Here is a 56,560-nt window from a genome sequence, read left to right on the forward strand (position 1 = left end):
GTGCATGACATCACAGACGAATCAGCGATTGTTTACACAGTCGAAGAAGTCGCAGTCGAAGGCTTCGATAGTGAAATCACCGGGAATGCGAAAGACGGTTATACAGTCACGAACACTGAGCAAATCACACCAACACCTCTAGAACCGGCAACGACATCAGTACCTGTAGAAAAAGTTTGGGAGCTTCAAGATAAAGAAGCCGAAACAGTCACGATTCATTTATTAGCAGATGGGGAGAGAGTGGATACAGTAGATCTGTCAGCTGAAAATGACTGGAAACATACATTCACGGACTTACCGACGGTGCATGACATCACAGACGAATCAGCGATTGTTTACACAGTCGAAGAAGTCGCAGTCGAAGGCTTCGATAGTGAAATCACCGGGAATGCGAAAGATGGTTATACAGTCACGAACACTGAGCAAATTGATTTGAATGGCTCAGGTAAAGGAACGCCGAGCAAAGAAAAAGATAAGCCTAGCACAGGTCAGCCAGGAGAAGTAATACCAAGTAAAGGAAATAATGAGCCGAGTAAGGGATATTCCGAAGATGAAGCATCTAGTGAAAATGACCATAAAGATTCTCTGCCGGATACAGGAATAGCTAATAATACTCCTGTTTATCTCATAATAACTTTAATGGCGATAGGTATGATTTTCCTATTGATCTCTTATATCACTAGAAGGAATTCATCTAAGTAATTCATCTAGTATATTACAATATTAAAAAAACTGATTAGTCACGACTAGATATGAACCCCATTCAAACTTGAGTGGGGTTCATTACTTTAAGGATTAAATAAAGAGGTTTAATCAGTTTTTATAGAATTTTTCTTTATACTCCTTTGGCATGAGATAATCCAATGCACCATGGGGTCTAATATTCTGTTGACACACTATTTTTACTTATTTAAAAAACGACCATTAATTGGACTATTTTGTGAAAGAATAAATGGTCTTTTAAACCTATGATTAAAGACCAAAAACCCATATAGTAATCAACGTATAAATAATATAAAAGTACATGAGTTTTTGAACTCAAGCATTAGCTGTGGGCTTTGATTTGTGAATATTGATAGGGTAAGTGTTTGTTTAATACAATGAAAGCGACTAAAAAAGAGTGAAGGAATAGCGAAAATTGGATATGCACGTGTCAGTATTCGAAATCAGAACTTAGATTGTCAAATAGATATATTAAAGGCAGTCGGATGTGACCGTATACTCTCTGAAAAAGTGAGTGGACGAAAGTTTAAATGTGCATAATTAGATAACTGTCTCGACTACTTGCGTAGCGGTGACACACTTGTAATTACTAAGCTCGATCGATTGGGACGCACGACAAAGCCACTGATCGAATTATCGCAACATCTTGAAGACAATGGGATAGACTTGGAAATCATCGATATGAACATTAATATGAAAGATGCGATAGGGAAAATGTTCTTTACGATGTTGAGAGGATTTGTTGAACTCGAAGCCAGCCTACTTAGTGAAATAACAAAAAAAGGGTTAGAATCCGCACGATCGAGAGGCAAGGTCGGTGGACGGGCAGGAATCCACTCAAGAGAAAGTGAATATGATTGTATCACCCTATCATAGTAAAACAGATACCATCAACGAGATAGTGAAAATGGCGGGGGTATCAAAAGGGATGATATATAATGTAATCAATCAAGAGAAATTGAATACATAGCAGGATATGATGCTTATTTGATACGCTAGAATTGGTTCAAACTGTCACATTGAGATGCGTTGAAAATATAATAAATATACATAGAAAACCGGTGTTACAAGAAGTACAATCGATACAAGCAGTCCAGCATTGAAATTAGACTAGGAAATGTATAGGAAACGTCTCAGGTAACCTATACGGTGCTAGATACAAAAGGAATGCTGAAAATAACTGATTTTCAGTAAGTACATTATTTATAAAAGATACCTGTAGAGTGTAAAGAAGTCTTTACACTCTACAGGTATTTTGTTATTGTCTATGTAAAGACAACTTTACATCAAAGGGGCGTATTTAATGAAAGTGGTTAACTATATAAAAGAAATACGTCTGTCCAGGGGGATAACCCAGGTTAAAATGGCTGAGGATTTACAGGTCACGAGACAGACTATCAATGCAATTGAAAAGAATAAATATAATCCGAGTCTGGAGTTAGCACTAAAGTTGATAGATTATTTCGATGTGGCGATTGAAGAATTATTTATTTTAGAGGAGGATGAAGAATGAGTGTAAGAGAAAAAAAGAAAGAGTTAATTCCAAAGAAATGGAGTTCTCTGTTCATGATTGCTTGTCTTTTTATAGGAACTGTTCTGGGAACACTTCTAGTTTATTTTATACAAGGTGAGTTTCCATATGAGGTGTTTGCAGGTGGATCAACAGCAGTTATTATTCTAATAATTATTGAATTAATAAAACAAAAACGTAAAACAGATAATATGCCAGAAACAGATGAGAGGGTAACTCAAAATGTATTTAACTTCATGGCATATGGATCACATATTTTTATAGCTGTATTATTTATTGGTTTAGCAGCATATACAGTTTTAGGAAATGATGCAATTCCAACATTATATTTGTGGATACTCTTCTTTTCTTATATTGTTATTGTCGGTTTTGGTGGAATCATTATAAAAAGAAGATAGTAGTGTAGGTGAAATAGAAAAAAATAAACAAGGAGAGAGGATTCCAGTCCCTTCCTTGTTTAAATATTTATTACTGTTTTTTACTCGGGTATTTTTCTGCATTCTTTTTAAGTTTATTTAAAATAGCTTCGCTCATATCGATATCTAAATCGTCGGCCATCATTAAACCGTAAATGAATACGTCAGCAAGTTCATCTTTGATGTTCTCCAGGTTTTTCTCCGCACCTTCTTCTGCAGAAACCCATTGAAAGTTTTCCAGCAGTTCGGATGCTTCTAATGACAAGGACAGTGCTAGATCTTTTGAGTTATGGAACTGTCTCCAATTGCGTTCATCTCTGAATTCATTCACTTTTTCTGTTAAGTTTCTCATTACAATTCACCCCTTTGTGCTTTGTTTAAGGCATTACGTAGTTTTTTATCGCTTGCATAGATATATAAGCCTTTAACTCCACGTTTCATTAATACGTTGATGGAGTTTAAAATAATCTGTTCTTTAGTATCTTCAACAGTATATTCAACTGATTTATTTTTGAAATCCTGAAATGCACCTTTGTCTTTATAGTTTTTTGAAATGATTTCAATTTGGTTTGTCTTCTCATTATATGAAACAGAAGGTCCAAGTATGACACCGACATAATTTAAGTCAAAGCCTTGAACTGTATATATTGAGCCCACTTCTTTAATTGTGTTAGGACGTTCTGCCCAGGTTCTACTGTCGTTAGTAGTATTCCACAAACCTTTGAAGCCGATTTCTTCTACATAGTAATCTCCGCCATCTTTTTTATGTTTATAATCAAAAGTAGCTACAATTCTCGAGAGTTCATGTTTATCGTTTTTGGAATCAATCGCTTCAAACATTTTACCGGCATCATCAAATATTTTGAGCTCATAGTCGCCGGTAGATTTGGGAATAGATGTTACCTTACGTGCGACAAAATTATCTATCCAATCAACAACGGAAGTGTCAGCTTGAATTCTAAATTGATCGGTCAGTTCAAATGTTTCGACATTAGCATCCTGAGTAATATCTTTAAATAACTCTTCAGTCCAGTAACTTTTAAGTTTTAAGAACTGTTTCTCATCAAAAACAATGATAGTGACTTTACTGTTATGAATGATATCTTTTAAATGGTTTGTACCTTTATATCCGTTAAACGCATCTTCGCTGGAAAGCAGAAGATGTGCTTCGTCTATTAATGTAATATCTGGATTAATCTTACCGTTATTTGAAGCTGTAATAAAAGAGGTTGGTTTCATAAAGTTTTTCTTTTTCAGGTTTGGAAGACTATCTGAAATAGCTTTGTATGTTTTTATCATCTCTTCGTGATTTACTAAAAGATAATTTTCTGTGCCTTGTAAATCATTCTCGTCTTTTGTATAAGACAAATCTTGTATGGCATTGAACGTTGAGCTTAAAACAACACTTTTCCCGGTACCTGCTTCACCTTTAATAAAATAAACAGATGGTTTGTCAGAGTTAATATTTCTTTTGCAGAAATTCAGAATATTTTCTTTTAATTCGATTTGAGATTCCGATAATTCTTTATAAGGAGAAAGCTTAAATATATCTTTGTTCTGCAAATATTCTAAAGTACCATCAACAAGTTTATCTTCTCTGAGTTTTTCCCAAAGTTCTTTAAAAATATCGTGATTATACTTGGGTTTGTTATAGTAGTTATGAGTTACAGCAGATGTAATCTGACTTTTATTCAAAATTTGATACTTTTGATCGGCGATAAAATAATTAATTAAATTAGTTTCGATATTATAAGTGGCAGACTGATTGAAGTAATCATGAGAAACAACTACAGCCGTATTCAATTTATTTTTCTCTGAGTCTTTAAGATGACTGTTTAAACGATTTCTGATTTGAACAGTCTCACCTATATAGGCACTAGATTTCTTTTTGTCATTATGAAGTATGTAAACAACAGGATAGTTATTAAACTTTGCGCTGCTTAAATCTGAAATTGAAGTTTTATTAAATTGATATGTTGAAATCTCTACGTTTTTCTCTTCCATAAATAAGCTCCTTGAGTGATTTGAGTCTAGTATAACTCATTTCTCTCTACTTAAAATTCTTTGAAATAAAACGATATCAATAAATTATTAGAATGTTCTTAACTAGCATGGGAAAGTCTGTATAATAAAAAGAGGGGTGATAACAATTAATTATATTGAAAGAGCATTTGAAATACAAAGTACAGAAGATAAAGCAAGAATCTTAAATGAGAATAAAATTTTACCAAATGGATTTAGAAAGTGGACTGAGAAGCAAGTAGAGCAAATGAACTTAATGGCTTTAAAACTTTTTATGCATCCTAAAAATCAAAAAAAATTATCTGCTCAATATAGAAAATTAAATGAAGAAGGTATTTCATTATTAACGAATAAAACTACTGAAGATATTCAAAGTATGATACATCAAAATGATTTCTCAAGTTTAATGTTATTTTTACATAGTGATAGCAAAGAAGAAAATGAATTTGTAAAAGATTATTTAGAAAAGTTTAAACAAAAAGTACCTGAAACTGAGCACTTTTCAGAGGTTAAAAAGAATGAATTAGATGATATAGATAAATTAAGAAAAATTATTACAAATTTAGAACGGAAGTTAAATGAATCTACAAAAAATAATGAAAATTTACATAAAAAAATCAACGATAAGGATCAATTTATAGTTAATTTAAATAAAGAGTTATCTTTGAAAGATAAACAAATAAAAAATAAAAATCAATACATACTTGAAGTAGAAAATGCATTAGATGATAAAATAGATAAAGCAAATTCATTAGAGCAGGAGTATAAAAATTTAATTGAAAATAAAAAAATAATAGAGAATGAACTGCAAAACTTAGAGAATCAAAGAAAAATTGAGATGAGTAAAATTTATCTATTAATAGGTAGCCCAATTGATTTGAATGTAGAAGATAAATTAAGTATTGAAGTATGGGAGAAAGACAAAATTCAAGAAATAGATATAGAAAAATTTAGAGTATCAGACTTAATAAAAGTTGCATACATACCTAGACTAACTATGAGAGAAAGAAATTTATTGAATAACATAAAAGGAATACGATATTTATATAGCTATACAGAATTAAAAGAGTTCATGACTGGAGTAGAGTGAGAATGAAGATTTGGAAAGAAGATATGTTAGGCGTTTTAGCGACTGCAGAGGAAGTAAGAAAAGAGAATGGTAGAGATAATGTATTTATTAATAATGAAAATTCATTACAATTTTTAATTAAAATCATATCAACAAACCCGGAAGGATTTCCAAATATAAAATTTGTAAGTTGTTTTACTAATAGATGGGATGAAGAGTTTGGTTTTCATGATGAGGCTTTTGAAGATCGAGAAACCAGAATTGAGAATTTAAAAAGTTTTTTAGACGACTATTTATTGATTTTTAATGTGGAAGAAAAGCAGACTCCAAAACATGATAGAGTGTATAATGCGAAAAATGTGAGATTAGTACGAAAGAATGATAGTTACAATAATGAAATGAGATTTCACCCAATTCCCATGTTTAATAAAGAAATTAGTGGAGTAGAAAACTTTGAAGATTTTTTAAAGAAAATTAAGAATAGAGAATTTGTAGGAAAACTTCCAAATATTATGCATGAGCAAGATGAAACACCAGAATTTATTTTATGGGAAAAAGATATGGGTACCCCGGATAAAGTACTTGGATATTTTCTCGATCATGAGTATGCACATGGTGGATTTAAATTTACAGAAATAGAAAACCTTTCAACTACACAATTTGAAAAAGAATGGCTAGATGATGTTATAACAAATAACGATAACATAGCATTTTTATCATTAGATATTTTCCATAAAATAGAGGAAAATTTAGAAAGTAATAAAACAGATTTTAAAATTGAAAAAGAATTCGCAGTGGAAGAAGATAATGGTCACGTTGATTATAGAGAAAAAGAGTTAGAGTTTTTAGAAGAATGGAATAAAAAAATAAAAGAAAGTGGTTTGTCTTATTCATTCAAAGATTTAATTAATTTTCATACGTCCATGAAATCATCAACTCTTGTTATTCTTTCAGGTACGAGTGGTGTAGGTAAGACTAAATTAGTAGATACTTATCAAAGAGCGTTAGGATTAGATAATGAGCAATTCAAATTTATATCGGTGAGTCCTAGTTGGACTGAAGATAGTGACTTGATAGGTTATGCTGATACATTAAATATGATTTATCGTCCTAGTGATTCAGGCTTAATTGAAACCTTAATTGCAGCAGAAAATAGTGACGAAGTTTATATCATTTGTTTTGATGAAATGAATTTAGCGAAAGTAGAACATTATTTTTCACAATTTTTGTCGAAGTTAGAATTAGAATCTACAAAAAGATATATTCAGCTCTATGTTAGTGAACTAGAGAATAGATTGTATAATACAGCTAAATATCCACCACGGATACAGATAAAAGATAATGTTCATTTTGTTGGAACGGTAAACGTGGATGAATCAACACATCATTTTTCAAATAAAGTATTAGATAGAGCTAATGTATTAGAATTGGATGTTTTAGATTTCAAATTTCTTGATAAAAATAGCATCAAAAAAAGTTCTAATTTACGCACCTATAAGTACTATGAAGATTATAAGGAATTTGTTAATAAAGAAGAAGGTGTAGAATTAAGTGCGGAAATAAAAGAGTTACTATGGAAAATTCAAAATGTCCTTGTAGTGGCAAATAAAAATATTGGCTTTGGCCCTAGGGTAGTAAAACAAATTGATGCTTATATGAAAAACTTACCTCAAACAAAATATCTTTCTGAAGCAGAAGCGCTAGATTTACAAATTCAACAAAGAATTCTAACTAAGTTAAGAGGATCAGAGGATGAAATAGAAGAAATAACTGGTAAATATAATATATCGACTAAGGATATATCTAATGGGGAGTTGGCAAAAGTATTTGATGATTACTTTAAGTTATCTGATTTCCAACATTGTAGAGAAACAATTAAATCCAAAGCGAAAGAGCTAAGTATCCATGGATATGCTTTCTAAAGTTGTCTTAAATAGTGAAGATAAATCTCAGAAGATGCATTTTACTGATAATAAGTCTGGAGATAATCTCTCCGAGGAAGTTAGTAGCCATGTAATCATTAGAGAATATTACAATCTAGATTTGACGTTCTCCTCTACTTTCAAAGATGCAAGATTGTACTTAGACGGATTAGAAATTATCGATAACGAAAATATTCAAATTGATAGCGCTGGAAAAGAATTTCTAGAACCCTCAGACATCGCATATCAATTATTTAATCGTGATAATTCAACTATTGAGAAAATGCTAGTTCCTGGTTTTTATCAGATGACATTAATCGAAAATAATCAAGAATACTATGCATTTTTTGAAGTTGTTCCAAAGTCTTTATCTAAACCACAATGGATAGCTATGAAAAATGAGATCGAAGAAACTCTTACTGGATTATCTCAGAGTTTCAACAGAAAAAATTTATCATCTTCACAAAAAAATGATTTAAATCAAATATATTATAAATTTGATTATATTAAAAAGATGTATAAAAGATATCTGAAAATCACACGAGATTTAATTAATAGTCCGGAGTATAGACTGGAAAAAAGGTATAAATGGAAGGAGTTAAATCAGAACCCTACAGTTGATGGAAAAAGCATTAGAAAAAAATTGGAAAAACCAGATAAACAGGAAGTGATTTACTCACCTAGCCGTATTTTAAACTATCAAACTAAAGAAAATAAATGGCTTAAAGCGTCTATTAAAAAAATCAATAAATTTAATGTAGATTATTTATCTTTCTTATCAAAAAAGCTCGAAGAAATAGAACACGATAAAGATAAGAATAAAAGATATAAAGCTAAAGTCTACACCCTTGAAGAAGAAGAAAATGAAATTCGACAAATTATGAATATACTAAAACAAATACTCACAGTTAACCACTTTTTGTTAAATCAAGAGTGGATGGATGAAATTAAAGGTGAGAACACAATTTATCCCACCTCTAGCATGATGATGAATCAAAAATATAATTTTTACTATAAATGGTTGCAGCAAATGAAAAAAGAAGAAATGCATGTAATTTTACCGAATAGTATAAAATACGCTTGGAAAAGAACTGATGAGCTCTTTGAAATATGGACATATATTAAGATGATATCTATTATAGAAAATCTTGGATATGAACCCAAAAGTGGATGGATTTATTCCAATGAATCTTTGAAGATACCTGATTTGTCAGAAGGGACTTTCATCACTTTTATAAATGATGAAGTAAAAATAAATCTACATTATAATTCAAGACTAAAAAGAAAAAATAGCCAAACTACAGTTAATCATCCATTATATACAAAGGCAGAGAATGATAAACCGGATATAAGATTAGATGTATTTCATAATGATTCATATCTAGGGTCGTTAATAATTGATGCAAAATATCGTAGTTTTGAAATAATGACTAAACGTGATACTAGATATAAAGATAATGTAATGAAACAATTGCATAATTACAAAAATTCACCTGAATCAAAAAATTATTATTATCCGTCACTTCAGCGATTTATAAGAGAGCAATTAAGTCCAATTAGACAGGTCTGGGTATTGTATCCCCATTCTGACGATACAAATAAACCAAAAAAATATGAAATAGAAGAAGAAGAGAATATTCATTTTTATGAAATATCACCGTACTACCCTACAGATGAAATATCTAGAAGTTTATTAAGTTATATTGATGGACTAATGAAATCAAAAGATTATTTTAATTTACACAGTTATTAAGAAAGAGGATGTAATGAAAAAAATAATAATAGACACTGACACTGCTGGAGACGACACGATAGCAATTCTAACTGCTCTACATAATTTCGACGTTCGGGGTATTACCATTACTGGTGGTAACGTTGATTTTAATCAGCAGATTGATAATGCGTTATATACGACTCAGGTTGCTGGTAAGACTGACATACCTGTTTATCCTGGATACGATGGTCCAATTTTCGGCAATGCTGAACAAAATCATAAAACTGTTGAGGATGTACACGGCAGTGATGGCATGGGTGATTCTTTCTTCCCCAAACCTGAGCGTTCTGCGGAATCGACGCATGCGATAGATTTTATCATCGATACGATTAATGAATATCCCGATGAGGTTTCGCTTCTTGCGATTGCACCTTTAACTAACATTGCTATGGCGATTAAAAAAGATCCAAGTATCACGGATAAAATCAAACATCTGTATATTATGGGCGGAACGAATAATGCGCTCGGTAATATTGTACCTGCTGCTGAGTATAATTTTTACGTTGATCCCGAGGCGGCTAAGCTGGTGCTGCAGTCAGGGATTGAAATGACGATGGTCGGTTGGGATATGTGCACGGATTATTCTCTTATGTTCGATGAAGAACATGATGAGATTGAAAGTTTTGGTACGACAGGTTCACAGTTCTTTAAAGATGTGAACAAAGTAGTGAAGAAGTTTAACAAAGAAGTACATAAGCTGGATGGAACAACGCATCCTGATACGCTGCTGGTCGCAATCGCAGCTGATGAAAGGATTATGGAGAAGTCCAATAAGTATTATGTTGATGTGGAAACAAAAGGAGAATTGACACGCGGCTACAGCCTGGTTGATATTAATGGCCGTTTAGGCAAAACACCGAATGTCAGAGTGTGTGAAAGAGTAGATAGAGAGTTATTTAAGGAACATTTGTATGATGTGCTTCAGACAATTAAATAATCACATATTTATGCTTATTCTTTTAAATTACAAAAGAATGAGCTTTATTTTTATCTTTTATTATCTCAAAATTCAGATTTAAAATTGTACCCCCTATTATCATTGTGATAATCTTTATATAAACAATCGCTACATAACAAAGGGGACATTTTAATGAAACAATTCGACACGCTCTACAATCCTTACCATTCACAGCGTAATCCTGTGGTCGCTAAAAAGGGGATGGTTGCCACGTCGCAGCCGCTCGCTGCTCAGGCCGGGCTTACGATTATGCAGAAGGGCGGCAACGCTATTGATGCTGCAATTGCGACTGCTGCAGCGCTTACGGTTGTTGAACCGACGACTAACGGCATCGGCGGCGATGCGTTTGCACTCGTCTGGGTCAAAGATACACTCTACGGTTTAAATGGCAGCGGAAAATCACCCGAGTCCATTTCAATCGATAAAGTCCGCGCTGCTGGCTACAATGAGATTCCAAAATACGGCTTCACGCCTGTGACTGTACCCGGCCAGCCTGGTGCCTGGGCCGAGCTTTCCAGACGATTCGGCAAACTGCCTTTTAAAGATTTAATGCAGCCTGCAATCCAGTATGCAGAAGAGGGATATCCGATTTCACCGGTCTTAGCGAAGTTCTGGGAGAGAGCGGCTGTGAGATTTAAAGAAGCGTTTGAAGGTAAAGAATTCGACCACTGGTTTGAAACATTCACAACAAACGGCCGGGCACCAAGAGTCGGTGAAATCTGGAAGTCACAGGACATGGCGGATACATTAAGAGAACTTGCTGAAACTGAATGCAGGTCTTTTTATACCGGAAATATTGCCCGGAAAATCGATGAATTTTCTAGAGCGTATGATGGTTACATAACAAAAGAAGATTTAGCAGCATACAAACCTGAATGGGTGGACCCAATATCAGTGAACTACAGGGGATATGACGTCTGGGAAATCCCGCCAAACACGCAGGGGATTATCGCTTTATCAGCCTTAAATATCTTGAAGCATATGGATATTGAAGATAAGGAATCGGCAGATACATATCATAAGCAGATTGAAGCCATGAAGCTGGCATTCGCAGACGGAGAGAAATACATTGCCGATCAGGCGTATATGAAAGATGTTACAGCTGAAGATATGCTGGATGAAGCGTATGCGAAAGAGCGTCTGAAATTAATTACGGACAAAGCAGGACAGCCTGAAGCGGGTGAACCGAAAGCGAGCGGCACGGTATATCTGTCTACGTCAGATGAAGAAGGGAACATGGTATCGTTTATACAAAGCAACTATATGGGATTCGGTTCAGGCTTGGTTGTACCTGGTACCGGAATTGGTCTGCAGAACAGAGGCTGCGACTTTAATCTGGACCCGGAATCGCCAAATGCCCTCGGCCCCGGTAAACGCTCGTACCATACGATTATTCCAGGCTTTATCACCAAAGGTAAAGAGGCCCTCGGACCGTTCGGCGTCATGGGCGGATTCATGCAGCCGCAGGGACATGTGCAGGTGGCGATGAACACAATCGACTTTAACCATAACCCGCAGACCGCACTGGATGCACCGCGCTGGCAGTGGGTTAAGGATAAGACAGTATGGGTGGAGAGGAATTTCCCGCATCAGATTGCAGAAGACCTGATTAAGCGGGGACATAATATAGAAATGAAACTGGACTCGGGCGCGTTTGGCCGGGGACAGATTATCTGGAGAGATCCGGAAACAGGCATACTGTTCGGCGGCACGGAAAATAGGGCGGACGGGCATATCGCGGCGTACTAAGGGGAGAAAAGATCATAAATGTGAAATATTACTGGCCGTTGAATATATTGTTTATGTTATTAGCTATTGGGATTTTAACGTTATGTACTATGAAAATATATAAATGCCAGGCAATACCTGTGAATGATATTAGGAATAATAGTATATGAATATATAGTGGGGACGATGAACGATAGAAATAGAAAGAGAAACATAAAGACGGTAGAAACTAATTGATAAATTGGAGGCGTAGTTAAAAGATGTTATACCTAAATGTACATTTTTCAGAGAAAGATGAAGCGAAGAGCAAGTATGCTCGATGGGACCCTGAAAAGAAAAAATGGTATGCAACGAATGAAAAATATTATTATCGTTTTTCTAAGTGGATTGAAGGCGAGTCGGTGGCGACGAATAACGTTTATATAGCAGTTATGGATAGAGAATGCTGGAAATGTAAGAATGAAACTCCAGTGTACGGTTTTGCTGTAAGAAGCAAAGGCATTATTGATATTACAGGGGAAACCGATGATATTGAGGAATATACTGGTTTTGATACAGTAATTATACCTATAAGTAGTAATGATGTTCCGGAGGAAGTTAGAAAATACTTAAGTGAAAGTACTAAATGTGAAATAAGATTTTCGAAAACAATTAAAAAATCATATTTTTCAAATATATGTACTCATTGTAATACGCTGCAAGGAAATCATTTTGTCTATGATGAAGTAGATTCATTTACAGGAATTGAAACAACAATGCTTGAAGAAAATCCAATCTCGTATATAAAATTCAAATTAGTAAACGATATACCTTTGATTTATGAAGCGGGAGATCATATAGTAGCGCCGCCGGTCAAAATATTCGATGAAAATAATATAATAGAGAGTGGAATCAGCATAGAATGATAACATGTCCATTGACTTAAAAACTTCATTCATCTTTGTCATAACTCTTCGGTTCGGAAATTATTATAAAATGAATCCATGATAAAAAGAGCGCAAAGATGAAAGACATAATTAAGGTGAGAAATATTGAAATATCAGCACTTTCAAACATAGCTAGTAAAATAATCAGATAAATAAAGAAAGCAATTTTACCAATGGTTTTTGGATTAAAACTTTTTGTACGCATATTAACACCTCAATATACTTGTCTTTATATATAGACGATTATGTTCGATTAAAAACAATTAATTAATTTTAAAAAGATACAGGTGAATTTGATGAAGGAAAATATAGTGAATCAAATAGAGGGCAAATTTAAATCTATGTCATTTCTAAAACTGACGCTGTTGTCGTTTGTTTTAGGCGGAGTCGGTTCTTTGGTATTTGTAATCACGAGAGACATAATAAATGTGTTTAATTAATAAAATTAAAATCACAATAAATTAAGGAGAATAGTTTTGATTTTCATTAACATTTTATATCTGCTGCTTGTGATTGGCGGAATTATTTTATTTGCATATAGTTTTAAAAACAAACGCAGTGTATATGCAATGCTGGCTCTTATATTAATACTGGTGCCGGTAATTATATTGACGATTGGCTCGTCTTTATTTGGATTGGCGCCGGCTCTACCTTTATTGATTCTAATGGTTATCCCGCCGGTTGACTCAATATATATATCGGGTAAGAAATCGACTGACTTAGACAAAACGATATAAAATAGGAACGAGACATTTATCATGTCGAATAATATTATGAATGAAGATATCAAACAGAACTTAATCGAGAAAGTAAGTAAAAATAAAAGTTTGCTAGTAGATTTATGCTCGCGTCTGGTACAGATTCCAAGTGAATCTCCGAAATCAGATACAAGTGAAATAGCTGCGGAGATTGCAGGATTTCTTGAGAAAATCGATAATGTTGAGGTTTCATTTCACACAATGGAAGAGCCGATTACGAACCTCGTTGCCAGAGTTAACAGGAATTCTCTTGGAAAACGTCTGATTTTTAACGGACATATCGATACATATCCTGTGGGAGATGAATCTCTTTGGACAGAGAGTCCATTTTCAGGTCATGAGAAAAACGGACGTATTTATGGGAGAGGTGTCTCCGACATGAAAGGTGGTATAGCGAGCTATTTGGTTACTCTGATGATAATGGCTGAAATGAGGGACAGCTGGTCTGGAGAACTTGTACTTACACTGGCCGGTGATGAAGAAACCATGGGTGTTAAAGGGACAAAATATCTCTTAGACACCGTTCCGCATGCTACAGGAGATGCTATGATCAGCGGAGATGTAGGTACTGCGAAAGTTTTACGCTTTGGAGAGAAAGGTTTGATGTGGATTGAACTTGAGGCAACTGGAAAAGCCTCTCATGGTGCTCATGTTCATAAAGGAGAAAATGCAATTGATCGATTAGTAGAAGGCATTGATCGGTTAAACAAAGAACTGGGATCATTAAAAGCGCATGCTCCAGAGGAAGTCACAAAGGCTATAGAAGCATCAAGTGAAGAATCTGAGAGATATTCCGGAGAAGGGGAAACAGAGGTCTTACAGTAGGTTACAGTAAACTTCGGTCTAATCGAAGGCGGTGTATCTCCAAATTTGATACCGGCAAAAGCCTCTGCACAAGGTGATATTCGACTTCCAATTGGAGTAGAGGTCGAGGAAGTAAATCGAAAAATTAAAGAGATAGTGGATTCTATAGAAGGACTGTCTTATCATATTTTCCGACAGTACGAACCCAACTGGTCAGATATTAACCATGAGATATTTGCTTGTACTGCTGAGAATGTTAAGTATATAACCGGTGATGAACGAGTGAATACAGTACGCGTTGGTGCTTCAGATGCCAGACATTACAGGATATCTAAAGAGGTCTCTGCTGTTAACTGCGGTCTGAACGCATATAACCTTGGAGGACCTGATGAGTATATTGAAGTAGAAGAATTAATAGACTTGGCCAAAATCCACACTTTATCGGCATTTGATTATTTGTCAAAATAAAATGTGCATATCTTTTGTTTGGAGCAGAAGGAATGAAAAGAGGTTCTAGTCATGAATTACAAAATACGTGAAATGTTAAAAGAAGATATAAAACAAGTGCAGGATGTTGCGAAGATAAGCTGGAATGCGACTTATGAAGGAATTATTCCGGTTGAGATACAGGAGAATTTTTTAAATGGTGCATACAGTGATGAGATGATGGAAAGACGTTTGAAGCATTCATTAATACTGGTAGCTGAAGCGGATAACACGATTACAGGATTTGCTAACTTTACACAAGTTAATGAACAGGGACAGGTAGAGTTGAGTGCGATATATCTTTATCCTGAATATCAGGGAGAAGGGATTGGATCTGCTCTGTTAAACGCAGGCATTGAAAAGCTAGATAATGTCAAAGAAATTCACCTTGATGTTGAAAAAGAGAACAGAATTGGAAAAACATTCTATGAAGCAAAAGGGTTTAAAGCAGTTAAGGAATACGATGATGATTTTGACGGTCATATTCTTAAAACAGTTAGAATGTTATTAGTGTTAGGACGAAATACTAAGTAGTAATATTTGATTTAAATAACTTGAAGTATTATTCAATAATATAAAAAAACTGACCACCTGTCGTACGTGTACTCATACGGGGGGTCAATTTTTTATTAGTTCGATTTTTTGCGGTAGTTCTGTGAAGTTGATCGGTATTATATCTGATTCAACCAATAAATTATTTACTTCCGTATTAACAGTTTTTTTTCTGTCATCTAAAATAATGAAGAATTCATTCGGTTTCTCTCTTTTTACTGCTTTTGCCTGGTTCACATCAGTAACAAATGCTTTTGCATTTAAAGGATTATTAGGAGTAGAGACAGTTTTCACAAATTTTTCTTTTGAGTTCTTTTTACCCGGTACTAAAAATTCAAATTTATGACTCATTCCCGAATGACCATTTATTATTATATCCTGAGTGTAAATGATGCCATGTTCATCAAATATTTCACTGACATCTTCAGTAAATATATTTTTTACATTTGATTTAGATAAAATATACATATCGTTGACAAATAATAAACACTGTAACAATCTATGTTTACTTTCGCTGAATTTTTCAACTGGAGATTTGATATATAACTCTTCAGTTTTTTCGTCGAAATTCACACCATAAGATTCTAAATTCTTCTTAAAAATGAACTGTCTCTTTTTGGACCGTTTAATGTCTACCCCGGCAAGTTCTAAGTGGTACATAGTATATCCGTCGTCTGTCAAAGTGATGTTGGAATCATTTGGATTTTTTTCGGCGTATAAAACGATATCCCCTAATGTATTGTCTTTAAAAGGACTGTCGATTCTGATTAAATTATCATTTAAAGATTCAAATTTAAGGTTTTGTTTGTACCAATTAATATATTCACTTTTCAATTCCTTAGCTGATAACATCAAAACCCCTCCTCTTTAGATATGCTTTATATTAGTATAATCTAAAAAAGAATCAGCTGCATAATAAAGGTTACTAATATTAGGAAAATATTTTAAATCTATTGGATGTGCATAGCTGTCTTTTGGATTATAAATATTATTATATATATGTAGATGACTATTAGGTGCTACAGTACCATCTGGGTTTCTATGCGCACCACCTTTAACGTCTAAACGTACTAAACAATCATGGGTATCGCTAAATCTCAAATCTAAGGAAAAACGTTCAGGTTCTCTGTTTCCGCGATGTATGCTGAGTTTAAAGTTAATATTGTTTATATCACTTACAAGCATATTTCTCGACTTTATTTTCCCGAACGGGGTATTCAACGTGTTTATATCAAAGTGAGACAGCATATTTTTAAGTTCTTCGATAATTATATCGACCTGCTGATTAGTTAAATCACGAATCTCCACTTAAATCCTCCTCGTTCAATAATTTTAAAGACTGGTAATTATTTTTCATCTGACTTTATTATCTCATTACTTCCATGTGCAAGCATCTTTAATCCTGTTAAATGTTTCAGAATGTTATTTAATTTATAAATGACGGTAATGTGGACTAGATTATACAAATTTATTTTGCTCAAATTTTTTCCTCTAAGAAAATTTCTTAACCGTGTCATATTTCTAATTAAGGGTATATATGACTAATGGTTAAAGGAGGATTTTTAATGAACAAGCTGGAACGTATTACTGATATTGCTTTACCGGTTATAGGCGGCAGTGTTGTAGGTTTGCTTTCGACCCAAAATGCAAAAAAGGATTATCAGGACTTTAAACAGCCTGCGTTTTCACCGCCGAAAGAAGCGTTTGGTATTGTATGGCCGATTCTTTATACAACGATGGGTATTGCCCGTACGATTACTAAATCATCACGAAAAGATTCTTCGAAAAATGCCTATTTGTATAACTCGCAGCTCGGGTTGAATTACTTATGGAGCATCCTGTACTTCCGTTTTAAACTGAGAGGAACAGCGTTAATTGAAAGCTATGCCTTATTTGCGAGCGTCTTACTGACAACTGTTGCATTTTATAAGACGAATAAATTCGCAGGCTTGTTATTGGTACCGTATGTAGCTTGGACAGCTTATGCAACTTACCTTAATGCGGGATTTGTTGCATTGAATCAAGATAAAGAAGAGTACGCAGAGGATATTTAATAATAAAAAAGGACAGCGCTTCATTGTATTTAAGAAGTGCTGTATTTTATAAATAAATTACTTACATATCAATTATTGAAGAGTCTTTAAAGGAGAGGGAATTGATGAGTAAAGTTTTATTCTATCTGTCGATATTAAATTTATTGTACTTTGTCATGACATTTTTTATTCATGATTCAACTAATCCTTTTACTGTACCTCTGTTTGGACCTCCGATAGTTGCATTCTTTCTGCTCATTTTGGTAGTTATATACTTACTGTATAAACTCGCATTTGAAGTTGAACGTGATGATGAGTTAGTAATTTCTGGTGAGGTAAAATATGCGATAGGTATAAACGGTGTATTATTTCTCTTAGGAAATTTATTCTTTTTCTTCTTATAAATACAAAAAGAGACTTAATCAGACTACCTTTATTTTAAAAACTTTTCATTCATATATAGTCCGGAAATACCGGACTGGAACATTATAGTGAAAATTATAAATGGAAATAGACTATCATATAAATCAAATGAAACTACTATCACAACAGTGGCAACAAGCCACACTAGAAAAGTAACTGCCAATATCTTTCTTATTTTCTCCATATTCAACAAAGTGACCAACCGTACTTATTTTTATATTTATCTTTTTAAGACTCAGTTGAATCTGGATTTTTACGGGTTTTGAAAAAGATAATCGGAGCAAGCGCAAACATTACTATATACATAGTTTTATTGGATAAAAATTTTAATTTATTTATTACTTTATTTTCCGTGAGCGCTATAAAAGGAAACAGAATCATGCAAAAAGAAAAATAAATTGTCAGTATCAGATACGGAAACTCAAGTACATCTCCATTTGTAAAATGGTTTATGACATAGATGTAAAATCCAAAAACAGCCAAGCCGATTATAAATGATAAAATTTTGAAAAAAATGTTACTGAAACTCATGAAAAATACTCCTTACTAATTAATGATACGATTTAAGTATTTCCTTACTTTTATCAACCAGCATTTCTGATGTTATAAAAGATTTTAAAATAGATATGATGTTATTTTTTCTGAACACTGGATTGATTTCTAAAGCATCTTCTTCCAGTTTATAATTGCTGCCGTCATAATTCTGAACAAGCTCGGTAAAGCCTCTTAAGTCAACTTTAGATAGATCAAACATAACTACAGTCTCATGAATAGTCGGCTGCTGCATCTGCTCATCATGTAATGAACCAATAAGTGTCAGCAAATTTGTATTATGAAATTTTAATTTTTCTATTTCAGCAACTAATTTTTCGTATTCATTGTTAATCAATTTAATTATCCTCTCTTACTTCCCATATTAGACTTTTGTTGTTTCTTACGCTCCTTTTCCATTAGTATACCGATACTCATCAAAATGAAAACTCCAAAAATAGAGAGAATAGCCGTATCTCCACGGTTGAAAATACTTAAAGAAACTACCAGTATTATTCCGAGTATAAGTAGGATTCTTAAAAGTTTTAGTTTAATAGTAATCATCTGCTCTCATAAAAAATAAAATGATTGATTCAAGAGTTAATAAAGCACAGCTAATATTTTTAAATCATACTAAAGCATAACAGACTGAATAGTAATATTTAATACGGCTAAATATTTTTCTTATTTTAAAATGTATTAGTGGGGTAGTAGAACAATGATTATTGTTTACAAACTCATCCTTGAATAAAGAATCCTCCAATCTGTTATTTAAGATTGGAGGACTTTCTATATGATTATCATTTTTCATCATACATACCTTTGAGAATAAAGTATGCAGATATCATCGTTAAGATTCCTACTAGGGTAGCATCACAATAATTCTTCCTGTCAAAATAAAAACCTAAACAAGTCGTTCTGTTTAGGTTCATTTAGATTCTTCAAATTCTTTAAGGATATTGGTAATAAAATCAGTTTTCATATCTGCATACTTATGTTTATCATTTGTATTGGTTGCAGCAAGTTTTAATTTTAAACTTTCATATTCGTTTTTTCTAGTCGAATCTGTACGTAATATATCTCTGAATTTAAGCTGTTGTTCTAAATAGAGACTGCCTTTTTCGAACAAATGTATTTGATGTGTTCGAGGATTCCCTTTTATGAAATAATATCTGTCAGGCAGAATATCATTTCCTATACTTATATAATCTAATTGTTTTAGTTTATCGATATATTTATTAATGTCACTAAAACTGTCTATCTCTATAGCAATATCTAAAATAGGTTTAGCTTTTAGATTTTTAACACTCGTACTGCCGATATGATGAACCTCAATATTATCGTTTTTGAACAACTCAAATATTTTTTGTTTCTCTCTGTCGAATAATATTTCCCATTCTTTATCCCAATCTACAAGAAATACCTGACCTTTTGGTAGACCAAGCATGGTATCACTCCTCAATAAGCAATCATTGATTATTTATACTTCATCTATGTAATTAAACTGGGGGATGAATGAATTATAAATGGATAAAATAATTCATATGAATATGTGTCAGTATTATCTATCTCAAATCTTATAATAGTTTCGCCATATAATACTCATCATATGCTATATCATTAATAATAAGTGACTTTTTCTTCGTGCCCTCTATCTCAAAACCGTGTTTTTTATATAATTTTACACCGGCTAGATTATCTTTTACTACGGTTAATTCTAATCTGGAAAGATTATGTTTTTCTGCCCAGTTTGTAATATTGTTAAATAATTTTGAACCGATTCCTTTGCCTCTGTATTCACTCAGTATACCTATGACAAGTTCGGCAGTGTGTTGTGTTCTTTTGACAGTACCGCCAATTGCAATTATATAGCCAATTAATTTGTCCTTATCTTCTGCTACAAAGACAGTGGAGTTATCTTGTTTTTCAAATCGTTCCAATGGCTTCTTTTGTTGCTCAGGAGTAGTTCGTCTTTCGCCACCCTCCATAAGCATGAAGTCAGCATGACTCTCAACTTTCTTTATTAAATCTGTAAAATTTTTTGCGTCATCAGTTCTGATTTCTCTGATTATCAAATCTGTTCCTCCACTTCTTCTTGATTTAAACTATTGATAATAAACTTATCAACGATTGAGTTATAAATCTCAGGCTGATCCAAATGAACAGTGTGGCCAGCGAATGGGATAATTGAAACATGAACATTTTTGTTATTTTCCGGATACTTTAGAGTCCCCGCCGTTTCTCGGGGGTTGTTTTCTCCGACAATATATAAAATAGGAAAGTTTAAGGCTGATAAATCAACAGTTTGACTGAATGGATACCAATCTGGTTCCTCTGTTAATTTTAGAAGTTTTCTCCAATCATCTTTGTGTATGGTGTCAAAATAATTTATTGCTTCAGAATTGTTTAATAAAGTTGAAGCAGATTCTTTATCTGTTTTATTTAAACTTTCCCAATCAGACGGCTTTTCTGACATAATGCCAGACAAAGTCAAAGTGATTATTTTTTCGGGATAAGTTTTAGCAAAAGTTAACCCGACAAGGGCACCTAACGAACATCCGGCAATATGTGCAGATTTAATCTCTAATTCTGCGAGTGTTTCAAATAAATCTGTTGCAGCATTGTGGAAGTAATTAGAGTAATCATTTGTAGCGGATTGACCGTGTCCTCTTAGATCCGGTAATATCACTTTATATTTTTTCTCAAAGTATTCTTTTTGTATACTAAGTTCAGTTTTTCCTGTCTGCAGACCTGTATGAAGAAAAACAAGAGCTTCTCCCGTTCCCGATACTTCTGTATGTAAAATCATAAAAGCATCCCCTTTGTAATATGTATTACATTTAAAATGCATGCTTATTCTAATAAATCATAAAGTTCCTGTTCTGTTTTCAATTCATTCACAGCTAAAAAGATAAGTCCTCGAAGTTTCCATTTCTTTCGCATAGTAGTTAAACGATTATATGCTTTGTCATCCTTGACTCCATAACCATACAGAAGATTCATAGTGTCGGTATTATTTAGATCTAACGACTCTGTTAGTGCTGCAAGATCGAAAAAAGGATTGCCATATCTGACTTCTCCGAAATCAATAATATTGATTTTATATTCGTCCATCAATAAATTCCATACACCTAAATCTCCGTGAATAATTGAAGAATTATCGGATGTATAATTTTTATAGTCTTTATACTTTTGTTCAATGAGCTTTTTGATGCCAGCAGACTTTATAATATGGATTAACTGCTCTTCATTAAATCTGTCCGGTACGTCAGTTAATTTTAAGTTTGACAAGGCAGAATGCATAGTTTTTACAGCTTTACCAAGTTTAAAATAGTCCAGGTCAGTTTTCTTAATATCTTGAGTGTCTATATAAGTCAATAAAATATAAAAAAGACCCCCATGTCTAAAGTAAATGCTGTTATTCACTGTATAAAGAGGTCTCGCTGATAAATTCACTTTAGACAGAGTTTCCAGACAATAAAATTCATTTGTAGCACTTTGTTCATTCAAATGAGATTTCAATATGTATGAACCGGAATCACTAATTATTTTATATATATCAGAAGTTTGGCCATTTCCATGAGGTTGGAGACCTTCTATTTTAATTCCATATACTTCCTCGATGAATTCTTTCATAGCTTCCTCCTGCTATAAATTATTTTTCTTCCGGTTCAATGTGACTCATATAAATATTTGCTTTCTGCTCCCTGTCAAATCCCTATCTCTTTCTCGCAATTAAGTTGATATGCAAGGCAGACGGATAATCTATTTTATCAACTGTTAAGCCTGCATCTTCAGCGTATTGGCGGAGTTCATACTCGAAAGGGTATTGTTCTGAATCATCCCATTCTTCTCTGTATTTTTCTTTAGCGTCATCCATATCGCTTTTATTATTAAAGCCAATATCTAACAAATTCAAGGTGCCGCCTTGTTTTAATAATCTGCTGACTTCTTTGAGTGCATCTTCTCTTTTCGATAAAGACACTTCATGGAAGCTGAAGCTCGATGTGATTAAGTCAAAATAATCACTTTCAAATGGAATATTATTAAAATCTCCTGTTTCCACTTTAATAGATGGAAACTTCTTTTTAGCCTCTTCAAGCATTTTCGGTGAGATATCAACCCCGTATACATTTTTGGCATCTTTAATATATTCAGCAATGAAATTTCCTGTACCGATGCCAATGTCTAAAACATTTCCAGCTGCTTCAGGGTAATTCTTATATGCTTTTTTTATGCTGTGACGATAACCGGTTAAAGGACCGCCGATGTCATCAATTTCTTCATCATAAGTCCCTGCCCAGTCGTCAAAGAGTTCTGTAATGCTTCTCAAAAAATCCACCCCTTTTTCCTGAGTACGTTTAAAACGTAACACCAATTTTCCTTACATCCATTATAGCAAAGTATTTTTTGAATTTTAAGACTATGAAGCATGGCCTTAGATTTATATACTGGTTAATAAGAGAGATTGTTCTGGCAAAATTTAAGGATGATTCTTATCAGGTAAAAACTCGTTTATCCACCTGGTTGAGTATCAGAAGCCATTGTGGAAGAATCTTATATTTTTTAGGGATTATTTAAATAATAATGAATATTCACGTCATCGGTATTTAAATATTAAAGAGGAGTTTCTAAGAAGCAATTCTGAGGGGATAAGGGAATACACAGATTATAAAGAAGCATTTGTTAAAGAAATAATCGATAAAAGAACTTAAACACATCGGGAATATAGAAAATTTTATTTGGGGGACTGCTCATGAAAAGAGTACTGGCTATTAGTGATATTCATGGAGAGTTAGAACTTTTTGACAGCTTGCTGGAAAAGGTGAACTACGATGCAGACGAGGATCAGTTAATTCTCTTAGGAGATTATGTTGACAGGGGCCCAAACTCTAAAGGGGTATTAAATAGAGTGAGTGAATTAAAGAGAAATGGTGCCATTGTCTTGAGAGGTAATCATGACGAGATGATGCTGAATGCTGTGAACGGAGTACCTGAAGCTCTGGAACGCTGGGAAAGAAACGGTGCGCTTATGACACTCAAAAGTTATGATTCGTCTATAGAGAGTGTAACTTTGTCAGCTGGAGCTGAATTTGAGAAACATATCTCTCTTATAAGGGAGATGGATTATTACTACGAAACAAAAGATTATATTTTTGTCCATGCAGGCGTCAGTCCGGATACACCTGTTCAGAAAACTGATCCGCATACCTTCCTATGGATTAGAGAATTATTTTATGAAAAATACTCAGGGGACAAAACTGTGATTTTTGGTCATACACCAACATCAGTCATCCGGCAGGAAAAGAATCATGATATTTATTTTGGAGAAAATAATATTATCGGTATTGATGGAGCAGCGACCTATGGCGGGCAGCTCAATTGTCTGGAATTGCCTGGTAAGAAAACGTACTCTGTGGCGAAAGGGGTGTAATTGTGACCTGTATTCGAATTAAAGAAATAGATGCTAATAATATAAATGAAGTAAGAAAAATCAGCGTAAAAAAGTATCAAAGGTTTTTCATCGAAACGGTGGATGAATGTCTGGAAGAAGCGGCAATCTATAAACAATGGTGTCCTGTTGCCATTTATGATTATGATGAAATAGTCGGTTTTGCCATGTATGGTGCTTTCGGTAAAAACCCTGATACGTGGATAGACAGAATTATTATAGATGAGAAATATCAGGGCAAAGGTTTCGGAAAGCTTGCTATGAAAGAGTTAATCAAGATTGTTACAGAAAAATATAATGTAATTACAGTTTATCTGAGTTTTGTGGAAGGTAATGATGTTGCTCGTAAGTTGTATGAAAATCTGGGATTTAACTTTACAGGTGATTATGACCCTGAAGGTGAACTAATTTATAAGTTTAACTTAACAGAGGATTTCAAATAAAAGAGTGGAGCTATATTGTTTACAGCAATTGATTTAGATTATATACAAATTTTATTACCGATAATATTTTTCACGATAGTTCTTTTATTTGTAAGTAATTCATCATTATTCAATCCCCACAATAACAATGTTAAAAAATCACCTGCGAACTCCTCTTTTAATGCGATTGATGCTCAGCTTAATGACGATTTTAGAAGAAGTCAGAAGTGGGAGTATGAACAAGTTAAAGACATTACTGCAAAGTATTTAGAAATGGAAGGAGAAGTATATATCGGTACTGATGCACCTGCCGGCACATGGGTATACCCTGGCTTAAGCATGATAGAAGAACTGAATGAATTTAAATCTTTTAACTTAGATGCTTTTGACATACTGAAAAAATCAACAGTAGAAGCGAAATCAATTACCGGAGAAGATGATAGTTATCTGCTTCTTAATGGAAATCCTATTGAACAGTTCGAAAATATACTGGATATCAACACAGTTTTCGTAGATGGAAAAAGTTTTAAACACTCGGAAATTGCAAATCATATTATAGAAGCAGAAGAAATGATGATGATGTTTGAAGAAGTTGAGAAAAAGTATGAGATATTGTAGAAGCTAATATAAATTTCGGAGGAATTATTATGGGGATTAGAAACTTAAAGTAAGTTCGTTTTTTCTCATATTAAATAAAGTCTTTTTTTTATCAGTGTCTAATTTATAGGCTCCATTTTATAATAGTCTCCTCTTTAATTTTATATAAAATAGTCCTCATTAAAACAAATGAAGATATTCTTATGAAGAGAATGAGTATGTATTCTCATACTGAGATGATTGATTCTATAAAAGATTTATGTTTATAAGACGTGGAGAGAGGTATATTTTAGCATGTATCTAAATATTATTTAGAATGGAGTGTTATTACATGAAAGCAGTCACTTATCAAGGACATCAGAAGATGAAAATGGAAAAAGTTGAAGATGCTAAGATTATTGAATCAACTGATGCAGTTATAAAGATAACAGCATCTGGGATTTGTGGTTCAGATTTACATTTATATCATCAAGGTGATTTATTCATGGAACCTGGTTTTGTCATTGGACATGAACCGATGGGTATTGTTGAAGAGGTAGGAAAAGATGTAAAAAAACTAAAGAAAGGAGATCGTGTGGTAATACCTTTTAATATTGGGTGCGGGGACTGTTTCTACTGCAATAACGACATGGAATCTCAGTGTGACAATTCTAATGAAACACCAGCGAACTGGAAGTTAGATAATGGTGGACTATTCGGTTTTGGTAACCTTCATGGTAATCACTGGGGAGGACAGGCAGAATACTTAAGAGTACCTCATGCTGACTTTTCTTCATTTAAGGTTCCTGATAACAATCTAAAAGACGAGCAAGTTTTATTCTTATCAGACGTTGTACCTACTGCTTACTGGAGTGTAGAACACTCAGGCGTTAAACCGGGAGATACAGTCATTGTATTAGGTTGTGGTCCTATCGGTTTAATGGCTCAGAAGTTTGCGAAACTAAAAGGTGCAGAGAGAGTGATTGCGATTGACAATGTACAGCATCGTCTCAATCATGCCAAAAAGTACAATGGTGCTGAAGTGTATAACTTTGATGAAGAACAAGAAATAGGTAAACTTCTTAAAGAAAAAACTCGAGGCGGCGCAGATGTTGTTATTGATTGTGTAGGAATGGATGGACAGCAATCGAGTCCAGAACAGGAGCTATCTGAGAATTCTCAACAACGTGGAACAATAAGTCCTATACTTACTGCTACTGAATCAGTTAGAAAGTTTGGGACAATACAGCTTACTGGTATCTATGGATCACCTGCTGATAATTTCCCTATAGATTTAATATTTAACCGTGATATTACAGTAACAAGTGGACAGGCTCCTGTTATTCATCTAATGCCTAAACTTTACGAAATGATTAAAGATGAAGTATTTGATCCTACAGAAATTATTACACATACTTTCCCGCTTGAAGAGGCAGAAGAAGCTTATAAAGTATTTGATCAGAAGAAGGATAACAACATCAAGGTTGTATTTAAACCAGAATAGAGTATAAAAACTTTTGTTCCTGATATTAGATTATTGGATAATATTAGAGGAGATAGTTTATCTCATTAAAAAATAAAAGGAACATCATGAGCACTAAAGTGAAACCCGTGTCAAGGACACTTTAAAAAAGAGCGCTTGTATTTTTTAATGACACCGCTCTGCCAGTTCTTAGGAGAGAAGGAGATATGACAATCACCCACGCTCGATATCGAGCGTGGGTGATTGTCATTTAAGCTGTGGGCTGTCCTGAAGATCTCTGCTGGGAAGCCCCCTGCCTGCAGCTAATACTAAAGTAATAACTGTCAGCGGGTGCACACTGAGTCCATTACCTATAACATTAGGCGTAATTAAGTTACCTTCAATTTGCTGCGCGATAAGTATAATAATTGCTGCATACACCGCCATTATTGGATTCTGGAACAGGGCATTAATGATTTGATTCTGAATTGCGGTTGGCATATGTTCACGCTGAGTCAGGAAATACTCTACGTAACCTTCCACAGTATTAATAATTTCTGATGGATTACTGATAAGCAAGTTTACCTGCTAAGTGACGATAGGCGCGAGAAGAATGTAAAACAGGTAAATAAGTAAACCCATTAAAGCGAAAATAATAATGATAGCTGACCACTTGGAGGATTTGTGTTTATCAGGAAAGTGAAAATAGATCTGGTTAAATAAAAAAGCAAACCGCCGATGAGAAGCGTCACGAATATAGTCTGTATAACGGTAAAGATTGGTGAGAAAAGACCTTTGCCGGTTTGATTCTTTTTTGAATAAAAAGTTCTAGTTATCTTACTTCTATTACTCTTTAGAACCATAAACCCTGCACTCATTATAAGCAGAACTCCTACTGTACTGAATAAAAATGTGTTCCCTGGTCTGGCTTCAGCATTATAAATTAGAAGTCCTGCACCAACGAACATCAATAGCTTAAATATAATATTCATAGAATTTCTCCCTTTATATAATATGTACATTCCACGAATCATCATAATAAAACTCCGACAAGGTATCTGAATCCATCACCCGGAACATCTCATCAAAATCATTCGCCAGATGATAGGTGCCGAGCTGATATTTATCAATCCATAAAACTTCGCCTTCCTCAGAAGAACGCAGATTTCCAGAAAACTGATTTGTTTTATACATTAAGACAATGTATCTTTCATCGTCCTCAGTCTGAAATTGCTTCGTACCGCAAATTTGAGGATTTTTAATAACCAGGCCGGTTTCTTCAAACACCTCACGAATCACCGAATCTACAAAAGACTCATTCTTCTCAACTTTTCCACCGGGAAAAGTAACACCTGGCCAATTACTGCTGACACGATCCTGGATTAATATTTGCCCCTTATCATTTTCAATCATACACATATTGGTGATTATCGCTTTTTCAGCTCTAGACATGGTGACCTCCGTTATATAGCTATAGTTTTAGAATTTAATAGGATAAATGAATAATTTACAAGGTTTGTTACAATATAATCATAGCAAACTATGAAACGGATTTCAGAATGAAATCGTATTGAAAAAACTTTAAGGAGCGTTCATTTGAAGAAACTTTCGATGTTATTATTATCGTTAACTCTACTTTCGGCATGCAGCAGTAATAAAGTGTCTGAGATATCCGAAAGCTCTGTTGATATATTATCGGAGTCACTTACAGAAAAACCAGAGCATGGTGATATATTTCTGATACAGAACGAAGCAGGAGAAAGAATTATATACGCATATATTGAAAAAGACAGTGAAGTTGACGTGGAGGAAGCGGATGATAGCGTTATGAATATAAGATTTGACGAGCCGGAAGAAAGCGATGATTTTATTTTATACACTATAGCACTTGAAAATGATATAGAGAATCAAACTTTAAATTTTTATCTCAATGGAGAAGAAACATCTGTGGAAGTTATTTATGAATCGTAAATATCATCTGTCAGGATAAATTTGTAGTAACAAATGAAAAAGCAAAGGAGGGCAAACATGATACTGCTGAATATATTCTTTCTTATACTTGTCATAGCCGGTCTGTTTTTATTTGCCCATGGATTAAGCACCAATGGTAAACTATCAGTACTTTTCGGTTCACTTTTTGTACTTGTACCCTTAGTCTGGCTGACTATCGGAAATGAGTTTATAGCACTCGCACCAATTCTTGCACTTGTAATAATATATGTACTTCAGCGTAAAAGTGTAATAAAACCGAAAGAAGTATAGAACTCTATTGAAACTATCGGGAGGGAATAGAGATGAATAACTTTATTGTGTTTGCAATCAGTATCATAGCAATTTCAATTCTCGGATATTTAGCTGTAAGAAGTACAACAATACAAGATGAGGAAACATATAAAAACTATATCTATTTAGCGGGAGTGCTGTTTTTAGATGTAGTTATAGTAGGAATCGGATTTTATTTTTATATGAATTAACAAACTAAATTATTATGAAAGACTTGCGGTTGGTTAAAAGGATATAAAGGATGAGGAGATATGACTGTTAAGGTAAAAAGGAAACTGTGGATTTTTAATTCATTTATACCTGCTAGAATAAGATTTAATAATGAATCAGTCGGTACACTTTACGGTTCGCAGGAAATAGAAATCCCGATGCAGGAAAGTGAAGGAGAACTAAAATATTATCAGCCTGTAGGGCGTAATGATCAGCTGCAGGTTAAAAAAGAAGATGTAGTACAAGTAGAAGAGTCACTATTAGGTAAAGTGCTGGGAATTCTACTCGTAACATTCCTGCTCTATTTACTAATGAGAGGCATTGGAATCATTGATTTTACGAACCATTCTAATTATGAACAGTTGTTCAATATTGAAAAGATTCTGCTTAGCATTTTATTTGTTATTGCCGTAATCTCACTATTTTTCAAAACAAATAAATTAGTATTGTTGAACAGGTAAAACAAAACAACTATCCCCCCAACTCGAAAAATCGGATTGAGGGATTAATTTTAAAAGAATACACTATATGAAATCATTGTATTTCAACATGAGTTATGCATTTTAAGGAGCTAGTTCCATTCGACCAGTAACCAGTAAGAAAAACACAATGAACCAAAAAATAAAGAGTGATGATGAAAGTATTAAAGATATGAAGGGAATAATGTTTTTTTCGGTTCTTTTCATAAGTCCAATGATGGATAATATTATGCCAGCAGCAGTAAAGAAGAAAGTTACATAATCTCCAGTTAAGCTTCCAATGTTAGCTATTCTTGTAGGTGTTACAAAAACAATGAAGAAACAAATAATTCCTATTATTAAAGAACTATAGCTAATTACACCATGTTTTTTTGAAATATTTAATTCGCTTTTCAAATAAACACCTCTTTCTATCAAAAAATTCAGTTTTGTATAAATATGTCTATTTTTAATCCTCTCTATTTTTTAGCAATTTTGATCCCACCCAGATAGGTGACATTAAGTATGCTGCAATTAAAGAATAATTTTTAATTAAAAAATGTTTATTATGTGTTTTCTCACTAGCTTCTATACTCACCAAAGGGAAAGTGAAAATTGAAATGAAAAAGTAAATACTCAAAAGAATATAGGGAAATTCTAAAAAGCTTCCTTCGTGTGAGGTGATTACCGTATCAATAATAACTATGTAAAACATAAAGAAGAAAATTCCTATGATAAAACTTAATAATTTCATCACTTTATCTTCCATTTTAAAACTCCTAGCTTAGCTTAATTTTCATTTACCCATTCAATTATCTTCTGACTCGACTCTTCAACGGTTAAGTGAGTCACATCCAGCTTGAGATATTTATCTTCCTGAATTTCATTATCATATGAATTCAGTCTATGCTTTTCAGCAGAATTCGTCAATTCAGCATGGGAAAACTCAACATTTCTTTTAGAAGGTTTCTTTTCCAACCTGTACTCAGTCGTATTTCTTCTGATCCGCTCTTCAAGATCAGCTGCGAGTTCCACAAAATAAATATCGTGAGATTCCTTATTAAATATTTTTTTAAGTGTGTTTATATAATCCCAATCCTCCTGCATATCAAAAGCCCAGACAAAGGTAAAGATTATTCCAGGATGCGAGTCATCTTCGACAATATGTTCAAAAATTCCCATCCGGATTTGATCTGATAATCTGAACGTATCCTTATTCCAGCCGATATACGGCCAAATCGCATCGAGCGTCACATGATTGTGCAAGAGCGGAAGATTAAACGCTGTACCGACCTTTTCGCCTATAGTCATCTTGCCGACAGCCTGCGGACCAAATATCAATATTATCTTCATAAGTACATCCCCCTGACACGTGTGTTATTAGGAGTTTACCATATATAAAATGTGATAAGATAAGTATAAATACATAAATAGAGAAGAGTGTAATAACGAAGGGGATAAGGGATATGAATAATGGGACGGTTATTATTTTATATGTACTGCTCACGCTCAACACGTTACGTTACGGCACTTACATTCTGGAAGACAATTCAAGCACATACTACATTGCGATGTTCAGCTTGAACATTCTGGCATTGCTATTCACGATTGTTTACAGAAACATTAAATCAAAGAAAAAAACAGAAGCGAAAATTGCGAAATAATGCTTTAGAGGGGAAAAAGCATGGAAATTATTGTTAAAAGAAGAACATGGTTTCTCGGCTGGCTGATGCCTATCAGTATAAAGTTTAATGGGAAAACAATCGGATCTGTTGGCGGATACCAAACAAAAACTATGGAGATACCAGAAGATTCAGGTACATTAACATACGAGCAGCCCTTGGACCGCACTGATCGAATTGAAGTCAAAGACGGTGATGTGGTATTAGTTAAAGAAACAATAATAAATAAAATTTTTAACATAGTTTTTGTTGTATCAATGCTATTTTTTATAGTGAGCAACAGTCTGAATATATATACTGAAAGCTATCCTTATCCCTCAGATTTTTTACGGATTAGCGGTATAGCAGTCACCATAATATTTGTTGTATTTATAATCATCTCCTTTTTCTTCAATTCATATAAATTCGTAATAGAAAATAATTCATCTAAGGAGTAGTTCATAGTGGGGACATTTATCGCAATATTATTTGCAGCTTTCGTATTTTATTTTGTTATCAAGTATGCAGTCAGACAAGCATTGATTGAAGCTAAAGTGAACGAGTCTGAGTTAAGCGCACAAGTCAGAGCAAATAATTTATTCAACCAGATACAGAATATACAATATGAAATTACTGCAGGTACGAACTCTAATGAAGTGAAGTTGAAAGCGAAAGAAATTTACGATACCAGTTTTGATGTTTTAGTCTCTGACATGGCAGATGAAGAGAAAGTCAGACAACTTAAAATTAAAGAAAACGAAATGAATATGTTCAGGAGCGAGGATAGGATATGAATCAATCAAAAGATCCTGAATACATTGATCCCGCCAAGTTACGATCTAAGAATAAAAGACAGCTTGCAGAGCCTATGAGTAAGGCTGATACAGCATTCGGACTATTCGAGATAATATTCTATATACCGCGTTTAATTATGCAAGTGTTCAGATGGATATTTAATTAAAGAATGAATAAGGCTAAAAAATGATACAGATTTCTTAAACAGAAGATTTTTGTGTCGTTTTTTTATTTGTTTTACATTTGATATACAAATTAGCAATTTTCGGCCTGTCGAATCATGACCGCAATTTAAAATAAAAGAAATGAGAAGGATTTATGTAGGAGTGAGAAGAACGTATATGAAAAAATTCATGAAACACTATATAAGACACCTGAGATAATAAAATTATTTATTGTCTTCTGTTTATTCATCTACTTTCTTATGGGCATCGTCCCGGCACGTGAAATATTAGCTATTCCATTATTAACGGACTTGGGATTGGTATTCTTTCGGGGATTTATATGAAACCAAAAAGTAAGAAGGAAGATAAGTAAAAACATTTAACAGCATGGAGATGGTACAGGTGTCTTGATCTGTACCTTCTCCTGTATTTTAAAGGTGAGTCAGGTTCAGCACATCTAATGTCGCTGTCATAAGAGATGTTCTTGCATCTATGTCATTGCCATGCTTTTGCACTTTAAGAATTTTACCATTATGCATATATTTGCCGTTGTACTTTTCAGGGAATTTCACAGCCATTACTGTCGAAAAACTGCCTTCTTCCGCAGTAAGAAAGTAAGGTGTCAGTACTTTATAGACCAGGTTGCCGAATCGTTCATTTTTCGGTGTTTTTCCTAAGTTAGTCGACACTGCCCCAGGGTGTACAGCCGTCGTTTTTAACCCCTCTTCATGATACGAATCGTACAGGGTCTGCATCAGATACAAAGTCCCGAGTTTCGACTGGCCGTAGTTCGTCACGGGGTTAAATTTTCTTCGTTTAAAGTAAGGTGCTTTTAACGGCGCGAATTTATACCCATTGGAAGAAACAACAACGACCTGTTTTGTTTCGCTGTCAAGAACAAGCGGCAGCAGCAGGTGTGTCAGATAAAAATGACCGATATAATTTGTCCCCATCATCATTTCAAAACCGTCTTTCGTTTCCTGTTTCGTTAAAGATACAATGCCCGCATTTAATATTAAACAATCTATTGAATCATATTTTTCTTTCATTTTATTTGCTGCAGATTCTATTGATGACAACTCGCTCAAATCGCAGTGAATCACATCTATCTTAACAGGTAATTTTGTTTCTATTTCCTGTTTTAATACTTCTCCTTTGTTTAAATTACGGACAAGAAGAACGATTCTGTCAAACTGGTTAGCAAGTGCTAAGGCTGTTTCTCTTCCGATGCCTGATGTTGGTCCTGTAATTGCCATTATATTTTCGCGCATTTAATCACCCTCTGCTGTAAGTTTAAGTAATAACTTAATACCCTTACAGTCAATATAAACACACTTATGTAAAAATAAATAATCATATAATGCTGCGCAAACGATATTAAATTAGAACAGGAAATCAGCTTTGGCAAATCAGAATTTGACGAATGGCTGGCTTCATCGAATTATCAATTAGTTGAAGCACCACGTGTTTTATTTACGACTATGAATGATGAAAGATAAGATTAGGCCTGCAGTGAAATTTGGATTCCGGTAAGAGAAGTAAAAATACAGTAACTAAAAAACCTTCTGACTTAATTGTCAGAAGGTTTTACTATATAGTCATCGTAGTTTTTCTCTTTTTTATTGCCGATGATTGTAATCAGAATAAAGGCAGACGCATAAATTGCCAGCAGTATAGACATCGTATAATTATGATTCTGTGTTCCATCGTATATAAAGCCGATTACAAACGGGAACAATCCGCCGAGAATACAGCCGCCGGTCTGCATCATAGCTGTCCATGAGTTCGCTCCGTCTGCCGTTACAGTTTCATCGAGCGGCAGCATCAATGCTGCTGAGTACAACCCGCCAAGCGGAATACCCATCATAAAGGCGCCGATCCACATCAAGGTGTGGTCTCCGGTCCAGAATAAGAGAGTTGCAATCGTCCCTGATACGAGAATGAAATAAATCCAGTTTCTGCGCGCCGGATATTTCTCCATCATTATCGGCAGCAGCAGGTTGAAGACAACCTGTACAGACATGACTGCGCTTAAGAGCATGCCGCCCTGAATCATCGTCATACCGTTTTCCACTGACATCGGCACAAGCCATGTAATTGTTGAGAAATAGAGAGCCGCCTGCAGTGCGTAAAACAACATGAACAGATATGGTGTTGTCTGCTTCCACGGAGAAGGGAAGTTGTATTTCACTTCAGAAACATTCTGTTTAGGCAGCTTGCTGCTGGCGCCTGTTTTTAAGACAAAAGCAACAACCAGAACTCCGAATAAACCAAACACTGACCAAATCGCGAGGGCGAACATGTAGGAGTCTGAAACTTCAAAGAAAATGCCTGTAAGGGCTGCACTGGCCGCAGATCCCATACTCATAAAGAAGGTTGAAATACCAATTGCAATCGCTGCGTGCCCCGGGAAATATTTCTTAATCACAGCAGACATTGTCGGTCCGAGTACTGCAATAGCCAGACCGATTAAAAAGGCAGTGATTAAAAGTGTTGAGAAGCCCGGCAGAAATCCGCGGACCGCAGTAGCAAGGCCGAGCACTGCCAGCATAAGTATCAAAGTAAATTTAGAACCGTATTTTTTATTAAGTACAGTGGCTAGTGATGCAAAAATTCCCATACATAAAACGGGAACAGTCGTAAGAAGACTGGCTTGTGCATTAGACAATGATAAGGAAGTGCGAATCGAATCCATTAGAGGACCGACTGATGTAATGCCGAGGCGGAGGTTTAGTGAAATGGCAGCAATGACAAAAAGCAGCAGAAAAGTATTTTTATTATAAATTTTACCCAATTCTTATCCTCCCGAATTTCATATTATTCATATAGTAATACTTATGATACTATTAGACGTGATATACATAAAATATTAATAAAATTACTTAAAATAACTTTTTTCATATACTTGAGGTGAATTTATGGATATTCGGCAATTACGGTATTTTATCGTTATCGCAGAAGAGAAACAGATATCAGCAGCAGCGAAGAAGCTTTATATGTCGCAGCCGCCGCTCAGCCAGCAGCTGAAAAATATGGAAGCATCGCTCGGTGAACAATTGTTTGAACGGAGCGGTAAATTTTTAGAGCTGACCGAAGCGGGTAAAACTTTGTATAAATACGCGCTTCAAATTACACAGATGATGGAAGAGGCTAGAAATGAAGTTGCCGATGTCGGGGGAGGAATAGACGGCAGGCTTGCAGTTGGTATTAATACTTTTTCCTTAGGCAATTTAAATGAAGTATTTCATCAGTACAGAAGCATGTATCCAAAAATAAAATATAAAATTCAGCAGAATGAATCGTCCCTGCTCTGCTATCTTTTGAAGCAGCGGGAAATAGAAATGGCAATCGTCCGTCTGCCGCTTGAAATAGATGAATTTACACTGCAGCATCTCTACAGCGAACCGTTTTACGTTATCACTTCCAAAGAGAAAAAACTGTTTACAGGAGATGCGACACTCGAGGAAGTGAGCCGGTATCCGCTCGTCCTGCCGAGTATCGAAGGACTGGGTGTGTATTATTCAATCCATGAAGCATTCTCCAAAGCTAAAATACATCCGGAAATTATTGCGGAGTTTTCCGATCTGAAGCTGATGATGGAGCTTGTGTCCACTGATTTTGGTGTTTCCATAGTGCCGGAATCTCTCCTGCATCTTTACAAGGAATATCCGGTGCATATTCACAAAATTGCAGATTCTGAACAGCTGTCGGGTGATATCGGTTTAATCTGGCTGAAAAATCATCGTCTGTCTAAAGCAGCTCAGAATTTTATCGATGTGCTGGCTGCAAACATCAATAAGGGAGATATCGGACTGATATAATATAAGCGGGGTGGTTTTATGAAGCGGAAAAATATAAATGTTTTAGGCGGAATAATTTCCAGAATGGCCGGGAGAAAAGAAAAAGAGTATATAGATAGTCTCAATCAGGAAAAGCTCGAGAGAAATATACAAGCAGCTAAAGACAGGCTGGAAGAAGGTAATCTGTCTGTATGTCAAAAACAGGAGTATGAAAAAACGCTCAGGCATCTGGAGAAATACCAAAAATAAAGAAGAAACGAAGGGGATACAGTGTTTAAATCAGCCAACAGGAAAACATACGCTATGGCAGCAGGTCACTTATTTTGTGATATGAACTCAGGCATTCTGCCGGCCCTGCTGCCTTTTTTAATTTTTGCTTATGATTTTACATATACAGCGGCAGCAGCCCTCATATTTGCAGCAAATATCGTCTCGTCAGTCTCTCAGCCTTTTATCGGTATATATTCAGATATTATATCTAAAAAATGGATGGTGCCTTTAGGCTTAATCCTCGGCAGCTCAGGGCTTGCGGTTATTGGCTTTTTAGATAACTACTGGGCAATTTTTGCTGCCATTATGGTCAGCGGGCTTGGAACAGCACTGTTTCACCCGGAAGCAGCAAAGACCGTGACTTTGAATGCAGGGAAAAACAAAGCATCGGATATGAGCATATTTTCTTTGGGCGGGACTTTGGGCTTTGCACTCGGACCCGTTGTCGCTACTGTCACGCTCATGCTGTGGGATTTGCAGGGTTTGATAATTTTAATTATCCCGTCGCTGATTATGAGTTTAATTATTTGGAAAGTCACCAGTGAACCGGCAGGGCAAAAAGCACCTGTTTCTTCTGCAGCCACAGCTCAGGTACTTCCGAAAGACCAGTGGAAACCATTCTCGCTCTTAAGCGTTGTGCTGATTATGCGGTCCATTGTCTTTATAAGTTTGAACACCTTTATTCCGCTGTTCTGGATTACGATTATTCTCCAGTCCAATGAATCGGGGAATATACTTTTAAGTATCTTCCTGATCTCGACATCAGCGGGTACACTCTTTGGAGGAAGAATCGCAGACAATTTAGGTTACTTAAACGTCATCCGCTACAGCTTTATAGCAGTTGTACCGGTACTGTTTATCCTCTCTGTTACAGAATCGTTTGCACTCTCGGCACTGATGATAATCGCAGCAGGATTTCTAATTTTTATGCCGTACAGTTCACTCGTTGTGCTGGGACAGCAGTATCTGCCGAACAGAGTCGGCCTGGCATCAGGTGTCACTCTCGGTTTATCGGTCAGCGCAGGCGGAGTCTTTGCACCGGTTTTAGGTAAAATCGCAGATATGTACGGGGTATCGGCAGTCATGACGGTTATCTTTGGTGTTGCAGTCATCGCTTTAATATTTACACTGATGCTGTCACGGATGCATACGCAGTTAAAATTAAATGCTTCATATTAAAAATGTAAGAGTATGGACTTTGAATCTATAAGAAGAAATGCCAATCTGCATAAATAAAGTAATTCAAGAAGTTCCTGCTGGTTTTCACCACACAGGAACTTCTTACGTTTTGTTGACTATCTACAATTACAGATTTAGTATAGGACTATGTTTTTAAAATTTTCAAATTATTCATACGAAAAGGAATGGTTTTGTGATTACTTTAATTAAAAATGCAGAGATTTATGCTCCGGACTTTATCGGCAAGCAGTCAGTCTTAGTGATTAACGGTAAAATTTCAAAAATTGGCGATATCGATGAAAACGCAGTATCCAGCCTCGGGATTGACTATAAAATCATTGATGCCGAAGGTGCTCTTGTCACACCGGGTTTTATCGATCCCCATGTACATTTTCTCGGAGGCGGAGGTGAGGGCGGATTTGCGACCCGCACTCCGGAAATTCAAATCAGTGATTTAATTCAGTCGGGTATTACTTCAGCGGCCGGTCTGATCGGAACAGACGGGACTACGCGGCATTTGACTTCTCTCCTTGCTAAAGCCCGGGGTTTGGAAATCGAAGGAATTTCTACATATATTTATACCGGTAATTATGATGTGCCGACACCGACTTTTACTGACAATGTAAAGGATGATGCAATTTTAATCGATAAAGTAATCGGTACTGCCGAAATTGCAATATCTGATTCGAGATCCGGCCAGCCAAGTGTACATGAACTTGCAAAAATTGTCGGTCAAACCAGAGTAGGCGGCATGTTAAGCGGCAAGGCGGGAATTACCCACTTCCATACAGGTCCCGGAAAAGGTTATTTATCAATACTTCACCAGCTGCTGGATGAATACGAACTGCCTGCATCGAATCTCCATGTGACTCATATAACTAGAAGCAGGGAATTATTTGATGATGCCATCAGACTGGCAGCAAGGGGTGCATTTGTCGATATTACCGCTGATGACACGACTTACGAATGGATCTCCTATTATAAAAAGAATCAGGGGGATTTAAGTAAGCTGACTATATCTTCGGATGGCAACGGCAGTCTGCCTAAATTTAATGAAGAAGGAAAACTGATCGGCTTTGGAGTCGCCAGTACGCGCACCCTATTTAATCAGGTTATTGAAACGATTAGAGCGGGAGAATTATCTTTGGAAGAAACTTTGAGGCTGGTGACAGCCAACACTGCAGAGGCCCTGAAACTCGAAGGCAAAGGTGTGATTCAAGAAGGAAGTGATGCTGACTTATTAGTGCTGTCGAAAGATACCTTTGAAATTGAACATGTATTTGCGAAAGGAAAGCATATGATTGAGAACGGCAATTTACTCGTAAAAGGGACTTTTGAATAAGGGAGAGCGTACATATATGAAAAGAAAACCAAATTTATTTGAAGCATTTTCACCTATTGCCGTAATGCTGCTGCTGCTGGCAATCGGTTTTGGAGTATTCGGATTAAACCCTGAACCGCTGCTTATACTTTCTTCCGTATATGCAGGATTTATTGCTCTTCGTCTTGGATTTTCATGGGAAGATATGATGAAAGGAATACAGGAAAAAGTGAGCCTGGCTATGCCTGCCATTCTGATCCTCATATCTATCGGGATTTTAATTGGTACCTGGATGATATCCGGCACTATTCCAATGTTAATATACTACGGGCTGGAACTGATTAATCCGACATTCATCGTTTTAATTGCCTTTGTCGTTTCTGCCATTATATCTATCGTTACCGGAACATCATGGGGGTCAGTCGGAACAGTTGGTGTCGCTTTGATGGGAATTGCGACAGGCCTCGAAGCCAATCTTCCGGCTACTGCCGGTGCGATAGTTGCAGGTGCATATTTTGGAGATAAACTATCTCCATTATCCGACACAACAAATCTTGCGCCGATTGCTGCTGGAAGTGAATTGTATGAACATATTAAACATATGATGTGGACGACGGTTCCGGCAGCTATCGTATCGATGGTTATTTATTTAATCGCAGGATTAAGTATTGCTGACAAAGAAGTTACAGCGCCGGAAACGATGACTACTATGCTGACAACTTTAAATGCTATGTTCAGCTGGAATATACTGTTATTATTGCCGCCTGCTCTTATATTATTCGGAGCTGTAAAAAAATATCCTACATTGCCGGTCATTATATTCTCTTCAGTGCTGGCAGGAGTTTTGGGAATGTTTATACAAGGATTCAGCTTAAAAGATGTATTTGCATCTGCAGTTAGCGGCTTTGATGTCAGCATGGTTAACAAAAATGGATTCGAAGCCTCTTCTGTCATACCGGAAGTGCTGGATTTAGTACATCAGGGCGGCATGCAGTCTATGACAAGTGTGATTTTAATCGCCTTTTCGGCGTTTGCCTTCGCAGGAATTATGACAAAATCAGGTGCCTTGGAAGTCATTATAGAATATCTTCTTAAATTCGTTAAACGTACGGGAGATTTAATATTAACAACCGTCTTATCCTGTCTGACTATGGCATTAGTAACAGGCAACTCTTACCTGTCTATAATCGTTCCGGGGGAAATGTTCAAAGATACTTATAAAATGAAAAATCTTGCTGCAAAAAATCTGTCAAGAACACTTGAGGACTCAGGAACAGTTATCGTTCCTTTAATCCCCTGATCATCTGCAGGAGTATTTATGGCAGGAACACTCGGCATCCCAACCTTAAGTTATGCCCCTTGGGCCGTGCTTTGCTACGTTGGATTTATCTTTGCTATTATTCTAGGATATACAGGAATTGGTATTGCAAAAGATTTGAAAGAATAGAAAGCTAATTAAACTTACTAACGGGCATCTTCAATAATTTTTGGAGATGCCTCAAACTTTATTTAGGAGTAGGCTTGATGAAATATTCTTTATAGAGACGCTGCTTGCTTATTGTTATACTGTAAATGATTTTAAGTTTACATAAAAAGGGGAATGATTATGCCACATATTAAACTGCTGACAACAGGGGGAACGATTGCCAGCAAACGGGATCCTGTTACAGGACTCCAGCAAACCGGCTTGATAACAGGAGAGGAACTGGCGGGGAAATTGGATTTACACGATGATATCCACATCAGCGTAGAGGAGATTATTAAAGTCTCAAGCAGTGCTATTACTTTTGACAACCTGATAACGATAAAAGACGCTGTTCTGGAAGCGGTCAATGACGACGATGTGGATGGCATCGTACTTACACACGGTACTGACACGCTTGAAGAAACGTCTTATTTCCTAAGTCAGGTTATACCGGCAGGGAAAGCAGTCGTCGTCACAGGATCGCAGCGCGGGCCGGAGCTGATTGGGACCGATGCTTATGCCAATCTGCAGGATGCCATTACACTGGCAGCAGATGAAGGAGCGGCAAAAATCGGCGTCAGCGCCTTATTTAATTCGAAAGTATTTATGCCGAGATTTGTAAAAAAAGTGAACGCGATGAACGTCGACGGTTTTGGCGGCGGAGGCACAGGATACCTCGGAACGGTGGATGGCCATGATGTAAAAATTTATCAGTATCCGGCACATAACAGTACATATAAAGTTCAAGGAGAATTGCCCGAAGTCGATATTATTAAATGTGCTTTGGGTACTGATGCGAAATTTATCGATTGTGCAATTGACCATAAAGTCGAGGGACTTGTTATTGAAACAATGGGGCGGGGGCATGCAAATGACCTCGTTGCTGCAGGAGTGAGAAGAGCGGTCGATGCGGGAATTAAGGTTGTTATTACTTCCGCTTCCGATGACGGCGATGTAAAGGTAGCCTATGACTTTTCCGGTGGTATTTCGCAATTTGAAAAAGACGGTGCAGTGAACGGCGGCTCTTACGACAGTAAAAAAGCGAGACTGAAACTCGCTGTAATGCTGGCTGCTGGGGAAGAGGTTACCGAAGAGGATTTTAAATACTAAACAATAAAGAAACCGGAGCAAATAGTGATATGCTCCGGTGTTTTTGAATCTTTAATTATTCACCTGCTGCAGTTACCTTATAAATCATACCGCCATCAGTAGCTGCTACAAGCGCGCCATCTTCAGTTACAAGAATATCGCGGAAACGTTGGCCTTCGTCAGTTAACAGACGTTCTTCCCCAACAATCATGCCGTCTTCAATGACGACCCGTACAATATAGTTTGGCGCCAGACCGCCGATAAACAGGTTGTTCTCCCATTCAGGAATGGCGTCGTTATCATAGAATGACATACCGCTTGGTGCACTCGTTGGATCCCAATAATATACGGGTTCAACAAAGCCCTGCGCTTCGTGTTCTGAAATACCATCATTGATTAATTCACCGCTGTACTCGATACCGTAAGACACAGTCGGCCATCCATAGTTAGAACCCGGTTCAATAATGTTCAGCTCATCTCCGGCCTGTGGACCGAACTCAACAATCCATAAGTCTCCTGTTTCTGGGTTGAAGTCCACACCTTGAATATTACGGTGACCGTAGCTGTATATACCATCAAGTGCGTCTTTATCTTCAATAAATGGATTCGAATCTACTGGTTCCCCGTCCTGTGTAATGTGAATGACTTTACCTAAATAAGCATCTAAGTCCTGTGCACGTTCTCGAATTGGATCATCTGAGCGCTCACCAGTTGTTAAGAACAGGTTGCCATCTTCATCAAAAATAATACGTCCGCCATAGTGTAAGGTGCCATCATAGGCTGGTTCTGCCTCGAAGATAACTTCAAAATCTTCAAGTGAGGTCTCATCTTCTGATAACACACCCTTACCGACAGCAGTTAAAGTACCATCGTCCTTATCTTCGGAAAACGTCATAAACACCAGCCTTGATTCGTCGAAATCAAGTGCGACGGTTACATCAAGTAAACCACCCTGATCTTCGTTATTTACTTCCGGTGTACCTTCGATTGGATCTGAAACAGAACCATCTTCAAGGTTTAAAATAAGAAGTTCTGCGGAGTCCCTTTGCGTAACAAGCAAGCGGTTCGTATCAAACTCTTCCATACCCCAGGACACATCAAGACCTTCAGCAACAACTTCCACATTCAATTCTGTTTCAGTTTCTACTTTAGGCGCTCTGGTTTGTTCTGGAAATGCTGGTTCAAACTCAGTTACTTTTGGTTCAGTTTCAGCACTTTCTTCCGTTGCGGTTTCCGAGTCGTCAGTTGATTCTTCTGTTACGGTTTCCGAGTCGTCAGCTGACTCTTCTGTTACAGTCTCTGATTCATCCGTCGTTGCTTCTTCTGAAGTATTATCATTGCCGCATGCTGCCAACGCCAATACAAAGATCAGCATTGTAAAGAACAATAATCTCGACGACGAAACTTTCGGCATTGTGTCCCTCTCCTTTTCTATAGTATAAAGTTTCTTTTAAATTAATTTTATCACAATTTTCAGAAAACTAAAGAATTATGTGCTGGATTCGCACATGAAAATCCGCGACAAAGAGGGATTAGACCGATGTCTTTGTGAGTTTATTCGTTTGAATTAAATAGTAAACAGCTGCCGCCTGAACCGTATTTATTTGGTTCCTTATCACCGGGCAGGACGAACAGAATTAAACAGTAAATGAAAATAATTGTTCCAAAAACGAGACATAAAATACTGATGACTAATACGATGCCAACGGTTGTATCACCGTCAGTCCCGTGCCAGGCAAAAATTCCGATAAAACCGGCAATGAGTCCGTAAGGTGCAGCAATCGCACTGATTGGAAACAAAATCGCGAACAGCATTGTCCGGTTTGTATCATGCAGCCGCCGTGCTGCGGTTGTAAAAGAAGGTACCATTGTCAGCAGCACCACATACCTCGCAAGTGGAATTTGTATAACTGCACTAAAGTAAAAAACAAAAAGAAAGATAAAGATATGAATCAGAAAAGGTACCCAGAAGTCAGAACGGGTCGACCTTCCGCTGAAATCAAAAGTATGCTTCCAGAAATCTATGTAGCTTTTAAATATCATATGAAAACCTCCCTGAAGTCAGTTTGGTGTAAATATTAACAAATCCGTTTTGCTATTTATCAAATTTAAGAATGCACTTTGCGACTTCTTCGCCGCTTTCTTCGAGCAGATAGTGGCCGCAGTTCTTCAGTTCATATCCTGTCACATTATTAAGCGACTGCTTCCATATTTCTTCAACAGGCAGCCCCGACAGATTTCCTTTTTCCGCCCAAAGCAGCAGAGTGTCGATGTTTAATTTATCTTCTGTTTCAACCATTTCCTGATACTCGGGCAGATCAAATTTATATGAAGCTCTGTAATCACTTAACGCTGCTTTCACTGCGCCTGGCTTTTTCCAGTGTGAGAGATACTCATGCCACGAGCCATCTGAATTTAAGCGGTCGAATAAACCATCACCGCGGCTGAGCAGGAATTTTAAATATTCTTCTTCCTTGCCTGAAATTAGTGTCTCCGGTAAATCGGGCACAACTTGAAATACCCAATGCCAATATTTCTTCGCAGCTTCTTCAGCGGATAAAGAATATACATATTCCATCGGCATAATTTCAATCAGAGCAAGACGGTTAATTAATTCTGGATAATCATAGGCCATTCTTCGTGCGACTCTTGCACCGCGGTCATGACCGACAACGTAAGCACTGGCAAGCTTCAGTTCAGCTAATATTCCTGCAATATCACTCGCCATAAGTTTATTTGTGTAATTTTCTATGCCCTCTGGTTTGTCTGAATCTCCATAGCCTCTGAGATCCACGGCAACAATTTTATAATGATTCTCCAAAGAAGGAATTACCTTTCGCCACGTAATCCAGCTTTCAGGGAAACCGTGCAGAAGCAAGCAGACTGGACCATTTTCAATGCCGCCTGTGACGTAATGCAGCTTAACACCATTAATATTTGTGTAATGACTATCCATTTTATCTTTCTCCTTTTTTTAAACTATTAAAAATTTCTCTTTAATAGATGTATACCCATTATCGTCCCGATGAAGTCTTCACATGCGGTCGCAAACGAATACCCCAAGCTATTTATAGTTTCATAAAACATTCTAAATGATACAATAGCCGTAACATTATTTTAGGAGGCACACAGATGGAATCGATTACGTTAATGGAAGCTTATGCGATTGAAACTTTGAGAGGAAATGGCATCAGCAACGATAAAATTATTAAAAATATTAAAGCCAACGATCTTGAGGAATTCAAAGCTGTTAAAGAAAATATGGATTTTGACGCGCTTGTTGAGCTCGACAAAAATGCCGATTTCGAATCGATTGTAAACGACGGCTACAAAGTGAAGTTCCTTACTTTCAATGGTCTTAAGAATTTAATTAAAATGAAGTTCGGCAAATTTGCTGATGAAGATTACCAGGTCGATGAATTTGTCATCTCAGGACTTGAACTCGATGAAAACCAGCAGAAAGATTTAGAGAATATTCTGTCTGCAAACTGGACCTTAGAAAGTGAAGCTGGCGGCGTAACTGTTAAACCGGCAAAGTAAATCTTACGAGGAGGTTATTTTTAATGAAAGCTTTATATCATGAAGGCGTACAGAGTCTTGAAGGTATTAAATTCGGTGAAGTGGAACAGGATAAATTGGGAGACGATGAGGTCATCGTTAAATTAAAAACAGCAGGATTAAATCACAGAGACTTATTTATCCCGAACAGGCACGGTGAAAACGATCCGCCGATTGTGCTTGGTTCCGACGGTGCAGGGGTTGTTGACCAGATTGGTGCTAACGTTAAGAACGTGGAAATTGGCGACGAAGTCATTATCAATCCGTCACTCGGCTGGGAGAAAAACAGCGCGGTGCCACCGGAAGATTTTGAAGTTACCGGCTTTCCGTTCAACGGCACCTTCGCAGAGTACATTACCATCCCTCGAGAAAATGCTGTCGCGAAGCCTGAACATTTAAATTGGGAAGAAGCGGGGGTGCTCGCCTTATCTGCGATGACTGCCTACCGCGCGATGTTTACGAGAGGACAGCTTAAAGCCGGACAGACAGTGCTGATTCCAGGTGCAACAGGCGGTGCAGGGACTTATCTTTTGCAGTTTGCTAAGGCTGCCGGGGCAACAGTCTATGTTACTTCGCGTTCAGAAGAAAAACGTCAAGAAGCGCTGAAACTCGGTGCTGATAAAGCGCTTGATTCTGAAGCGGACTGGGGTGAGCAGCTCGGCGGTGAAAAGGTCGATCTCGTTATTGAAAGTGTTGGTGCGGCAACGTTTAATCAGTCTCTGGACCAGCTGAAACGCGGCGGTACTTTGGTCGCTTTCGGTGCATCAGCAGGGGATACTGTGGACTTTGATCTGCGCAAGTTTTTCTATGGGCAGTTTAACTTACTCGGTTCAACAATGGCGAGTACTGAAGAGCTTCACGAAATGCTTGATTTTATCGAAAAACACAACATTAAACCGGTAATGGATAAGACATTTAAACTCGAAGAATACAAAGAGGCATTTGATCGTCTCGAAAATGCCGGCATGATGGGCAAGATTGCTTTTACTTTATAATTTTTAAATTATTCGAAAATTCTGCTTGCAAATTGTAAAAAGATAATTTATGCTTGTTTTGTGACAAAAATATGAACAGGAGGTAAGGCGTTATGAAATTATTACAGCAAACTCAAAAAAATGCAATTTCACAAACAAATATCCGTACCTCTCTACTTTCACAACTATAAATTATTCTAAAATAAGATATATTTGAAAATGGAGAGGCATGTCCTCTCTATTTTTATGCAATTTTTCAGCGTGCACATTAATAGTGCGCGCTTTTTTTGTGCTTTTTCTGAGAGGATAAACACCATCACAGCGAAATAATTCAAAGGGAAATTTGGGGGTAAAATGAATTATGTTTAATTACATCAGGAAAATCAGCTGGTATATTCTCTCGAACAAAAAACGTTATGCATTGATCGTCTTATTTTTGCTAATTGCGAACATCCTCGATATCATTCCGCCGCAGCTGATCGGCCGGACTATCGATTTAATCAATAACGGTGAACTTACCAAGGAAATGACGCGCAATATTCTTCTGATTTTTGCAGGGGTAATTGTTGGAGCTTACATTGTCAGTTACTGGTGGGGCTACCTGCTCTTTGAAGGAGCAATTAAAATCGAATCTATCTTACGCAGCCGTCTAATGCGTAAATTTCTGCTGCTGTCGCCGAGTTTTTATGAAAAAAGCAAAACCGGCGATTTAATGGCAAAAGCAACGAACGATCTTCGGACAGTGAACATGGCAACAGGATTCGGCATTATTACACTGCTCGACTCAACGACCTTTTTACTGACAATTGTTCTGGTCATGGGCTTTACGATCAGCTGGCAGCTGACATTTTTTGCGCTGCTGCCGCTGCCTCTGCTTGCAATTATTGAGTCCCGCCTCGGCAAGATGATCAATAAGCGTCATAAATCTTCCCAGGAAGCTTTTGGGGTGATGAACGATGCGGTCCTGGAAGTGGTTGAAGGGGTCAGGCTGACCCGCAGTTACGTGCAGGAAGATGCTGAAAACAAAAGATTCCATAATTTGACTGAGAACTACTTAAAGAAATTTATGAAGGTGGAAAAACTCGACGCCTTCTTTCAGCCGCTGACGATTATCGTCGTATCAGCAAGTATTGCGATATCGTTCAGCTACGGTGCAGTGCTCGTCAATAATGGTGTGATTACTGTCGGTGAGCTCATTACATTTAACGTTTACTTAAACATGCTGATTTGGCCGATGTTTGCTCTCGGTATGCTGTTTAACATTATGGAACGCGGTAATGCATCCTACGACCGTATTCAAAATGTACTCGACGAAACTGACGATTTGAAAGACTGCGGCAAGTATACAGTGCATGATACAAGCTTCAACTTTAACGAAGTGACTTTTAAATATCCGACAGGAAACCGCAACAGCCTTGAGAACATTACACTCGAGCTGAACAAAGGCGAGACGCTCGGGATAGTCGGCAAAACGGGCAGCGGCAAGTCGACCTTTATCAAGCAGCTGTTAAAAATATATCCGGAAGGCACCGGAGATTTAATTATCGACGGTGTGAATATTTCACAGCTCGATCGCAAAAAATTGCGCGACAAGCTCGGCTATGTTTCCCAGGAAAACATTCTGTTTTCGCGCACTGTCAGAGAGAACATTATGTTTGGCAAACCGGATGCAACCGAAGAGGAAATGATGGAAGCTATCCGTTTGAGTGCTTTTGATGAAGATCTGAAGCGCATGCCGGAAGGACTCGATACGCTCGTCGGGGAAAAAGGAGTATCGTTAAGCGGCGGCCAGAAGCAGCGCATCTCAATTGCGAGGAGCCTGATCAGAAAACCGGATATTCTCATACTGGATGATGCCTTAAGTGCTGTCGATGCACGAACTGAACAGAGAATAATCGACCATATTAAAAACGCCCGCGAAGGCAAAACGACGATTATTATCACACACCGTTTATCAGCAGTGCATCATGCCGATAAAATTATCGTGTTGGAAGACGGCAGGATTGTTGAATCAGGCACTCATAGAGAGCTGTCTGACGGCATCGGCTGGTATTCAAAACAGAACGATTATTTTCTTAAAGGAGGTGAGCCGGAATGAAGGAAATGCTAAAACTGCTCCCTTATATTAAGCAGTACAAAGGAATGTTCACAGGCGGCATACTTTTAATGATTTGCATGGTCGGCTTTGAACTCGCCGGTCCGCTAATTGCAGCGGCGATTATCGATAACCATATTAAACTCGGTGAAGGGAACATTTTAATACGCCCGATTTTATATTTAGTTGCCTTATTTTTAACGATAAAAATGATGCATGCGGTTGCGAGCTACTATGCTCAGATTATTTTAATTTCAGCCGGAACAAGAGCTGTCCAAAAAATGCGGCTCGATGTATTTAAACACGTGCAGCAGCTGCCGATACGGTATTTTGATAATCTGCCGGCAGGTAAAGTCGTTGCAAGAATTACAAATGATACAGAATCGATCCTGCAGCTGTTTGCTTCGGTCATTCCGATGTTTATAGTGAGTATTTTAACTATCTTCAGTATTACGGCGATTGTTTTTTATGTCCACTTCTGGACGGGTGTTGTCATGCTCCTGTTCATTCCGGTCATTATTATCTGGAGTGTATTGTATAAGAAATATTCCAATGAAAATAATCATATTAAACGGGAAAGAAACAGCGATATGAACGCGATGATTAACGAATCGATTAACGGCATGCCGATTATTCAAGTTTTTAACCGTGAAGAACAGATCAGAAGCGAGTTCGAAAAAATTAACGATGAGTATTACGACAGTGCGAGCGGACTTGTCAAACTGGAAAGCCTGTCTGGAGAAAACCTGGCAAACTCTATCCGTTCGCTGGTCTTTGCTATACTCGTATATATTTTTGCAAGCACCTTTCTCGGAGACACCGGGGCGCTCACGGTCGGTCTGATGTACCTGCTTGTCGACTATATTACCCGCTTCTTTAATCCGCTGTTTAATATTATCGGCCAGCTGAGTATTTTTGAGCAGGCGCGTGTAGCGGCAAATAAAGTCTTTGAAATGCTGGAGAGTGAGCCTGAGAAGAAAGAAGGTCATCTGCTGCAGGAGTTCACCGGCAAGATTTCATTTCGTAATGTGAATTTTTCATATGATGGCAAAAGAGATGTCTTAAAAAATATTAATATCGACGCGGCCGAAGGTGAAACTGTGGCTCTGGTCGGTCATACCGGCTCGGGTAAAAGTTCGATTATTAATCTTTTAATGCGGTTCTACGACCCGAACGAAGGTGCGATTTACTTCGATGAGTCCGATACGAAGCAAATCGATAAACAAAGTTTAAGGCAGTTTATGTCGATCGTGCTGCAGGATCCATTTATATACAGCGGAACACTGCTCTATAACGTCAGGCTGAACAATGAAAATATATCGGAAGAGGAAATAATTAAAGCCCTTGAAGATGTCGGGGCGGGGGCGCTTATGACGCGTCTTCCTGACGGTGTTCATTCCGAACTCACAGAGCGGGGCGCGACGCTTTCTTTAGGTGAAAGACAGCTGATTTCATTTGCCCGGGCACTCGCCTTTAATCCAAAAGTGCTCGTGCTGGATGAGGCGACGAGCAATATCGATTCTGAAACAGAACAGCTGATTCAGTATGCCATGGATGTTGTGTCAAAAGACCGCACGACCTTTATCATTGCGCACAGGCTGTCGACAATACAGCATGCGGATCAGATTATACTCTTAGAAAACGGTGAAATTAAAGAGCAGGGCAATCATCAGGAATTAATAGCGTTAGGACAAAACTACAGCAGAATGTATGCAATGCAGATGGGATGATAATAATGACAGAAGAACAATACTGGAAACAGTTTATAGGAAAACATCCGGAATACAAAGATAAAAGCTATACGGCCTGGCAGTTCGGAGCCGATCCGGACATGCTTGCAGAACTCGTCATTTCAGGAAAGAAGACTTTAACATGCAGCAGCTTAAAAGAGTACGAGTTAGAGAATGAGAGTCTCCCTGAAGCTGGAGAATTAAGTATCATACTTGGTAGAGATGATACTCCGAAATGTATTATCGAATGTATGAAAGTGTATACAATTGTTTTTAAAGATGCTGATGAAGAACTCGCTTATAAAGAAGGCGAGGGCGACCGGTCTTTATCGTATTGGAGACAGGCACATCTTGATTTCTTTGGCTGGCTCTATCCTGAAATGGGTCTCGAATTTAACGAGGACGAAAAAATTGTCGTTGAAGAGTTTAAATGTCTATACGTGTAAGGATATAGCTAAAAGTTATAACTGACCATGAATTTAAACGGTAATGCTATTGCGGCGAACCCGTGCTACTATACAATTATATTAACGAAATGAAGGAGTGGTCAGCTATGTCACCAGTAGCAGTAAAAACAGCACCTTTTAAATTTGATAATGTCGGAAGTTTTTTACGTCCCGCTAAATTAAAAGCAGCACGCGAGGAGTTTAAAAATGGCAGCATTTCACAGGATGAACTGACTTCAGTTGAAAACGAAGCGATTAAAGAATTAGTTCAAAAGCAGAAAGATATCGGCTTACAGGCAATTACCGATGGAGAGTTCCGCCGTTCGTGGTGGCATCTCGATTTCTTCTGGGGACTTAACGGCGTTGAAAAATCTGATGTTGAGAATGGCTACAACTTTGTTGATGTCGAAACGAGAGCTGAAACTGCCCGCCTGACAGGAAAAATCAGCGGAGAGAATCATCCTTTTATCGAACATTTTAAATTTGTTAATCAGTTGGCAGATGGAGACGTTATTGCACGCCAGACGATTCCGGCACCTGCACAGTTTTTAGCAGAGCTCGTCCGTCCTGAAAATAAAGCGGCGACGGATGCAATTTATCCGGATGAAGGAGAGCTGCTTCAGGATATCGCATCTGCTTACCAGACATTCATTAAAGAATTACATGAAGCGGGCTGTACGAATCTGCAGCTGGATGATTGTACGTGGGGCATGATTGTAGATGAGGAATTCTGGAAGAGTATGAATGACGAATTTACTGTTGAATCATTAAGTGAGAAATACGTTGAGCTGAATAATAGTGCAATCTCAGGGAAACCCGAAGGACTGACAATTACTACACACGTCTGCCGGGGCAACTACCGTTCAACCTGGGCATCATCAGGTGCATATGACAAAGTGTCGGATGAGCTCTTCGGCAAAGAAAATGTTGCAGGCTATTATCTCGAGTTTGATACAGAACGTGCCGGCGGCTTTGAATCGCTTAGCAAAGTGAGCGGCGACAAACAGGTTGTGCTTGGGCTGATTTCATCGAAAGTGCCTGAACTTGAAGATAAAGAAGATATTAAGGCGCGCATCGAAGAAGCGGCGAAGTACATCGATAAAGACAGATTGTGTCTCAGTCCGCAATGCGGATTTGCTTCAACTGAAGAAGGGAATAATCTGACTGAAGAAGAGCAGTGGGCAAAACTTCAGCTGGTAAAAGAAATCTCCGACGAAGTTTGGGGAGCTTAAAGTGAAAACGCTGTACGGAGCATATCACAACTCCGTACAGCGTTTTTTTATTTGTTCAGAAAATCGACTTCGATTTCATTTTTGCGGGCTTCACGTTTGAATAAGTAGTCGCCGTTTCTAACCGAAGTGAGGACTTCTGCACGTTCGCGTACTGCTTCGTAAGCATCAGCCGCATCCAGCACGATAAAGTTCGCTGAATTGCCTGCCTTGATGCCGTAATCTTCTATGTTCATCACCTTCGCACCATTCGCCGTAATCAGATCGAGTGCTTTATTAATTTCATCGATATGCGTGTAATGTGCCAGATGAATACCGTTATCCAAAATGTTCATCATATTGCCGTTGCCGAGCGGGTACCAGTAATCCGCAATAGAGTCCTGGGCAAAAGCAACGTTATTGCCGTTCTCAAGCAGTTCTTTAACGCGCGTTAAACCGCGCCGTTTCGGATAAACATCTCCGCGACCCTCCAGGTGCGCGTTCTCTGTCGGGCAGGAAATAAAGCTGATTTTAGACTCTTTAAATAAGCCCATCATCTTGTTTGCGTAACTTGCTTCAACGGCACCGAAACTCGTCGTATGGCTCGCTGTTGTTTTCTTGCCGTAATCTTTTTCCATCACGAGCGCGTTCAGCACTTCTAAGAAGCGGCTGTTCGGATCATCATTTTCGTCACAGTGAATATCAATCATGACATCGAACTCGAGCGCGAGATCTACAATCTGTTTTAAAGACTCCACACCGTGCTCGTAGGAAATTTCAAAATGCGGAATGCCGCCGACAACATCGGCGCCCATTTCAAGTGCTTTTCTGACCAGGTTCCCTGCGCCTTTATATCTGAAAAATCCTTCCTGCGGGAAAGCAACTAATTGCAGCGTCACAATATCTTTTAATTCTTCACGCAATTTAAGCAGGGTTTTCATGCCAGTTAAATTTGGATCCGTCACATCGACATGTGTACGAATGTACTGCACACCGTGGCTCACTTCTTTTTGAATTCCTTTTAAGGCACTCTCGCGTACTTTATCTTCAGTTAAATCCTTTTTGTTATCGCTCCAGCGCTGGATTCCTTCAAATAGAGTGCCGGATACGTTGGCGTTGCCCTCCCCGAGACCTGAGAAAATATAATCCAGGTGAAGATGCGGATCAACATAAGGCGGGAGCACAAGTTTACCCTCGAGATCGATAACTTCATCAGCATCTCCGAGATTGCTGCCGACTGCTTTAAAATGTTTATCTCCAACTAAAATTTCAGTTGAATCCGGATCACCATAAATCGTTGCGTTGATAAACTTCTTCATGTGTAAAACTCCTTACTGATAATGAATGATAAGATACATTTCAATTATAGCAAAAATGGGGAGAAACAGACGGTTTGAGGATGCAGGAAGGAGGGGATGAGCAGGGTCATGCTTTTAGTGGCGACCTTGCTCATTTTATCGTAGTTTTCATATTGCTGACGTGTATGTACAGGTTTCAAATGCGTTTCCCTATAAATATCGAATTAGTGACGCATATATTGCCTAAACTAATGTATTTTATCGTAGAATTCGCATTAGTGCAGCATGAATTTTGACAACTAATGCGTTTTTGTATTCATTTCACATTAGTTCCTCATTTTTCTCCGAGACTAATGCATTTCCCTCTAAATTACTGCATCATTGACATATATAATCCCTCATTCCTTAGGCTAGTGTGCTTTATTCCGGCTTTAAACAACAAAAAAGCGGAATCCCTGCTTAGGATTCCGCTTCAATTCAAATTATTTACTTATGCTCTTTTGTTGCCTTTAAACATTCCAAAAATGAATGATACAACAAGAATTAAAATAATCGCTCCGGCGAGTGTACCGATTATACTCATGCCGCCAATGGTAGGTCCAATATCTAAACCGAGTGCGTTACCGATTGAAGCACCGATGATACCCGCTAAAATGTTACCAATAATACCAAATGGAATATCTTTACTAATTATTGCTCCTGCTAGCCAGCCTAAAATACCGCCGACGATAATTGTCCATAACCAACCCATTTTTATTACCTCCTAAAATTTATAAATACGATGTTCTACTAGAATACATTGCCTGTTTCAGGAGGACGTAAACATTCCGGACACAATTTTTATATAATTTTCCGGGTGCTTCTTAAGATAAAGAACAGTAACAGGGACAGTGCGCCGCTTCCCGCACTGATCCAGTATATCGAACTGTAGTCTGCATATTGCGCAACGAGCCCGAATGTAATGGCACCGAGACCGACACCTAAATCAAAAGCGGAAAAGTAGGTGGCATTCGCCATACCGCGTTTTCGAATCGGTGTGGAATTTATGGCAGAGGCCTGCAGAGCCGGCTGAACTGTCCCGAAACCGAGCCCGTAAAGAATCGCGCCGGCAAACAGATATACAGGACTGTTCAGGATGGCGAGCAGTGTGAGTCCTGAAATGATTAAAATAATTCCCGGTATAAAGACGATTGGCAAACCGCGCCGGTCGTAGATGCGCCCGGCAAAGAAGCGCGTCGTAACGAGAGCCAGGGCATAGAGTACGAAATAGATTTGAATATAATGGGACTGGAAGCCCTGCTGGAAAGTATAGGCAGGGAGAAAGGTCGCGATGCCCCCGAATGTAAATGTAATGAAAAATAAAAGTGCAGATGCAGGAAGTGCTCTTTTCTCAATGAAATTAAAACGCTCAGCAGTATCGGCGTCTTCCTGGATTTCAGAATCCGTCAGCGGTTCCGGCTTTACGTAGCGCACATTTAAGGCGAGGACTAAAGCAATCAGCGTGAGCGAGCCGCAAATAATGAACAATGTTGAAAACGCGATGTGGTCCACTAAGAACAGCCCGAGCGCGGGACCGATGGCGAGCGCGAGATTACCGCTCAGTCCGAAAAATCCGAGACCTTCACCCCGGCGGTCTTTTGGCACCAGGTCAGATGCGATGGTGCCGGATGCGGTATTCGACAGTCCCCAGCCGACACCCTGAACAATCCGCACGATAACAAGAATTAATATAGTTGTACTGATTGCAAGTGAGTACAGCGACAGGACGAGAATAGCAAGACCGATTAAAAATACAGGCGCCCGGCCTGTCGTATCCAAAAGTTTGCCGCCGAACGGACGGATTAAGAGTGCTGAGAAAGTGAAGATTCCGACGATGATGCCGACCCAGGTTTCATTTGAACCGATTTCCTGAACGTACAGCGGCAGTGTCGGGAGTGTCATTTGAAATGATGTAAAAATAAAAAAGTTCGCGATAACAATAATAATAAAATCTTTTGTCCAGATTCTGGACTTCTCCTTAGACATAGATCACCCTTCTGACTAAATCACGATATTTATTTCTTTACTCTCAAGTCTACATGATAGGCGTCCGGTTTTCATCCTCCTCTGTACCTATTGTGTTATTGAAATTGAATTGTATATGATATTATTAAATAAATTACATGCAGGGAGAAGACCAGTGAATTTATTAATGATAGACAATTACGATTCATTTACATATAATCTCGTTCATTATATTGAAGGCAATCCATATAAAGCCGGTATTAAAGTAGTGACGCCGGACCAGCTGAACGATAAATTAATAGATGACTTCAATATTATCGGGCTGATTATTTCTCCGGGACCGTCACATCCAGAAGACCGCCCGGAAGTCCTTCAATTTATCGAAAAATATTACAAAGAGCTGCCTGTCTTAGGCATCTGTCTCGGCCATCAGATGCTGTGGCATATGTTCGGCGGTGAAGTGTCGCGCGGTGAACGGCCGGTCCACGGTCATGTTTCGGATGTATATCACAACAAAGAAGGATTGTACAAAGACCTCCCGTCACCTCTTGCCGGATGCCGCTATCATTCGTTAGCATGCTCCGGTGAACTCAGTGATTTTAACATTACCGGCCGCACAGAAGACGGTATTAATATGGCCATCCAGCACAAACGCTATCCTATTTTCGGCGTCCAGTACCATCCTGAAGCGGTCTTGTCAGAACATGGCAGAGCGCAGCTCAATAACTTTATACGAATTGCAGTGGAGGAAAGTCATGAGAGCACATACGAAGTTTAAGAAAAACGGCACGGTTGAAAACCTGTATTTTATAAATCCAGTGACAGTCATGACGAACAGCCTGCCGTTTGAAACTGCTTTAAATAAAGCGGAGCAGTACCAGAAAGATGGCTACTACGCGGTTATTGCTGTCACTTATGAAAAAGACGAGTACTTTATCGGTATTTACGATAAAACAGTGTCGTACGCTGAATTTTTAAACGGCAGGAAACCAGAAAGTTATCAGATGAGCGCACCCCGTCTCAGTGAAACACGGGAGGAAATTGAAAATAATATAGAAGAAGTCAGGAATTACACCCTCGACGGTCATACGTATCAGGTGAACTATACAACACGTCTGTACGGAGATTTTACCGGCGACAGCCACCAGCTGTTTTTAAAATTAAGCAGTCAAAACAACGGCGACTATGCGATGTATCTCGATTATAAGGATAAAAAAATCGTCAGCCTGTCCCCGGAACTGTTTTTTGAAATGGATGCCGGCCGCAAAATTTCAACGAAGCCTATGAAAGGTACCGCACCGAGGTTTGAAGATCCGGCAGAAGATAAAAAAAGCTATGAATTTTTAAGACATTCTAAAAAAGATCAGGCGGAGAACGTTATGATTGTGGATCTCTTAAGAAACGATATTTCTAAAATCGCGAAGCCTGATTCGGTCAGGGCGGCAAAATTATTTACGATTGAAAGATATCAGACTGTCTACCAGATGATTTCAACGGTGGAAGCTGATGTCAGGGATGACATCACGTTAAATGATGCATTTGATGCGCTGTTTCCGTGCGGATCGATCACCGGTGCGCCGAAACAGATGACGATGCGCCTGATTGAGAGCTTAGAGAAGACACCGCGCGGTTTTTACTGCGGCACGCTCGGCCTTCTGTATCCGGATTACTCATGTGTCTTCAACGTGCCGATCCGCACGCTGACGATTACCGGCGAGCGTTATATATACGGTGCAGGCGGCGGCATTACCTACGATTCGAAGGCTTCTTCTGAATTCGAGGAAATACTGCATAAAACGTCATTTCTGAAGCAGGGACAGTACGAGCTCATCGAAACGATGCGGCTTGAAAATGGAACTGTTAAGCGGCTGGATTACCACGCTGCCCGTCTTAAGAGCAGTGCCGGGCATTTTAATTTTGAACAGCCTGATTTTAAGGCAGCAATCGCAGCTTATATAGAAGAAAATAAACTGAATCAAGGAAC

62 protein-coding genes and 4 pseudogenes (1 of these 66 cut by a window edge) are annotated in these 56,560 nt (G+C 37.5%); 41 read left to right on the forward strand and 25 right to left on the reverse strand.

From position 1 onward, the window contains the following. The 4 genes and pseudogenes from DFR63_RS11660 to DFR63_RS00025 all read left to right on the forward strand — a co-directional run. Positions 1-702 (forward strand): Cna B-type domain-containing protein (locus tag DFR63_RS11660; RefSeq protein WP_162842237.1); only part of this gene is annotated, 702 nt, incomplete at its 5' end. A 426-nt stretch (positions 703-1,128) separates the two neighbouring features. Further along, a pseudogene (locus DFR63_RS00015) lies at positions 1,129-1,693 on the forward strand (recombinase family protein). Between the two features lie 333 nt (positions 1,694-2,026). Continuing rightward, positions 2,027-2,236 carry a helix-turn-helix transcriptional regulator gene (locus DFR63_RS00020; RefSeq protein WP_115883735.1) on the forward strand — a complete coding sequence of 70 codons (210 nt, stop codon included), beginning with the start codon at positions 2,027-2,029 and terminating at the stop codon, positions 2,234-2,236. Continuing rightward, positions 2,233-2,652 carry a hypothetical protein gene (locus tag DFR63_RS00025; RefSeq protein WP_115883736.1) on the forward strand — a complete coding sequence of 140 codons (420 nt, stop codon included), beginning with the start codon at positions 2,233-2,235 and terminating at the stop codon, positions 2,650-2,652. The genes DFR63_RS00020 and DFR63_RS00025 overlap by 4 nt, the downstream gene beginning before the upstream one ends. Positions 2,653-2,722: 70 nt before the next feature. Here DFR63_RS00025 and DFR63_RS00030 read toward each other — a convergent pair whose 3' ends face one another. Together DFR63_RS00030 and DFR63_RS00035 are read right to left on the reverse strand one after the other, a co-directional pair. Then, complete coding sequence (locus DFR63_RS00030; RefSeq protein ID WP_115883737.1) at positions 2,723-3,022, reverse strand: nucleotide pyrophosphohydrolase; 300 nt, start codon at positions 3,020-3,022, stop codon at positions 2,723-2,725. Beyond that, positions 3,022-4,674 carry a DUF2075 domain-containing protein gene (locus DFR63_RS00035; RefSeq protein ID WP_115883738.1) on the reverse strand — a complete coding sequence of 551 codons (1,653 nt, stop codon included), beginning with the start codon at positions 4,672-4,674 and terminating at the stop codon, positions 3,022-3,024. Before DFR63_RS00035 ends, DFR63_RS00030 begins: the two co-directional genes overlap by 1 nt. Before the next feature lie 136 nt (positions 4,675-4,810). Between DFR63_RS00035 and DFR63_RS00040 the strand changes: the two genes are divergently transcribed. The 6 genes from DFR63_RS00040 (at position 4,811) to DFR63_RS11665 (ending at position 13,048) form a co-directional block, all read left to right on the forward strand. Beyond that, positions 4,811-5,782: a hypothetical protein gene (locus DFR63_RS00040; protein ID WP_115883739.1), complete on the forward strand. Its 972-nt coding sequence runs from the start codon at positions 4,811-4,813 to the stop codon at positions 5,780-5,782. Positions 5,783-5,784: 2 nt separating this feature from the next. Beyond that, a complete protein-coding gene (locus DFR63_RS00045) occupies positions 5,785-7,683 on the forward strand; it encodes an McrB family protein (protein WP_115883740.1) in 1,899 nt (632 codons plus the stop codon). Then, a complete protein-coding gene (locus tag DFR63_RS00050) occupies positions 7,667-9,436 on the forward strand; it encodes a nuclease domain-containing protein (RefSeq protein WP_115883741.1) in 1,770 nt (589 codons plus the stop codon). Before DFR63_RS00045 ends, DFR63_RS00050 begins: the two co-directional genes overlap by 17 nt. Before the next feature lie 13 nt (positions 9,437-9,449). Further along, positions 9,450-10,394: a nucleoside hydrolase gene (locus DFR63_RS00055; protein WP_115883742.1), complete on the forward strand. Its 945-nt coding sequence runs from the start codon at positions 9,450-9,452 to the stop codon at positions 10,392-10,394. A 153-nt stretch (positions 10,395-10,547) separates the two neighbouring features. Continuing rightward, positions 10,548-12,164, forward strand: coding sequence for a gamma-glutamyltransferase family protein (locus tag DFR63_RS00060; RefSeq protein WP_115883743.1), 1,617 nt, complete (start codon positions 10,548-10,550; stop codon positions 12,162-12,164). 239 nt (positions 12,165-12,403) lie between these two features. Beyond that, positions 12,404-13,048, forward strand: coding sequence for a DUF5710 domain-containing protein (locus tag DFR63_RS11665; protein WP_162842238.1), 645 nt, complete (start codon positions 12,404-12,406; stop codon positions 13,046-13,048). Positions 13,049-13,073: 25 nt separating this feature from the next. On the opposite strand, the gene DFR63_RS00070 is transcribed toward DFR63_RS11665, so the two are convergent. Then, positions 13,074-13,274 carry a hypothetical protein gene (locus DFR63_RS00070; protein WP_115883744.1) on the reverse strand — a complete coding sequence of 67 codons (201 nt, stop codon included), beginning with the start codon at positions 13,272-13,274 and terminating at the stop codon, positions 13,074-13,076. Between the two features lie 271 nt (positions 13,275-13,545). On the opposite strand from DFR63_RS00070, the gene DFR63_RS00075 reads away from it, so the two are divergent. The 3 genes and pseudogenes from DFR63_RS00075 to DFR63_RS00090 all read left to right on the forward strand — a co-directional run bounded on the left by DFR63_RS00075 (position 13,546) and on the right by DFR63_RS00090 (position 15,651). Beyond that, on the forward strand, positions 13,546-13,806 hold the full coding sequence (locus tag DFR63_RS00075; RefSeq protein WP_115883745.1) for a hypothetical protein: 261 nt from the start codon (positions 13,546-13,548) through the stop codon (positions 13,804-13,806). Between the two features lie 222 nt (positions 13,807-14,028). Beyond that, a pseudogene (locus DFR63_RS11875) lies at positions 14,029-15,099 on the forward strand (M20/M25/M40 family metallo-hydrolase). Between the two features lie 51 nt (positions 15,100-15,150). After that, positions 15,151-15,651: a GNAT family N-acetyltransferase gene (locus DFR63_RS00090; RefSeq protein WP_115883748.1), complete on the forward strand. Its 501-nt coding sequence runs from the start codon at positions 15,151-15,153 to the stop codon at positions 15,649-15,651. An 84-nt stretch (positions 15,652-15,735) separates the two neighbouring features. Here the strand turns inward: DFR63_RS00090 and DFR63_RS00095 are convergent, their stop codons facing one another. Both DFR63_RS00095 and DFR63_RS00100 read right to left on the reverse strand, forming a co-directional pair. Next, positions 15,736-16,521, reverse strand: a complete 786-nt coding sequence (locus tag DFR63_RS00095; RefSeq protein WP_115883749.1) for a DUF1828 domain-containing protein — start codon at positions 16,519-16,521, stop codon at positions 15,736-15,738. A gap of 15 nt (positions 16,522-16,536) precedes the next feature. Next, entirely contained in the window at positions 16,537-16,977 is a 441-nt protein-coding gene (locus DFR63_RS00100; RefSeq protein WP_115883750.1) for a DUF6978 family protein, read from the reverse strand. Positions 16,978-17,234: 257 nt separating this feature from the next. Here DFR63_RS00100 and DFR63_RS00105 point away from each other — a divergent pair, with 257 nt between their 5' ends. Next, positions 17,235-17,723, forward strand: coding sequence for a TspO/MBR family protein (locus tag DFR63_RS00105; RefSeq protein ID WP_115883751.1), 489 nt, complete (start codon positions 17,235-17,237; stop codon positions 17,721-17,723). Positions 17,724-17,827: 104 nt separating this feature from the next. Further along, entirely contained in the window at positions 17,828-18,106 is a 279-nt protein-coding gene (locus DFR63_RS00110) for a hypothetical protein (RefSeq protein ID WP_115883752.1), read from the forward strand. Positions 18,107-18,675: 569 nt separating this feature from the next. Here the strand turns inward: DFR63_RS00110 and DFR63_RS00120 are convergent. The 6 genes from DFR63_RS00120 to DFR63_RS00150 form a co-directional block, all read right to left on the reverse strand. Next, positions 18,676-19,014 carry a DUF1160 domain-containing protein gene (locus DFR63_RS00120; protein ID WP_115883754.1) on the reverse strand — a complete coding sequence of 113 codons (339 nt, stop codon included), beginning with the start codon at positions 19,012-19,014 and terminating at the stop codon, positions 18,676-18,678. Positions 19,015-19,584: 570 nt separating this feature from the next. Beyond that, positions 19,585-20,103, reverse strand: coding sequence for a GrpB family protein (locus DFR63_RS00130; RefSeq protein WP_115883756.1), 519 nt, complete (start codon positions 20,101-20,103; stop codon positions 19,585-19,587). 130 nt (positions 20,104-20,233) lie between these two features. Further along, positions 20,234-20,731 (reverse strand): GNAT family N-acetyltransferase, encoded by a 498-nt coding sequence (locus DFR63_RS00135; RefSeq protein ID WP_115883757.1) that lies wholly within the window; start codon positions 20,729-20,731, stop codon positions 20,234-20,236. After that, the gene (locus DFR63_RS00140) at positions 20,728-21,465 is read right to left on the reverse strand and encodes an alpha/beta fold hydrolase (protein ID WP_115883758.1); all 738 of its coding nucleotides are present in this window, start codon (positions 21,463-21,465) and stop codon (positions 20,728-20,730) included. The genes DFR63_RS00135 and DFR63_RS00140 overlap by 4 nt, the downstream gene beginning before the upstream one ends. 44 nt (positions 21,466-21,509) lie before the next feature. After that, positions 21,510-22,292 (reverse strand): phosphotransferase, encoded by a 783-nt coding sequence (locus tag DFR63_RS00145; RefSeq protein WP_115883759.1) that lies wholly within the window; start codon positions 22,290-22,292, stop codon positions 21,510-21,512. An 82-nt stretch (positions 22,293-22,374) separates the two neighbouring features. Beyond that, positions 22,375-22,989 carry a class I SAM-dependent methyltransferase gene (locus tag DFR63_RS00150; RefSeq protein ID WP_162842239.1) on the reverse strand — a complete coding sequence of 205 codons (615 nt, stop codon included), beginning with the start codon at positions 22,987-22,989 and terminating at the stop codon, positions 22,375-22,377. Positions 22,990-23,200: 211 nt separating this feature from the next. Here DFR63_RS00150 and DFR63_RS12040 point away from each other — a divergent pair, with 211 nt between their 5' ends. The 5 genes from DFR63_RS12040 to DFR63_RS00175 all read left to right on the forward strand — a co-directional run bounded on the left by DFR63_RS12040 (position 23,201) and on the right by DFR63_RS00175 (position 26,610). Further along, the gene (locus DFR63_RS12040; RefSeq protein WP_162842240.1) at positions 23,201-23,371 is read left to right on the forward strand and encodes a GrpB family protein; all 171 of its coding nucleotides are present in this window, start codon (positions 23,201-23,203) and stop codon (positions 23,369-23,371) included. A 41-nt stretch (positions 23,372-23,412) separates the two neighbouring features. After that, on the forward strand, positions 23,413-24,090 hold the full coding sequence (locus DFR63_RS00160; RefSeq protein ID WP_115883762.1) for a metallophosphoesterase family protein: 678 nt from the start codon (positions 23,413-23,415) through the stop codon (positions 24,088-24,090). Between the two features lie 2 nt (positions 24,091-24,092). After that, positions 24,093-24,551, forward strand: coding sequence for a GNAT family N-acetyltransferase (locus tag DFR63_RS00165; RefSeq protein WP_115883763.1), 459 nt, complete (start codon positions 24,093-24,095; stop codon positions 24,549-24,551). 15 nt (positions 24,552-24,566) lie between these two features. Then, the gene (locus tag DFR63_RS00170; protein WP_115883764.1) at positions 24,567-25,148 is read left to right on the forward strand and encodes a hypothetical protein; all 582 of its coding nucleotides are present in this window, start codon (positions 24,567-24,569) and stop codon (positions 25,146-25,148) included. A 310-nt stretch (positions 25,149-25,458) separates the two neighbouring features. Next, complete coding sequence (locus tag DFR63_RS00175; protein WP_115883765.1) at positions 25,459-26,610, forward strand: zinc-dependent alcohol dehydrogenase; 1,152 nt, start codon at positions 25,459-25,461, stop codon at positions 26,608-26,610. 273 nt (positions 26,611-26,883) lie between these two features. Here DFR63_RS00175 and DFR63_RS12045 read toward each other — a convergent pair. From DFR63_RS12045 to DFR63_RS00190, 3 genes and pseudogenes are all read right to left on the reverse strand, one after another. Next, positions 26,884-27,036: pseudogene (locus DFR63_RS12045) on the reverse strand (AI-2E family transporter); the annotation flags it as partial. Positions 27,037-27,209: 173 nt separating this feature from the next. Beyond that, positions 27,210-27,560: a hypothetical protein gene (locus tag DFR63_RS00185; RefSeq protein ID WP_147302180.1), complete on the reverse strand. Its 351-nt coding sequence runs from the start codon at positions 27,558-27,560 to the stop codon at positions 27,210-27,212. 13 nt (positions 27,561-27,573) lie between these two features. Continuing rightward, a complete protein-coding gene (locus DFR63_RS00190; RefSeq protein ID WP_115883767.1) occupies positions 27,574-28,020 on the reverse strand; it encodes an 8-oxo-dGTP diphosphatase in 447 nt (148 codons plus the stop codon). Between the two features lie 144 nt (positions 28,021-28,164). On the opposite strand from DFR63_RS00190, the gene DFR63_RS00195 reads away from it, so the two are divergent. The 4 genes from DFR63_RS00195 to DFR63_RS00210 are packed head-to-tail and all read left to right on the forward strand — an operon-like array spanning position 28,165 to position 29,522. Further along, positions 28,165-28,539 carry a hypothetical protein gene (locus DFR63_RS00195; RefSeq protein ID WP_115883768.1) on the forward strand — a complete coding sequence of 125 codons (375 nt, stop codon included), beginning with the start codon at positions 28,165-28,167 and terminating at the stop codon, positions 28,537-28,539. 57 nt (positions 28,540-28,596) lie between these two features. After that, entirely contained in the window at positions 28,597-28,830 is a 234-nt protein-coding gene (locus DFR63_RS00200) for a hypothetical protein (protein WP_115883769.1), read from the forward strand. A 32-nt stretch (positions 28,831-28,862) separates the two neighbouring features. Further along, positions 28,863-29,042 carry a hypothetical protein gene (locus tag DFR63_RS00205; protein WP_115883770.1) on the forward strand — a complete coding sequence of 60 codons (180 nt, stop codon included), beginning with the start codon at positions 28,863-28,865 and terminating at the stop codon, positions 29,040-29,042. Positions 29,043-29,102: 60 nt separating this feature from the next. Next, a complete protein-coding gene (locus tag DFR63_RS00210; RefSeq protein WP_115883771.1) occupies positions 29,103-29,522 on the forward strand; it encodes a hypothetical protein in 420 nt (139 codons plus the stop codon). A gap of 102 nt (positions 29,523-29,624) precedes the next feature. Here DFR63_RS00210 and DFR63_RS00215 read toward each other — a convergent pair whose 3' ends face one another. The 3 genes from DFR63_RS00215 to DFR63_RS00225 are packed head-to-tail and all read right to left on the reverse strand — an operon-like array spanning position 29,625 to position 30,872. Then, entirely contained in the window at positions 29,625-29,936 is a 312-nt protein-coding gene (locus DFR63_RS00215; RefSeq protein WP_115883772.1) for a hypothetical protein, read from the reverse strand. Positions 29,937-29,988: 52 nt separating this feature from the next. Continuing rightward, a complete protein-coding gene (locus DFR63_RS00220; RefSeq protein ID WP_115883773.1) occupies positions 29,989-30,288 on the reverse strand; it encodes a hypothetical protein in 300 nt (99 codons plus the stop codon). Positions 30,289-30,308: 20 nt separating this feature from the next. After that, positions 30,309-30,872, reverse strand: a complete 564-nt coding sequence (locus DFR63_RS00225; RefSeq protein WP_115883774.1) for a DEAD/DEAH box helicase family protein — start codon at positions 30,870-30,872, stop codon at positions 30,309-30,311. Positions 30,873-30,985: 113 nt separating this feature from the next. Here DFR63_RS00225 and DFR63_RS00230 point away from each other — a divergent pair, with 113 nt between their 5' ends. From DFR63_RS00230 to DFR63_RS00240, 3 genes are read left to right on the forward strand one after another with little or no spacing between them, the layout of a single operon-like run. Continuing rightward, a complete protein-coding gene (locus DFR63_RS00230) occupies positions 30,986-31,183 on the forward strand; it encodes a hypothetical protein (RefSeq protein ID WP_115883775.1) in 198 nt (65 codons plus the stop codon). Positions 31,184-31,203: 20 nt separating this feature from the next. Further along, on the forward strand, positions 31,204-31,638 hold the full coding sequence (locus DFR63_RS00235; protein WP_115883776.1) for a hypothetical protein: 435 nt from the start codon (positions 31,204-31,206) through the stop codon (positions 31,636-31,638). Between the two features lie 6 nt (positions 31,639-31,644). Further along, a complete protein-coding gene (locus DFR63_RS00240; RefSeq protein ID WP_115883777.1) occupies positions 31,645-31,974 on the forward strand; it encodes a hypothetical protein in 330 nt (109 codons plus the stop codon). A 596-nt stretch (positions 31,975-32,570) separates the two neighbouring features. Here the strand turns inward: DFR63_RS00240 and DFR63_RS00245 are convergent. Together DFR63_RS00245 and DFR63_RS00250 are read right to left on the reverse strand one after the other, a co-directional pair. Beyond that, positions 32,571-33,410, reverse strand: coding sequence for an SDR family NAD(P)-dependent oxidoreductase (locus DFR63_RS00245; RefSeq protein WP_115883778.1), 840 nt, complete (start codon positions 33,408-33,410; stop codon positions 32,571-32,573). A 299-nt stretch (positions 33,411-33,709) separates the two neighbouring features. Next, complete coding sequence (locus DFR63_RS00250; RefSeq protein WP_115883779.1) at positions 33,710-34,933, reverse strand: MFS transporter; 1,224 nt, start codon at positions 34,931-34,933, stop codon at positions 33,710-33,712. Between the two features lie 124 nt (positions 34,934-35,057). On the opposite strand from DFR63_RS00250, the gene DFR63_RS00255 reads away from it, so the two are divergent. The 6 genes and pseudogenes from DFR63_RS00255 (at position 35,058) to DFR63_RS00280 (ending at position 41,284) form a co-directional block, all read left to right on the forward strand. Then, positions 35,058-35,960 carry a LysR family transcriptional regulator gene (locus DFR63_RS00255; protein WP_115883780.1) on the forward strand — a complete coding sequence of 301 codons (903 nt, stop codon included), beginning with the start codon at positions 35,058-35,060 and terminating at the stop codon, positions 35,958-35,960. Positions 35,961-35,978: 18 nt separating this feature from the next. Further along, positions 35,979-36,188 carry a hypothetical protein gene (locus tag DFR63_RS00260; RefSeq protein ID WP_115883781.1) on the forward strand — a complete coding sequence of 70 codons (210 nt, stop codon included), beginning with the start codon at positions 35,979-35,981 and terminating at the stop codon, positions 36,186-36,188. A 21-nt stretch (positions 36,189-36,209) separates the two neighbouring features. Beyond that, positions 36,210-37,388 (forward strand): MFS transporter, encoded by a 1,179-nt coding sequence (locus DFR63_RS00265; protein ID WP_147302182.1) that lies wholly within the window; start codon positions 36,210-36,212, stop codon positions 37,386-37,388. A gap of 193 nt (positions 37,389-37,581) precedes the next feature. Next, the gene (iadA, locus tag DFR63_RS00270) at positions 37,582-38,730 is read left to right on the forward strand and encodes a beta-aspartyl-peptidase (protein WP_115883783.1); all 1,149 of its coding nucleotides are present in this window, start codon (positions 37,582-37,584) and stop codon (positions 38,728-38,730) included. Positions 38,731-38,746: 16 nt separating this feature from the next. Further along, positions 38,747-40,156: pseudogene (gene nhaC, locus DFR63_RS00275) on the forward strand (Na+/H+ antiporter NhaC). A 159-nt stretch (positions 40,157-40,315) separates the two neighbouring features. Then, the gene (locus tag DFR63_RS00280; protein WP_245954093.1) at positions 40,316-41,284 is read left to right on the forward strand and encodes an asparaginase; all 969 of its coding nucleotides are present in this window, start codon (positions 40,316-40,318) and stop codon (positions 41,282-41,284) included. A 55-nt stretch (positions 41,285-41,339) separates the two neighbouring features. On the opposite strand, the gene DFR63_RS00285 is transcribed toward DFR63_RS00280, so the two are convergent. The 3 genes from DFR63_RS00285 to DFR63_RS00295 form a co-directional block, all read right to left on the reverse strand. After that, positions 41,340-42,677: a PQQ-dependent sugar dehydrogenase gene (locus DFR63_RS00285; protein WP_115883785.1), complete on the reverse strand. Its 1,338-nt coding sequence runs from the start codon at positions 42,675-42,677 to the stop codon at positions 41,340-41,342. Between the two features lie 140 nt (positions 42,678-42,817). Beyond that, the gene (locus DFR63_RS00290; protein ID WP_115883786.1) at positions 42,818-43,306 is read right to left on the reverse strand and encodes a DUF805 domain-containing protein; all 489 of its coding nucleotides are present in this window, start codon (positions 43,304-43,306) and stop codon (positions 42,818-42,820) included. A 52-nt stretch (positions 43,307-43,358) separates the two neighbouring features. Then, positions 43,359-44,219 (reverse strand): alpha/beta fold hydrolase, encoded by an 861-nt coding sequence (locus tag DFR63_RS00295; RefSeq protein ID WP_115883787.1) that lies wholly within the window; start codon positions 44,217-44,219, stop codon positions 43,359-43,361. A 176-nt stretch (positions 44,220-44,395) separates the two neighbouring features. Between DFR63_RS00295 and DFR63_RS00300 the strand changes: the two genes are divergently transcribed. The 6 genes from DFR63_RS00300 (at position 44,396) to DFR63_RS00325 (ending at position 51,298) form a co-directional block, all read left to right on the forward strand. After that, on the forward strand, positions 44,396-44,803 hold the full coding sequence (locus tag DFR63_RS00300) for a hypothetical protein (protein ID WP_115883788.1): 408 nt from the start codon (positions 44,396-44,398) through the stop codon (positions 44,801-44,803). Positions 44,804-44,826: 23 nt separating this feature from the next. Beyond that, entirely contained in the window at positions 44,827-45,816 is a 990-nt protein-coding gene (locus DFR63_RS00305) for a zinc-binding dehydrogenase (protein ID WP_115883789.1), read from the forward strand. 340 nt (positions 45,817-46,156) lie between these two features. Next, positions 46,157-47,893 (forward strand): ABC transporter ATP-binding protein, encoded by a 1,737-nt coding sequence (locus DFR63_RS00310; protein ID WP_115883790.1) that lies wholly within the window; start codon positions 46,157-46,159, stop codon positions 47,891-47,893. Further along, positions 47,890-49,620 (forward strand): ABC transporter ATP-binding protein, encoded by a 1,731-nt coding sequence (locus tag DFR63_RS00315; RefSeq protein ID WP_115883791.1) that lies wholly within the window; start codon positions 47,890-47,892, stop codon positions 49,618-49,620. Before DFR63_RS00310 ends, DFR63_RS00315 begins: the two co-directional genes overlap by 4 nt. A 5-nt stretch (positions 49,621-49,625) precedes the next feature. After that, positions 49,626-50,066: an ASCH domain-containing protein gene (locus DFR63_RS00320; protein ID WP_115883792.1), complete on the forward strand. Its 441-nt coding sequence runs from the start codon at positions 49,626-49,628 to the stop codon at positions 50,064-50,066. A 107-nt stretch (positions 50,067-50,173) separates the two neighbouring features. Further along, positions 50,174-51,298 (forward strand): 5-methyltetrahydropteroyltriglutamate--homocysteine S-methyltransferase, encoded by a 1,125-nt coding sequence (locus DFR63_RS00325; protein WP_115883793.1) that lies wholly within the window; start codon positions 50,174-50,176, stop codon positions 51,296-51,298. Between the two features lie 47 nt (positions 51,299-51,345). Here DFR63_RS00325 and DFR63_RS00330 read toward each other — a convergent pair whose 3' ends face one another. The 3 genes from DFR63_RS00330 to DFR63_RS00345 form a co-directional block, all read right to left on the reverse strand. After that, positions 51,346-52,593, reverse strand: coding sequence for an amidohydrolase family protein (locus DFR63_RS00330; RefSeq protein ID WP_115883794.1), 1,248 nt, complete (start codon positions 52,591-52,593; stop codon positions 51,346-51,348). Between the two features lie 469 nt (positions 52,594-53,062). Continuing rightward, entirely contained in the window at positions 53,063-53,323 is a 261-nt protein-coding gene (locus DFR63_RS00340) for a GlsB/YeaQ/YmgE family stress response membrane protein (protein WP_115883796.1), read from the reverse strand. Between the two features lie 89 nt (positions 53,324-53,412). Then, on the reverse strand, positions 53,413-54,597 hold the full coding sequence (locus tag DFR63_RS00345; protein WP_115883797.1) for an MFS transporter: 1,185 nt from the start codon (positions 54,595-54,597) through the stop codon (positions 53,413-53,415). A 154-nt stretch (positions 54,598-54,751) separates the two neighbouring features. Between DFR63_RS00345 and DFR63_RS00350 the strand changes: the two genes are divergently transcribed. Beyond that, a complete protein-coding gene (locus DFR63_RS00350; protein ID WP_211313770.1) occupies positions 54,752-55,354 on the forward strand; it encodes an anthranilate synthase component II in 603 nt (200 codons plus the stop codon). Next, a protein-coding gene (gene pabB, locus DFR63_RS00355) for an aminodeoxychorismate synthase component I (protein ID WP_162842241.1) crosses the window boundary here: on the forward strand, positions 55,332-56,560 show its 5' portion. 451 nt of this gene lie beyond the right edge of the window; 1,229 of the gene's 1,680 nt are visible here — the first part of the coding sequence; the start codon lies at positions 55,332-55,334; its stop codon lies off the right edge, out of view. Before DFR63_RS00350 ends, pabB begins: the two co-directional genes overlap by 23 nt.

The organism is Jeotgalicoccus halotolerans (assembly GCF_003387165.1).
GTDB classification, from domain to species: Bacteria; Bacillota; Bacilli; order Staphylococcales; family Salinicoccaceae; genus Jeotgalicoccus; species Jeotgalicoccus halotolerans.

What these genes read in the sequence shown, in the direction of transcription:
- DFR63_RS00020 (WP_115883735.1), top strand. Translation starts at nt 2,027, where the DNA reads ATGAAAGTGGTTAACTATATAAAAGAAATACGTCTGTCCAGGGGGATA.
- DFR63_RS00025 (WP_115883736.1), top strand. Translation starts at nt 2,233, where the DNA reads ATGAGTGTAAGAGAAAAAAAGAAAGAGTTAATTCCAAAGAAATGGAGT.
- DFR63_RS00030 (WP_115883737.1), bottom strand. Translation starts at nt 3,022, where the DNA reads ATGAGAAACTTAACAGAAAAAGTGAATGAATTCAGAGATGAACGCAAT.
- DFR63_RS00035 (WP_115883738.1), bottom strand. Translation starts at nt 4,674, where the DNA reads ATGGAAGAGAAAAACGTAGAGATTTCAACATATCAATTTAATAAAACT.
- DFR63_RS00045 (WP_115883740.1), top strand. Translation starts at nt 5,785, where the DNA reads ATGAAGATTTGGAAAGAAGATATGTTAGGCGTTTTAGCGACTGCAGAG.
- DFR63_RS00050 (WP_115883741.1), top strand. Translation starts at nt 7,667, where the DNA reads ATGGATATGCTTTCTAAAGTTGTCTTAAATAGTGAAGATAAATCTCAG.
- DFR63_RS00055 (WP_115883742.1), top strand. Translation starts at nt 9,450, where the DNA reads ATGAAAAAAATAATAATAGACACTGACACTGCTGGAGACGACACGATA.
- DFR63_RS00060 (WP_115883743.1), top strand. Translation starts at nt 10,548, where the DNA reads ATGAAACAATTCGACACGCTCTACAATCCTTACCATTCACAGCGTAAT.
- DFR63_RS11665 (WP_162842238.1), top strand. Translation starts at nt 12,404, where the DNA reads ATGTTATACCTAAATGTACATTTTTCAGAGAAAGATGAAGCGAAGAGC.
- DFR63_RS00070 (WP_115883744.1), bottom strand. Translation starts at nt 13,274, where the DNA reads ATGCGTACAAAAAGTTTTAATCCAAAAACCATTGGTAAAATTGCTTTC.
- DFR63_RS00090 (WP_115883748.1), top strand. Translation starts at nt 15,151, where the DNA reads ATGAATTACAAAATACGTGAAATGTTAAAAGAAGATATAAAACAAGTG.
- DFR63_RS00095 (WP_115883749.1), bottom strand. Translation starts at nt 16,521, where the DNA reads ATGTTATCAGCTAAGGAATTGAAAAGTGAATATATTAATTGGTACAAA.
- DFR63_RS00105 (WP_115883751.1), top strand. Translation starts at nt 17,235, where the DNA reads ATGAACAAGCTGGAACGTATTACTGATATTGCTTTACCGGTTATAGGC.
- DFR63_RS00110 (WP_115883752.1), top strand. Translation starts at nt 17,828, where the DNA reads ATGAGTAAAGTTTTATTCTATCTGTCGATATTAAATTTATTGTACTTT.
- DFR63_RS00130 (WP_115883756.1), bottom strand. Translation starts at nt 20,103, where the DNA reads ATGCTTGGTCTACCAAAAGGTCAGGTATTTCTTGTAGATTGGGATAAA.
- DFR63_RS00140 (WP_115883758.1), bottom strand. Translation starts at nt 21,465, where the DNA reads ATGATTTTACATACAGAAGTATCGGGAACGGGAGAAGCTCTTGTTTTT.
- DFR63_RS00145 (WP_115883759.1), bottom strand. Translation starts at nt 22,292, where the DNA reads ATGAAAGAATTCATCGAGGAAGTATATGGAATTAAAATAGAAGGTCTC.
- DFR63_RS00160 (WP_115883762.1), top strand. Translation starts at nt 23,413, where the DNA reads ATGAAAAGAGTACTGGCTATTAGTGATATTCATGGAGAGTTAGAACTT.
- DFR63_RS00175 (WP_115883765.1), top strand. Translation starts at nt 25,459, where the DNA reads ATGAAAGCAGTCACTTATCAAGGACATCAGAAGATGAAAATGGAAAAA.
- DFR63_RS00185 (WP_147302180.1), bottom strand. Translation starts at nt 27,560, where the DNA reads ATGAATATTATATTTAAGCTATTGATGTTCGTTGGTGCAGGACTTCTA.
- DFR63_RS00190 (WP_115883767.1), bottom strand. Translation starts at nt 28,020, where the DNA reads ATGTCTAGAGCTGAAAAAGCGATAATCACCAATATGTGTATGATTGAA.
- DFR63_RS00200 (WP_115883769.1), top strand. Translation starts at nt 28,597, where the DNA reads ATGATACTGCTGAATATATTCTTTCTTATACTTGTCATAGCCGGTCTG.
- DFR63_RS00205 (WP_115883770.1), top strand. Translation starts at nt 28,863, where the DNA reads ATGAATAACTTTATTGTGTTTGCAATCAGTATCATAGCAATTTCAATT.
- DFR63_RS00210 (WP_115883771.1), top strand. Translation starts at nt 29,103, where the DNA reads ATGACTGTTAAGGTAAAAAGGAAACTGTGGATTTTTAATTCATTTATA.
- DFR63_RS00220 (WP_115883773.1), bottom strand. Translation starts at nt 30,288, where the DNA reads ATGGAAGATAAAGTGATGAAATTATTAAGTTTTATCATAGGAATTTTC.
- DFR63_RS00225 (WP_115883774.1), bottom strand. Translation starts at nt 30,872, where the DNA reads ATGAAGATAATATTGATATTTGGTCCGCAGGCTGTCGGCAAGATGACT.
- DFR63_RS00230 (WP_115883775.1), top strand. Translation starts at nt 30,986, where the DNA reads ATGAATAATGGGACGGTTATTATTTTATATGTACTGCTCACGCTCAAC.
- DFR63_RS00235 (WP_115883776.1), top strand. Translation starts at nt 31,204, where the DNA reads ATGGAAATTATTGTTAAAAGAAGAACATGGTTTCTCGGCTGGCTGATG.
- DFR63_RS00245 (WP_115883778.1), bottom strand. Translation starts at nt 33,410, where the DNA reads ATGCGCGAAAATATAATGGCAATTACAGGACCAACATCAGGCATCGGA.
- DFR63_RS00255 (WP_115883780.1), top strand. Translation starts at nt 35,058, where the DNA reads ATGGATATTCGGCAATTACGGTATTTTATCGTTATCGCAGAAGAGAAA.
- DFR63_RS00260 (WP_115883781.1), top strand. Translation starts at nt 35,979, where the DNA reads ATGAAGCGGAAAAATATAAATGTTTTAGGCGGAATAATTTCCAGAATG.
- DFR63_RS00280 (WP_245954093.1), top strand. Translation starts at nt 40,316, where the DNA reads ATGCCACATATTAAACTGCTGACAACAGGGGGAACGATTGCCAGCAAA.
- DFR63_RS00285 (WP_115883785.1), bottom strand. Translation starts at nt 42,677, where the DNA reads ATGCCGAAAGTTTCGTCGTCGAGATTATTGTTCTTTACAATGCTGATC.
- DFR63_RS00290 (WP_115883786.1), bottom strand. Translation starts at nt 43,306, where the DNA reads ATGATATTTAAAAGCTACATAGATTTCTGGAAGCATACTTTTGATTTC.
- DFR63_RS00295 (WP_115883787.1), bottom strand. Translation starts at nt 44,219, where the DNA reads ATGGATAGTCATTACACAAATATTAATGGTGTTAAGCTGCATTACGTC.
- DFR63_RS00300 (WP_115883788.1), top strand. Translation starts at nt 44,396, where the DNA reads ATGGAATCGATTACGTTAATGGAAGCTTATGCGATTGAAACTTTGAGA.
- DFR63_RS00305 (WP_115883789.1), top strand. Translation starts at nt 44,827, where the DNA reads ATGAAAGCTTTATATCATGAAGGCGTACAGAGTCTTGAAGGTATTAAA.
- DFR63_RS00310 (WP_115883790.1), top strand. Translation starts at nt 46,157, where the DNA reads ATGTTTAATTACATCAGGAAAATCAGCTGGTATATTCTCTCGAACAAA.
- DFR63_RS00315 (WP_115883791.1), top strand. Translation starts at nt 47,890, where the DNA reads ATGAAGGAAATGCTAAAACTGCTCCCTTATATTAAGCAGTACAAAGGA.
- DFR63_RS00320 (WP_115883792.1), top strand. Translation starts at nt 49,626, where the DNA reads ATGACAGAAGAACAATACTGGAAACAGTTTATAGGAAAACATCCGGAA.
- DFR63_RS00325 (WP_115883793.1), top strand. Translation starts at nt 50,174, where the DNA reads ATGTCACCAGTAGCAGTAAAAACAGCACCTTTTAAATTTGATAATGTC.
- DFR63_RS00330 (WP_115883794.1), bottom strand. Translation starts at nt 52,593, where the DNA reads ATGAAGAAGTTTATCAACGCAACGATTTATGGTGATCCGGATTCAACT.
- DFR63_RS00340 (WP_115883796.1), bottom strand. Translation starts at nt 53,323, where the DNA reads ATGGGTTGGTTATGGACAATTATCGTCGGCGGTATTTTAGGCTGGCTA.
- DFR63_RS00345 (WP_115883797.1), bottom strand. Translation starts at nt 54,597, where the DNA reads ATGTCTAAGGAGAAGTCCAGAATCTGGACAAAAGATTTTATTATTATT.